This is a genomic window from Idiomarina sp. 29L, from assembly GCF_004123135.1.
Lineage (GTDB): Bacteria > Pseudomonadota > Gammaproteobacteria > Enterobacterales > Alteromonadaceae > Idiomarina.
The window spans coordinates 1-57,671 of sequence record NZ_SDJS01000001.1 but is presented as its reverse complement, the minus strand read 5'-3'; the positions used below and the strand labels follow the sequence as shown (position 1 = coordinate 57,671).

The window sequence follows — 57,671 nt, the reverse complement described above, 5'->3', positions numbered from 1 at the left end:
CTCTTTTTGCTCCGGGCGTATCCATACTGCGTCCAGACCGAACGCCGGATCCGTGGTTTTTTCACCTTCAAGTTCCCCGAAGACCTGACCCGGATTAATAGCCAGCTCCCAGTCATGACGAATTTCTGCTTCACCCATGGTCACACCCATTAGGGTAATTCGGTAACTGTTCGGCCCTAAGTCGAGGTTATCCCGAATATGCACCGCGGGTACCAGGAAGCCGAATTCCTGCGACTGCTTCTTACGCACCCCTTTAATGCGAGATAGGAGTTCGCCGCCCTGCTGTTTGTCTACCAGAGGAATAAGTCGATACCCCACTTCCAGACCAATGGTGTCAACATGGCGTACATCGTCCCAGGACAACTCTTTTTGTTGTGCTTGTTGAACTTGTTGCTCTTGCTCTTTTTCAACCAGTTCGCCCTGCTCGACCTTATTCTTTTTCAGTTTGAAATACGCCGCGCCAGCCAGAACCGCCGACATGCTTAGAAACGCTAAATGCGGCATGCCCGGAATAACACCCATAGCGAACAATACTGAACTGGAAATAACCAGTACTTTCGGGTTGTCGAGCAACTGCAGAACGACTGCGTCACCCATGTCTTTGCTGTCATTTTCGCGGGTAATAATAATTGCAGTCGCAACAGACAGTAACAGCGCTGGAATTTGGGCGACCAAGCCGTCACCAATGGTCAGTAGCGTGTAGACTTCTACCGCTTCACCGAAGGTCAGTCCGTACTGGATCATACCAATGAGCAGACCACCAACAATGTTGATAAGCAGAATAAGAATACCGGCGATGGCGTCGCCTTTAACAAATTTACTGGCACCGTCCATCGAGCCGTAGAAGTCAGCTTCCCGGGTGACGTCACTGCGTCGCTGTTTGGCTTCTTCCTGGTTAATAAGGCCGGCGTTCAAGTCCGCGTCAATGGCCATTTGTTTACCTGGCATGGCGTCCAACGTAAAGCGAGCGGTTACTTCGGATATACGCCCCGCACCTTTAGTAATAACCACGAAGTTAATAATAACGAGAATGGCGAAGACCACTAAACCAACGGTGTAGTTACCGCCGATGACAACACTACCAAAGGCTTCAATGACGCTACCTGCTGCGCCCGGCCCATTGTGGCCCTCGAGTAAAACGATACGTGTCGATGCCACGTTTAAGCTAAGCCGCAGTACTGTGGCGATAAGCAGAACTGTCGGAAAGGCAGCGAAATCCAGTGGTCGTTGGGTATAAACCGCAACCAGCATAACCACTAGCGATAGTGTAATAGAGAACGAAAACAGAATATCCAGCACCATTGCCGGAATAGGCAGCACCACCATCGCCAAAATGGCCATAATGGCTAAAGGCGTACCAAAACCCTTAATTAAATGGGCATTGTTTTGCGTGAAATTTCTTAAACTTACTAACTTTTCGGCACCGCTCGCCATACGTCTTCCTGTTGCGTCAAAAAGTTGAACCTGTGGTGTTTTATTCAAGAATCGAGCCAGCTTTTTAAATAGTTTCTGACAATACGGTGCGAGCTAGCTTACAGACATTTTTTGGCTTGCGGCTAAACTATCTGCACTTCGAATAACAGGGGGCTCTGTGCGCGGTTACTCCTTAATTGAATTGCTGATTGCATTGGCTATAACGGCTGGGTTAGGTGCCTTGTCGATGCCTTTGTTCAAACAGCAGACTGAAAGTTTACTACTGCAACAGGCGAGCTCTCGGTGGCTGTCGTATTTACACCAAGTCAAAGCAAAAGCACAACGAGCGGAAGACAATATAATGGCAGATCTCGCGCCTCTCGAAGGTCGTTCAAATGTGTTTGAGCTGGCAACGGAGTCGACTTATAGCTCAACAAGCCCGTTAGTATTCTACGGTGTTTCTGGCGGTGCCTCGCCCGGTCATATTCGCATTATGAACAATAGCAATACCGTGAAAGTTATTATTAGCAGTAAAGGACGTATTCGTTCCTGTGTCAGTCATGGATCGTCTTTGCCGAGTTTGTCCTTATGCTAGACAGGAACCTTGCTCAAAAAAGTCATGGGTACAGCTTAATTGAAGTGATTATTGCTGCGTCACTGGGAGCCATTATTGTCATGACCGCACAACAACTATTGCAATGGCAGAAAGGCGCTCAACATAGCTCGATATCGAAGGCAGTTTTTATGTTGAACGGGCAGGCGGTTGCAGGGGAGTTTTTTAGCAGTTTAAGCAACACGGTGGTTGACGGCATGCAAAGCCCAGAGCGTGGTTGCTACGTCTTCCCGACACAAGACGGAGCCTCTGTCGGCTTTCGGGTTAGACATTATCAGTTGCAGCATAACCCAATGACACTGGACTGTGCGGGTTATGGTTGGCAGTCATTGACCGACAGAGCCCAGTTTAAGGTTTTGGAGTTATTGGTTGAAACCAGCGCTTCATTAACTCATGAAGACAGCTCTAAATTATTTATTACCCTGTCGACTTCACGAGACACAAAAGAAGGTATTCAGGAACAGCAATTTAAGCGGACAATTACCGTTTTTCCTCAGTAACAGAAATGGATATTCATTATGAAAGCGAAAGGATTCGCGTTGATACTGACGTTAGTGACACTCATAAGCCTGAGCTCCGCGAGCTTGGCCGCCTTGTTATTTTACGCACAAATGGTGGAGGCTCAACAAGCGCACCAATGGCAAGTGCTTTCTAAACAAATTGAGGCAGACTTTAACCAACAAAAGGCGCTTTATGAGTCAGCGCAGCAGTAAAGGTTTTTCACTGGTTGAGACATTAGTGGCTTCCGCACTTGTGGCTATTTGGGCTGTGAGCAGCCAGCAGCTGTTGCAGGTTGGGTTGGCTGCTATTAAGAGAGCTGAGCGCAAAGCCCTATCTGTTGAGGTTTTAAATAGTTATATACAGGACTCTCACCGTACTTGGAAAAATGGCTCTCCTCCTGCACCTGAAGCCAAGGTTAACGGATTTCTTATCAACTCCATTATTAACTTAATAGACGAGAACAATGCTTCAGTTGATACCGAAGTAACCTGGGGCGAAGACAACTCTTACTCGTTACAAATCTGGTTGTCTCGATAAACTAAGCCGCTGGATGAGGTCTTAACTCTGGTGGAATAGAGAAAGTGATGTTTTCTTCGCGACCACTGAGCTCTACGGCGGTTTTGCCGCCCCAGGACTGAAGCTTGGCAATAACTTCCTGCACCAATACTTCAGGTGCTGATGCGCCGGCTGTGACAGCGACTTTCTCTTTGTCTTCAAGCCACGACTTATCGATACAGCTGGCATCATCAATTAAATAAGCCGGTGTGCCCATCTTTTCTGACAGCTCACGCAAACGGTTTGAGTTCGAGCTATTACGAGCACCGACGACCAGCATTATATCCGCGTCACTGGCCAGCTCACGCACAGCATCCTGACGGTTTTGTGTTGCGTAGCAAATGTCGTCTTTACGAGGACCGTTAATATCAGGAAACTTTTGACGCAGGGCTTCAATAACATCAGCGGTGTCATCAACCGACAACGTTGTTTGGCTCATATAATGAAGGTTTTTCGGGTCTTTCACTTCCAGCTTTTCAACATCTTCCGGCGACTCAACCAGATAAATACCGCCGTTTTCATTTTTATACTGACCCATTGTGCCTTCAACTTCCGGGTGGCCGGCATGACCAATGAGCACACACTCGTGTCCTTTGCGGCTGGCACGGGTGACTTCCATATGTACTTTGGTTACCAGAGGACACGTGGCATCAAACACTTTTAAACCGCGATCTTTGGCTTCCTGACGCACCGCCTGAGAAACGCCGTGAGCACTGAAAATCACAATATGATCGTCTGGCACTTCATGCAGCTCTTCAACAAAAATAGCGCCTGCGTCACGTAGTTTATTGACGACGTATTTGTTGTGAACCACCTCATGACGCACATAAATTGGCGGCTCAAAAATCTCTAAAGCACGCTCAACAATGGTTATGGCTCTATCAACACCTGCACAAAAGCCACGTGGGTTCGCCAACAAAATCTGCATATGTCCTCCTGCGTTCAACCGACTCCGTCAGTTACGGCTCAACGCTGATAATTTCTACTTCAAAAATCACCGTCTGGCCTGCCAGCGGGTGATTAAAATCGATAGTCACTGTTGGACCTTCAATTTTTCGAACAATTCCCGGTAAATCCGTTCCATCCGGCTGGGTAAAGGCTAAAATAGCGCCAACCTCAGGCTTAGTGTCATCACTAAACTTAGCCGAATCAACGTAGTAATAGTTGTCCGGGTTAGGCTCTCCAAAAGCGTCCTTAGGCTCCAACGTGAATTCACGCTCAGCGCCTTCACGAAGCCCTACTAAACAGGCTTCAAAATTTTCCGTTAAGCTACCGTCGCCCATACGGAACTTGGCCGGTTTACCCGACATTTTCGTACTGTCTGCAACCGACCCGTCGGTCAGCTTAATGGTAAAGTGCATGACCACTTCGCGGCCATGCTCAATTGGTAAACGACTCAAAACGTACCCCTACGACTTGTCACCGCCGTCTAATTTGTCACGACGGTTATCAAAAAAGGCTTCCAGCAGCATCAAAGCAGCGCCAATCGTTATCGCCATATCGGCAACGTTAAACGCAGGCCAGTGCCACCCTTGATAATGCACATCGAAAAAGTCGATGACATAACCGTACATCAAGCGATCAGCAACGTTGCCTATCGCTCCGGCTAGAATGAGCGCAAAAGCCAGGTTTTGGCGCCACAATCCAACTGGGTTACGGCGCATCCAAATAAGCAACACCACACTAATGGCAATCGCTATAGCCGTAAACAGCCAACGCTGCCAGCCACCACTGTCACTTAAGAAACTAAACGCAGCACCGTAATTGTGAACATAAGTGAAGTTGAACAAGCCCTCTATGACCACGCGACTTTCATACAACTCGAACTCACCGGCCACCCAAATTTTGGTGACTTGGTCAATCACGAACAGCAGCAGTGTCAGCCACAAAAAACGTAAGCCAGTGGCTCTTTTTGAGTATGCGAAATCAGGCAAAACGACGCTCCTCACCTTCACCATCAATATTGGTTACACAGCGCTGACACAAGTCATCGTGTTCTGGCAAAGTGCCAACTTCTTCACGATGATGCCAGCAGCGCTCACATTTTTTATAAGTACTCTGCTTAACTTCCACCGCCAGTGCCAGTTTCTCCGCTTTAACCGCGTTAGCTGGAGCGTTGTCCAGTGCGTCAACACGGGCTTCAGACGTCAGCAATGCAAAACGCAGTTCTTCACCTAAACGGTTCAGAGAGGTCGCCAGCTTATCATCGGCATATAAGGTTACTTCTGCCTGCAGCGAGCCGCCAATCACATCGTCACGACGCGACTGCTCCAGCGCTTGGTTAACGGTGTCACGTACGTCCAGCAGCTGCATCCAAAATTCGTTTTCGGTATCACTCACACCGGCAAACTCGCTAAAGCCTTCATACCAACTTTCGGTAAAGACATACTCGCCACGCTCGCCCGGCAATAAGCCCCAGATTTCCTGAGCCGTAAAGCTACAAATTGGGGCCATCCAACGAACCAACGCTTCGGCGATATGATGCAGTGCGGTCTGACATGAACGACGCGCCAATCCATCAGATTTAGCCGTATACTGGCGGTCTTTAATGATATCCAGATAGAAACTGCCCAGCTCAATTGAACAGAAGTGCATTAATTTTTGCACTACGCTGTGGAACTGGTAACTGTCATAAGCTTCCAGTAATTGTTTCTGTAAATCTGCAGCCCGACCGACAATCCAGCGATCCAGCTCGACCATATCGTCCATAGCAACGGTATCTTTTTTCGGGTCGAAGCCACTTAAGTTCGCTAACAAGAAGCGCGACGTATTACGAATACGGCGGTACGCATCAGCAGAGCGCTTCAGAATTTCATCCGATACCGTCATTTCACCCGAGTAGTCAGCCGAGGCGACCCACAGGCGCAGAATATCGCCACCCAGCTTGTTCATCACATCCTGAGGCGCAACCACGTTGCCCACTGACTTCGACATCTTGCGGCCTTGCGCATCAACGGTAAAGCCGTGTGTCAGAACTTGATGGTATGGCGCTTCGTCATACATGGCGACGCCTGTGACCAATGAGCTCTGGAACCAGCCACGGTGTTGATCCGACCCTTCAAGGTACAAGTCCGCAGGCCATTGCAAACCATCAAACTCACGCAGAACGCAATGGTGCGTGACGCCTGAGTCGAACCAAACGTCAAGCGTGTCGGTGACTTTTCGGTATTTATCCGCTTCTTCGCCGAGCAACGTCTCTGGCTCTAAGTCGAACCACGCCTGAACGCCATCTTTTTCAATCAGCTGTGCGACTTTTTCCATCAGCTCTAGCGTGTTCGGGTGCAACTCATCGGTTTCTCGGTTCACGAAAACCGCAATTGGGTTACCCCAGGTGCGCTGGCGGGAAATACACCAGTCCGGACGCCCTTCAACCATCGACTCAATACGGCTTTGCCCCCACTCAGGGAACCAACCCACTTTCTTAATTTGATCTAATGCGCCGGCACGCAAACCTTTTTTGTCCATGCTAATAAACCACTGCGGCGTCGCACGGAAAATAATCGGTGTTTTATGGCGCCAGCAATGCGGGTACGAGTGGTTGTAACTTTCTGCATGCATCAGGTTGCCAACTTCACGCAGCTTATCAACGATAGGCTCATTCGCTTTGAAGACATGCTGACCGGCAAATAGCGGCGTATCGTCTTTATACACACCGTTGTCACCAACTGGGTTGTACACTTCCAGCCCGTATCTCTGGCCCACTAAAAAGTCATCAACACCATGGCCCGGTGCCGTGTGGACACAGCCTGTACCGCTTTCAGTCGTAACGTGGTCGCCCAAAATAATCGGCACCTGTAAGTCAAACAACGGATGCTGAAGCTGCAGGCCTTCTAAATCTTTGCCTTTGCAGAAGCCCAACTTATGGTAATGCGCAATGTTCCAGCGCTCCATGCAGTCCGTTACCAAATCGTCAGCCAAAATAACGCGCTCTGCCGGCTGATCGCCGTCCGCTTCAATTTGCACCAACGTGTACTCGAGTCCCTCGGCCAAGGTTACGGCTCGGTTTGCTGGAATGGTCCACGGCGTGGTGGTCCAGATAACCATGCTGACATCACCTTCGCCTACATGCCCTTCCGGTGTACTGAAGCGCTCAACAGTTTGAGCCATAGCCGCAGCTGGCATACGAACATCAATGGCTGGTGAGTTTTTGTCTTTGTACTCAACTTCCGCTTCAGCCAATGCTGAGCCACAATCGGTACACCAATGCACCGGTTTAAAGCCTTGATGCAAATGGCCTTTATCAATAATTTTGGCCAATGCACGTACGCTGTCGGCTTCTTGCTTAAAATTCATGGTCAGGTACGGCTTGTCCCAGTCACCTAGTACGCCCAGGCGTTTGAAGTCAGTACGCTGTTGGTCAATCTGAGTTTGCGCGTATTCGCGGCATTTCTCACGAAACTGAGCTAAGTCGAGCTTTTTACCCGGTTTACCGTGCTTTTTCTCTACCTGTAGCTCAATAGGCAGTCCGTGGCAGTCCCAACCAGGCACATACGGCGCGTCAAAGTCGCTTAATGTTTTCGCTTTAACAATAACGTCTTTCAGAATTTTATTTACGGCGTGACCAATGTGAATCTGCCCGTTTGCGTAAGGAGGGCCGTCGTGCAGAATAAATTTCGGCTTGCCGTTTTTGGCTTCACGAATTTGACCGTAAAGGTCATCTTCATACCATTGCTCCAGCATTTTCGGCTCGCGTTGAGCCAAGTTGCCGCGCATTGGAAACGCTGTTTCCGGCAAGTTTAAGGTGTGTTTGTAATCACTCATTAGTCACTGTTTCCATTTCCGCATAGTTACTGACTCCGGCACGCTAAAGCATCGCGTGCGCGGGCGGCATCTTTTTCAATTTGTTCTTGTAAGTGCTGTAACGACGCAAAGCGTTGCTCATTACGCAGTTTAGCCACCGGAGTGACTGTTAAATTCTGACCGTACAGATTGCCTGAAAACTCAAACAAATGCACCTCTAGCTGCACTTCGTCGCCATTTAATGTGGGTCGAGTGCCCAAATTGGCCACCCCCGAATAGGTCTCTCCGCTTTGCTGATGTGCCGCCGTTACGGCAAACACCCCATGCAACGGGCTTTTAAGACGCTTTAATGGCACATTGGCGGTAGGAAAGCCAATCGTCCGGCCGTTCTTGCGACCATGAACCACTTTTCCCATCATTTGATACGGTCGGCCCAGCATTTGTTCGGCAAGCTCAAAGTCACCGTTATCCAGCGCCTGGCGAATAGCCGTGCTACTAACACGCTGCTGTTGTTGACGATAGCTGCGCGTATCGACCACTTCAAAGCCCAGCTTGTCGCCTTCTTTTTTCAGGAGCTCAAAGTCGCCCTCTCGCTTATAACCAAAACGAAAGTCGTCTCCCACTACCAGGAATTTTACGCCCAGCTTGTTAACCAACGTTTGCTCAATGAATTCCTGAGCCGGCTGGCTGGCGAACTTCTTATTAAACTCAATGACGATATGACGGTCGATATTCTGCGCTTTTAACGCTGTATATTTCTCGCGCCAATTAGTTAGGCGTGCCGGTGCTTGTTCAGGCTGAAACAACTCTTGCGGCTGCGGCTCGAAGGTCATAACAGCTGACGGAACGCCAAGCCGCTTCGCTTTCTCACGAACCTGAGCCAGCACCGCCTGATGGCCCAAATGCACGCCATCGAAGTTACCGATGGTCAGCACGCAGCCATTGTGTTCATCTCGTAAGTTGTGAGTACCGCGAATCAGTTCCATGCCCGAACCGTCTTAAGGTCGTTTGAGAAAGTCGCGATTATAACCGATAACCGCATGATAATCAGTACTCGCGAGCACGGAAATGTCGTGGCCGCATGCCGCTGACCAGCAACGTCGCTAAATAGGCAGCCACGCCAGCACCTATCATTTGTGCCAAGAGCCACGGCCGCTCTACTAAACTACTTTGTTGCCATGCTGTTTCGTCCGGGTTTAGCCATAGAATAATGCCTATCATGACTGCCGTTGCCAAAATAACCTGAGCAATAAAACGCCAAGTGCCTGGCTGCGCTTTTAAAACGCCTTCTTTATATAGAGTAAAGCCTAACAGGCCAGCGTTAATAGCCGCGGACGCCGCCGTTGCCATTGCCAAGCCTACATAGCTGAAGGGAATGGCCAGCGCGACGTTAAACACCATATTCGAAACCATGGCAATAATGCCAAATTTTACCGGGCGCTTGGTGTCTTGCCGCGAGTAAAAGCCCGTTGCCAGCACTTTTACCAACATAAAGCTGACCAAGCCGGTTGCATACGCCATTAAGCTATAAGACGCCATGCGCGCGTCTTCCGGGCTGAATGCGCCGTGCATAAAGAGCACCATCAGCATAGGTTCGGCAAGCACAAACAGTCCCGCCATAGCCGGTACACCTAATAGCAGCACCATACGAACCCCCCAGTCCAAAGTGGCGCTGAAGTTTTGTGTGGACTTATCAACATGGCGCGAAGAAAGCGCAGGCAGTATGACCGTGGCTATGGCGATACCGAAGAGCCCCAGTGGAAATTCCAAAAGCCGGTCAGAGTAATACAACCAACTGATAGAGCCGGTCATTAAGAAGCTGGCTATGAGTGTATCGAGTAACAGATTAATTTGGCTCACCGAAACCCCAAAAATAGCCGGCAGCATCAGTTTGCGAATTTTGGTCACGCCCGGGTCTTTCCACCCCCACTTAGGTTTCACCAACAGTCCGGCTTTTTTCAAAAACGGAATTTGGAACAGTAGCTGGATTAAACCACCGAAGAATACACCCCACGCAAGTCCGTATTCCGGTTGCTCCATATTGGGTGCGAGCCAAATGGCGGCAGAAATAATCGCGATGTTTAAAAACACCGGGGTAAATGCCGCGACCGCGAATTTCCCAAGCGTGTTGAGAATGGCGCCCGCCATGGCGGTAAAAGTGATGAACCATAAATACGGGAAGGTAATACGAAGCAAGTCGCTAGCCAGCACAAACTTATGACCCTGCGGCCCGTCGTGCCACCAATCCAGGAACCAGCCCATACCAAACAGCGCCGTGACAATGGGCGAAGCTATAACGCCGAATAACGTGACTACGGTAATAATAGTGCCCAGCGTACCCGACACCCTCGCTATTAAGAGTTGTTGCTCTGGCAGCTCTTTTCCTTGCTTGTATTCTGTGAGTACCGGCACAAACGCTTGTGCAAAGGCACCTTCGGCAAACAGACGCCGGAGGAAGTTAGGGATTTTATTGGCGAAAAAGAATACGTCCGCTGCCGCACCCGCACCCATTAGGTTGGCAATGACGACATCGCGCACTAAGCCCAAAACCCGCGAAATAAGGGTCATGAAGCTTACGATGAAACCGGAGCGGAGCAAGGCTTTCGACACGTTTTTCGTCCCTGAGTTATTGAGTTAACATTGCAGCTGAGTAAGGATTGTACGTCGACAATGAAAGCTTGTCAGCAAAGAGTCCGAAAAGCTATTTTTTCTTGCCTCAGCTGTTGACTTTTGCGGCAAAAACGGCATAATCGCCAACCTTTATAAGAGAAGCGTTCTGTTAATGAATTTAGGAGTTCACCTTGGCTAACATTAAGTCTGCTAAAAAGCGTGCGATTCAGGCCGAGAAAAATCGCCGCCACAATGCAAGCCGTCGTTCAATGATGCGTACATACCTTAAACGTGTAAACGCAGCCATTGAAAGCAAAGATAAAGAAGCAGCAAACGCTGCAATGAAAGACGTAACCCCAATGCTGGATCGTTACGCGACTAAAGGTCTTATCAGCAAAAACAAAGCGGCACGTCATAAGAGCCGGTTGAACGCTAAGATCCAAGCACTGTAAAGAAATTTACTAACCTAGGCTTTTAGCGTAGGGAAAGAAAAGCCGATCATGATTCGTTCATTGGTCGGTTTTTTTATTTGGTATACGCTCGAACGCCTTTTTTACTTTTACCTATTTTGGTAATCGCTGCGCCGGTTTCTTCTAGGACTTGTTCTAGCTCTGGTTGTACTTCATTTAAGTAGTTATCAACTTCGGCAACAACAGTCACCCATTCGCGGGACTCTGTCCAGTCGTCAGGTAACCGCTCTAGAAAGGAAAGTATTTTAGGTAGAGTATCAGCGGCAGACTCATACTCTGAGTCTGCTACTTGTTGTTTTAGCTGCTCGTGGAGCTCATTCAATTGTTCAGGTGAGCGCGTCTCTTCAGACAAGTTAAGCTCCAGCTGCCTGCTGCATTTGGTTCATAGCAACGTCACGCTGGTCGGCAGGAATTTGGTCCCACGCGCCTTTAATATCAATCATTAAGCGTGCTACTTCGTCAATTGCCTCAACATCCAACTCAATTGAGGCGTCGGCAATACGTGTGCTCATATACATATACAGCTCGCGTAAATTACCGGTAGCTTCAGCGCCCGCAGTGTCATCCAGGCTGTAACGCAGAGAGTCAACAATAGCCTGCGCTTTACTTAAATAAAGGCTCTTTTTCTCGAGGTCTTTACGCTGAATCGCTCCTTTGGCGTAATTCAGGTTCTCTAACACCCCCGCCATCAGCATTTGCACCAACTGATAGGGGTCTGCACCCGCAACTCGGGTTTCTAGCGAGCCTTTAGTGTAGCCTTTAAGCTTCATATTCATACGTAATTACCTCGAATTAATCATTGTCCCGAGTAAAACCCGGAAGGTTTGCAAGCTGGGCACTCACATAGTTGCCTCTGTCACGTAACTGGCCAACTAATGAATCCAGTGCTTGATATTTTGAGCGCAGAGTTTCTTCCATTGACTCCATACGCAACTGCAATGACTCACGACTTTCAGCAACACGGTCTAAACTGTCATTGATAGAGTCCCTCCGCAACTGCAAAGAGCCACCGGCACCAACATAACCATCAAGGAAAGTTTCCATACGGGACGCCATACCGCTTTCACCACCAATTACATTTTGCAATGCCGATGGATTAGCCGCGAGAACATCCTTAACGTTAGTGACTGGGTTCTCTTGTTGTAGACGGCCATCGTTGTCTAAACCGAAACCTAAATCAAACAAGGTTTGTCCTTCACCAAATGTACTGGTCAGCACATTGTTTAATTGGCTTTTCAAGCTACGAACTGTTGCATCGCCCTGTAACATGCTGTCTTCACCACCAATTTCACTCAGTAGGTCAACCGTACTATTATAAGCTTTTACAAAAGTATCTATAGATGACTTAACACCTGCATCGTCACGCGCTATAGAGAGCTGTGCCTTTTCAGCGCCTTCCGACTCTTTCAGCGCGGTAATGGTCGAGCCTTGGATGACATCGGTAAAGGTATTGGTATCGTTGGTAGCCTGAATGCCATCGATCTCAATAATAGCGTCAGTGGCTTGGTCTTTAGCGGCTATCGTCATGCCGCCAGCACCACCGCCATTGGCTTGAGTTGAAATAGCGTCAAATTCAGCATTGTCATTAGTAACGGTTAAGTCGTTACCTGCACCACTGACACTTGAACGAAAAACTAACTTCGCTTCTGTTCCGGTATTAATAATGTCCGCTGTAACGCCAAAGTTGTCCTCAGATGAGTTGACCGCCTTACGGATATCTTCAAGCGTTGAGCCCGCTTCAATATTTAATGTAAAACTCTCATCACCAGCACCAAAGGTTAACGAACCCGCGTTGGTGTTAACTTGATCATCCGCACTGACAAATGCCCCATCTGCAGACACGGCGCGACTGCCTTTCGCTAATTGCTGAACAAATAGTTCAAAGTCACCTGCACTCGCATCCTCAGAGCTTTCAACACTAACAACATCGCCAGAGTCAGGTTGAGTGACTGAGGCCTTCATAGCGCTAAACAAGCTGCCTTCAGTCAGTTTCTCTGCACTTTCCTGGAGCTTTGATAATGCTGAGCGCATTTCACCAACAGCCGACAGCTCCACCTGCAGACGCCCCTCTTGCTGATTCAGACGGTTCTGTTTAGGAACGCGCTCTGCTTCAAGCGTCGCTTTAATGATGCCCTCAAGGTCTAAACCTGAACGGGCACCCGTTGATGAAATTAATGGCATATCAACACCTCACTTAAATCTGGTTGTCGAATAAAAATCCCATCCGACTGTTCTCGTTATCGGCCATTTCCTCAATAGCTTTAGATAACTTCACAACCAATTCTGACGGAATTTGACGAATCATTTCACCGTTGTCAGTATCAATAACCTTAACCACCGGTGGCTCGCCTTTTTCGTCAAACACAAATTGCAGACTGGTGTTTCGTATCGTTGATGATTTATTCATCTCCTCAACCGTCTCTGCAATACTTTCATTACCTGCCTGCTTTTCCACTTTATCAGCGGTGCGTTCCTGAACCTGGCTGACTGCGTCCATGACCTTTTGATCCTGCGGCCGTTCTGCCTTGTTCGATGAACCACCCGCTGCACTACTTAAGGGACTTAACGCGCGGCTTTCAACTGACATGTCTGCCATAATACTCACCTTTACCTTAGTTACCGTGCAGTTTAGCACTAAAACAATTATCCATGTATGTTATCGGTAAGCCATGCTGAAAACTTTAGCGTTTAACTGAAGTTTTTTTAAGCGGTATCGATTTTATTGTTAAATCGTTGAATTACAAGCATAAAAAAACCGGAGCAAAAGCTCCGGTTTTTAGTAACGGTTGAGCTAGTTGAGCTATTAGCCCAGTAACTGCAGAGCCGCCTGTGGACGCTGGTTCGCCTGTGCCAAGATTGTCTGTGAAGCCTGCTGCAAGATCTGAGCCTGAGTCAGTTTCGCAGTTTCAGCCGCAAAGTCAGCATCTTTGATTCGAGACTTCGCACCTTCCAGGTTCTCAGCGATGTTCGATTGGTTACGAATAGTCGCTTGGAAACGGTTCTGAACCGCACCTAAGTCTGCGCGCTGAGCATCAATGCGAGAAATAGCCGCATCGATAGTTTTTAGCGCATCCTGAGACCCTTCATAAGTCGAAATGTCAATCTGACCCACTTCAGACAATGAACCTGATGTTGCATTGAGGGCATCACCGATATCAGTACCACCACCGTTGTCAGTGACTGCAAAGTCATTGCTAGACGACAGTTCTAATTGAGCATCTACAACGCCCGCATTATTTGCGGTTGAAAAGTCAACAGTTGTTCCAGCTAAATCTACTGAACCAGTGTCAGTAGCACCAGCAGAAACTTTTATACCTTTTACATTTTCTGCTGTAATTTCTAATGAGCCATCATCTTTTATCTCATTACGGATGCCTGACTTACCGAGGTCTTCAGATAACTTACTCAGGTCACCACCATAAGCTTCTAGACTAAACGTCTTATCACCTATTTCAAGTGTACCAGTTGCATCATTTGTCAAGTTAGACAAAGTTGCAGTCACACTTGTTTTAGCTGTAACACCTGACTCAGCAGATTTTGTGTTAATTGTTTCAGATATATCCGTAATAGTAGTAGCTGCATTGCTGTATGTATAATCTGCAGTGCCTTCTGAGCCTTGGATAGAGAAATCTAAGGTATTTGTAGAGGTGTCCACTGAAGTATAGTCTTGGTTAGCCGCTACTGTTGCACTTGATGAATCAAAAGTAGTAGACGCCCCTTTGACATCATAGCTACCTATTGCATCTGCAGACATATTACCTAACTGAACAGAGATTGTTTCATTGGCATTTGCACCAACTTGATACTGTTCTGTACCAAATGAACCATCAAGCAAGTTTTTACCACCAAAGCTTGTTGTTTCCGCAATACGAGTTAGTTCTTGTTGCAAATTACCAATTTCTTTCTGCAGCGCAGCACGATCCGCGTCAGAATTCGAGCCGTTCGCCGATTGAATAGAAAGGGTACGCATACGCTGTAAGATATTCGTCGACTCGTCCAGTGCACCCTCGGCAGTTTGAGCCATTGAAATACCGTCGTTTGCATTACGGTTACCTTGGTTCAAACCGTTGATTTGAGAACCCAAACGGTTTGAGATTTGTAAGCCTGCAGCGTCATCTGCAGCACTGTTGATACGGAAGCCTGACGACAAACGTTCGAATGCTTGGTCAAGCGAGTTACCTGAGCTGATCAGCTGACGCTGTGCGTTCAATGAGCTGACGTTAGTGTTTACATATAATGGCATAATAATGCTCCTCAGTTTTCTGGCCTAAGCTTGGATTCAATCGTTGTTGCCAAGCTGGAGGAATGTTTCGGCTTCGTGTTTCGCCTGGTTAAATTTTCCTCTCACAAAGGGTATCGGCAGGGGTTTGGGGAGCTTTAGTATTTTTTTGAAAAAATTTGAAGTTTTTATGGCGGGAAAAATTACAGTTCACATAACGCTCTAACACCCCACCTGACGCAATAGCGTCAGGCTACACCATATAACGGAAACGATGGACTATAGGTAATCGAATAAGCTTAGACGACTTACACGAGTAAATACTTGTTGGGCGGCTGAGTAAATGGTTTCGTTTTTGACTAAATCGGTTACCGCTTCTGAGTAATCAACGTCGGAGATATCAGCGCGTGCCTTTTTATTCACTATTTCAATGTCAGCGTTACTGAGTTTAGCGTTATCCATCACATTCAAACGCGCACCTACAGAAGCCTGAGTATCAGTTAAATCGCTTATAACGGTATTAAAGTCATCTAGCGCAAAAGCAATTTCGCTTTCATGGAAGCCTTTGTTTTCAGGACCCGACTCTTCTAGTGCGGTCGCTAAGTCTCTAATTTGCGTTAACAAGTTACGCGACACCGGCTCACCAATAGAATAGCTAAACGAATCACCAGCGGCTGGCATATTGTCAGGGTTAAGTTCCAGTGTCATCCCGTTGTATTCGACTTTGCCGTCCGTTACGGTTCCGGTCACTACTGGGTTAACGCCGTCATCAATTTCATAAGTGTCCGGTCCGGTAAAGTTAACCGTGAAATCAGTCGGGTCACCAGCATCAATACGTGCTTCCGTATCCGCGATTAACGCATCACGATTGGTAACTTCCACTTTCTCAATAAAATTATTACCACCAGTTAATTCAAAGTCGACGCGCTTAGACACATTAGAGAACGCTCGACTGCCCGGGTCATTTGCCGGTAGATACAACGTCGGCGACAACTGAATTGTGCGTTGTCCCTGATCGCCAACATATTCGTAGGCCTGAGTAGTATCATTAAACTCCATCGGTTGGGTACGATTTTGATAGCCCGCAAATATATATTCGCCCGATTCATCTTGCGCGTTGGTTAAGTCAAAAATGGAGGTTTCCAAATTACGCAGTTCCGAAGCTAAAGCCTTTCGGTTAGTTTGATCATAGCTACCGTTACCCGCTTGCACAGCTAAAGTCCGCGCGCGTTGAACCGCATCAGTAATACTACTAATGACACTCTCCTCACGGCGCAGGTTATTCTCTAGCGTGACCGAGTTACGCTCGAACTGTTCGTTCTGGCCAATTTTTTCATTCAACGCCAGTACCTGCGAATTACCAATAGGGTCATCTGCAGGACTTAAAATTTTTGTCTGCTTAGTCAGCATTAACTGAATTTTATCCAGCCGACTCTGTGAGGTTTGTAAGCTGTCCAGCCCACGCTGGAAAAATAAGTTAGTACTTAGTCGCATAATTCTTACCTCAATGACGTCAGCAAGGTGTCAAAAATAGTCTGTGATGTCGTAATAATTCGGGCCGACGCTGTGTACGCTTGCTGATACTGAATAAGGTTCGCCGCTTCTTCTTCCAGATTCACACCGGCTTGCGAGTCATACAACGTTTCTGTTTGTGACTTTATGGCTTCAGCAGAGTCTCGTAATACCCGATTTTGGCTCACTCGGCTGCCCACGTCCGACACTAAGCGACCGTAACTCTCGTTAAAGGTCATAGTCGGCTCTGCTTCTTCGCCGCCAGAGCGGCGGACGAGTTGTTGACGCTGCAAGTCAGCCATTGCCTGGCCGTTACTGTTGTCATCAAAACCATTGGTGTTGTATTCAATCAAATACTCATCACCTACAGCGGGTTCACCATTAATGTCTATTTCGTAATCAGGATCGGCTAAGCCTGCTTGGTCTAAAATGCCGTTTAGATCCGTTGTACCCGTAATGGTGCCTAAACTGGTGCCGTCTTTAGCGAAAACTTCCAAGTCATAAGCGTTGCCCGTCTGCCCTGTGACTTCGATACGGGCTGGGGCTCCGGGCAGTAGAGTATTGTTTGCCGTGTCGAAATAATCATCCGGTGTATTAATCGCCGCTATTTCAATACCAGCCGCACCTTGGTTATCCATACCATCTTTCACCCGAATAGGATTCGCTAATGCAATGTCTTCTGGGCGGCGAATGGCCAAGCTAATCTCTGATGCTGCGCGGTCAGCCGGTTTCGCCAGGAACTGGTCACCTGCGTTCGCTGCGCCAGTTAAATCTAACGAAATACCCAGCTCACTAATATCAATAGTTCCCGGCGACGCTTGCGTCACCGTAATTGTATCCGCACCACTTACAACCGAACCATCTTCATTAACCGGTACTATTTCGTATTCGTCTGGGTTCCCCGTTTTAGTAATACGTAAGTTTTCCGACGGAAATGACTTACTGTCCCCTTCCAAAATGCGCACGGTCATTTCACCTGTGCCGGTGTTGTCGGCGTACTGTAACGCTTGCGACTCAGTTTGTGACAAGTCGAATATTTTGCGCCCTAATTGATTGTCTAAGTCCATACCCTTTTGGTTTTGAGTGTTCATGGAATCAGCGATACGAACAGCAAGTTGTCCTAACCTTTTCTGGGTTGGCACTAGCACTTCATCGCGATACTCAAGATAACCACCTATCGAGCCGCCAATCTCGCCAGTAGGCACATAGAACTCGCTGACACTACCACCGCTGTGCTCTTTTTTTAGCACCATTTCCAAACGTTCGGTATCGGGGTTGCTTTTCATAGCAACGGCATTAAAGCGACCATTCTCCAGTACTATAGGCTGGCCGTTTTTCAAGTTAACACTTACTGCACCGCTTTTTTGCTCTACGGTACTGAATTCTACTAACTCAGCCAACTCTCTTAATTGCTCATCGCGCTTATTCAATAATGCGTTCAAGTCGCCATTATCGTTATTTTTTCCCGCAGAGTTTTGGATTTTTGAATTCAACTCAGCCAGGTTCTTTGAAATTGAGTTAATTCTATCTGTTGATAACGTCAGACGGTCGTTGATGATGCCTTTTTGATCATTTAAGTACTGCGAGAAATCATTGAACTTCGTGACCATAGCATCAGCTTCTGCTAATACTAGCTGACGAGCGGTCACTGACCCTGGGTCGTTATTCGCGTCTTGCAGTGTGTTGAAAAAGCTTTCTACTGACGAAGCGACGTTTGTAGTGCTATCACCTAACAGAGTATCTAATTGCTCAGCCTGCTCTAAATTAGCTTCGTAGTAACTGACGTTTGAAATATCATTTCGTAACTGGCGATTGGCAAATTCATCGATCATGCGCTGCACACGCAGGCGCTCCAAGCCGCCGTACTCGCTTTCCATATACTCGGTGCGTTCACGAACGTAGCTCGGAGTGTTTGTATTATTAATGTTTTTACCGGTAATTTGCAGGCTCTGTTGATGAGCCAGTATGCCGTTCTTACCGATATTTAATAAGTCAAAACTCATCGATGTCTCTCCAGTAACTCTGTGCCCTGTATCGGCACTGAGTAAATAATGTTTAGTTTAGGCGGCAATTTTTTGCCGCCCATTGCAGACGATTTAAATTGCTTTGTCCGCAAATGCCGGGTTATTTAACACCGACTGAATTTTCTGTGCGTATTTAGGATCTGTCGCATAGCCCGCTGACTGCAGGGCCTCAGCATACTTTGCGGGGTCGTCAGCCACTTCCAGCGCCTGCTGGTAACGCGGATGCCCTTTTATAAAATCAACATAGTCCTGCAAGCTCTGTTCCACGTTAGAGTATGAGCGAAAAGCGGCGCGCTCTTTGCGGGCAACATCACCGTCAAACTCCAGTGTACTGACATGAGATTTCTCCCCTGCCCAACGCTGGTCGGCTTTTATATTGAATAAGTTATTACTTGAGCCGCCATGGCGCCCCGGTACTAATCGCTTACCCCATCCGGTTTCCAGGGCTGCTTGAGCAATAAGTGCGTTCGGGTTCAGCCCTTCCTGTTTCGCTATTTTCTCGGCATGCGGTTTAAGCGCTGCGACAAAACTCTCGGGGCTGTTAAACCGCGCTTCACCATCACTTAACTTAGCGGTATTAACACGCTTATTGCCGTAATAAAGTCCTGCGTCTATACCACCATGTTCACTCAGACGCTCCGCTCTATTTTTCATGCGCGGATCATCTAAGTTCGCTCCGGAGCGGTTCTGATGTCCATACTGGTAGCTGTCGTCACCGCCAAGCTGCTTGACCATAAGTTCGGCCAAACCCAGCGAGCCTTGACTGGACAACTCCGACGTCAGCTGCTGGTCGTACATATCGCGGTACATCTTGGTGTAGCGACTGTCCAGCATGTTACCTTCTTCGAACACGGCGTTGGCTTTGCGCATGCTGCCCATGACCATATTCAGGAAAATAGCTTCAAACTGCTGCGCCGCCTCCATTAAGGCTTGTTTGTCATCCGGGTTAAACGCACGCTCACGCAAGCCATTCAGGCTGTGCGTGTCCATGGCTAATTCAGCTTGTTTGAATTGTGCGTTTGAGCTTGTCATATCAGCCTCGGCTTAAATAACAATGAGTTCGCCGCTGAGCGCGCCAGCTTGTTTCAACGCTTCTAATACGGCAATAATGTCGCCTGGTGCCGCACCAATTTGATTCACAGCACGAACCAGGTCATTCAATGTTGTGCCCGGCTGGAATACAAACATACGAGCATCGTCCTGATTCACGTCGATAATCGACTGCGGTGTCACCACAGTTTCACCGTCGCCAAACGGATTCGGTTGGTCGACGTTGACGTTTTCAGAAATCGTCACCTGCATATTGCCATGCGCAACGGCCGCTGGTCTTAACTCGACGTTTTGACCGACGACAATAGTGCCGGTTCGCGAGTTCACGATGACTTTCGCAGCGGTCTCTGCCGGCTCCACCTCTAAATTCTCAAGTGTGGACATATAACTAACACGCTGGTTTAAATCCCGTGGTGCGCGAACACGAACCGAAGTCGCATCGACAGCTTGTGCCGCTCCCTGGCCCACCAGACTGTTAATGGTCTGTGCCATACGCTTAGCGGTTGTAAAATCGGACTCATGTAAATTAAAGGTAAAGTAGTCTGACGAGCCAAAAGACGTACGCACTTCTCGCTCAACAATACCGCCGCCGGGAATACGACCAACTGTTGGCGTATTAATTACAATACGGGAACCGTCGTTACCTTCAGCCCCCAGGCCACCGACAATAAGGTTGCCTTGAGCGACAGCGTAGACTTCACCATTCGCACCTTTTAAGAAGGTTTGCAGCAAAGTACCACCCGTTAGGCTGTCGGCACTGCCCACTGAGGACACTGTCACGTCAATTTTCTGACCCGGCTTTGCGAACGCCGGCAAGTCAGCGTGCACAGCAACCGCTGCCACATTATCGATTTTTGGGCGCTCACCTGCCGGAATGTTAATACCAAAGTTACCTAACATGGTCCGGAAGGTTTGGTCAGTAAACGGCGTTTGCTCACCCGTTCCAGGTAAGCCTACGACTAAACCGTAGCCAATTAACTGGTTAGAACGAATGCCCTGAACCGATGCAATGTCTTTAATACGCGATGCCTGCACAGGCGCAACCAGCATCGAGACTAAACACAGAGTTAAGGTAATCAGTCGTATCATTTTCATGTCCAACTCCTTAGAACGGCCAAATTGGACTGTTAAAGAAACGCGTTAACCAACCTTGCTCCTGCACTTGCGCAAGGCTACCCGTACCTGAGTATTCAATGCGCGCATTGGCAACACGAGTCGATGGAATTTGATTAGCAGCTGTGATGTCTTGCGGGCGAATCATGCCGGTTAAACGAATGTACTCGTCGCCGGTATTAATACGCATCCATTTCTCACCACGCACAATTAAGTTGCCGTTCGGCAGTACTTTTATAACCGTCACGGTAATTTCACCGGTAAGTTGATTGCTTTGGTCCGAACTGGCGTCGCCATTAAAGTCCCGCGTTCCGTTAATGCCGGCAGACAACGGGTTGCCTCCAACGGTAATATCCCGTCCGAACATGGTGGGCGCACCAAGTTCTGCCGTACTTTCTTTCGAGGTTTCGGTGGTCGCAGTTTTACTGGCGGTTGTCCGTTCCTGCAGGGTCACCGTAATAATATCGCCAAGCCGACGCGCTTTGATATCCGAATACAGGTTGTCTGCGTAAGCGTCCTGAAATAGCGACCCAGTTGGCACGACCGGCTGTGCACGTTCTTCCGGCAATACCGGTGCGTAATACGGGTCGTCCGGCATTGGCTTATGCGGTGAACTTGCACAGCCTGTCACCGCTAAAATTGCTAAAGTTGCTAAAAAGTAACGCATCACAGCCACCTGCTATTCATTCTTAATTAAAGTTGCTGAGTAACAAAGCTCAGCATTTGGTCAACTGAAGAGATGACTTTCGAGTTCATCTCGTAACCGCGCTGACTTTCTATCAAGTTCACCAGCTCTTCGGTCACGTTGACGTTGGAGGTTTCCAGAGCCCCCTGAATAGTGTTCCCCATGCCATCGACGCCCGGTACCGCTTCTAAAGGCGCACCGCTGACCGCTGTTTCTCGGTAAAGGTTCTGACCCATCGGCTCTAAGCCAGCCGGGTTAATAAAGTTCACTAAATTAATTTGGCCAACGGCAACATTGTCCGGATTTCCGGGTTGGGTAACAGTCACTTCACCCTCTTGGGAAATACTGACGGACATTGCGTCTTCAGGAATTTGGATAGCAGGTTCCAGCGTATAGCCGTTACCCGAAGTCACCATTTCCCCGTCTTCGTTCAGTGAAAACTGACCGTTACGCGTGTAGGAAATAGTCCCGTCCGGCATCAGAATTTGGAAGAATCCTTTGCCGTCGATCATCACATCCAGCGAATTGTCGGTGGTCTGCACGTTACCCTGAGTATGCGCCTTTTGTGTCGCGACAACCTTGGTACCCGCACCCACCATAAGACCATTCGGCAACTCCGTATCCTGAGCTGACTGGCCGCCAGGTTGATTAATGTTTTGGTACAGCAAGTCTTCAAACACCGCGCGGCTTTTCTTAAAGCCAATGGTACTGGAGTTCGCCAAGTTATTGGAAATTACCGAGATATCGCGCTGTTGCGCATCCAGTCCGGTTTTACTGATCCATAATGCTGGGTTCATGTTATGTCTCCTCTATACGCCGTTAACGCAATATTGGTTAACTGATGCGCATCAGCGATTCTGAGCGCTGCGCATTTTCATCGGCGGTTTTCATTAATTTGACGTTCATTTCGTACTGGCGCTGCAAGGCAATCATGTTGGTCATTTCTTCGACACTGTTCACGTTGCTGGTCTCAAGCGCCCCAATCTGTAATTTGACATTGGCATCGGCAAAGGCAACCTGGTCGTCTTTCAGTTTGAATAAGCCATCTGTGCCTTTTTCAATATTGCCGTTTGGCGGGTTCACCAGCTTAATACGGCCAATCACTTCACTGACGTTTTCTGGCGCACCCATAGGACGAATGGTCACATTGCCATTAGAACCAATACTTAACTTGTCGACTGGCTGGGGTACAAAAATAGGTCCGTTATCACCAATCAGTGTATGACCCTGCGAGTTCTGTAACAGCCCGTCAGTACCCACTTGCAAACTGCCACTGCGGGTATATCGTTCATTACCGTTTTGATCCTGAACAGCAATCCAGCCTTGATCTTTTATGGCGACATCCATATTTCGGCCAGTGGTCTGCAAACCGCCTGCGGCAAAGTTCTGCCCAGGGCTTTCCGTCATTGAAAATACCCGTGTCGGCAAACCTTCGCCAAACGCTTGCATGGCACGCGCTTGTTGCAAGTCGGCTTTAAACCCAGTGGTATTAGCGTTCGCAAGGTTATTTGCCCGCACCGCCACTGCGTTCATGTTTTCTTTGGCGCCGCTCATGGCAACCCAGAGCATTTTGTCCATAGCTGACCTCCAGCCAAAATTTTGTCGTTTTCGATCGTTACCCTATGCAATGCAGATTCCGTGCCAAAAACGAAAAAAGACGCCCGAAGGCGTCTTTTGTTTTTTATTTTCCAGCGAATTCAGTTATCGAATCTGCAAGATAGTCTGGTTAATGGTGTTATTCACTTCCAACGAACGCGAGTTCGCCTGGAAGTTACGCTGTGCAGAAATCAAATCCACCAGCTCTTTCGTCAGGTTCACGTTTGAGTTTTCAAGCGCGGATGCTTCTATCGAGCCGAAAGTGCCAGAGTTTGCTTCACCTGATAAAGGCTCTCCCGAATCGATGCTCTCACGCCATTTAGTGCCGCCAATTTGGGTTAGTCCTTGTTCGTTAGCAAAACGAACTAAGGCAACTTGCCCTAGGTACTGAACGTCACCGTTTGAGTAGGTTGCTGCGATCAAACCGTTTTTGCCTATATCAACGTTTGTGAGACGGCCTACCGTTGTCCCATCTTGATCGAGTGTAGTTACTTCGAAATCGGACGCAAACTGTGTAGGCGCTGTTGTGCCCGTTTCATCTTGAAAGTTAAACTGAACGGTTTGCGTGTTATCCGCGCCATTTGTTAGGTAAGGGTCACCATTTGGATCGCTACCGCTTAGATCAATAATTGCTTCCGGAAAGGTGATATTCGGAGCCGCTACATTAGGAGTCCCGTCTGGGTTAAAGGAAATTCGACGGCCTACAGAGCCGGCTGCGGACTCAGCACCGCCATTTGCATTGGCGGCTGTTCCCATATCTATTTCTTTACCATCAAATGTCGCATAAACATCCCATTGGTTTGAGCCACGTTTCACGTAATAAGTTGATAATATATGTGACTCTCCCAACGAGTCATAAACTGTGGCAGACGTCGAAGCGTTATAAGTTGATGGCGCATCTGGATCAAAATTTGATGTTGGAGGTGGGCCACCTCCATTATCAGGAATGTTTGTTAAACGCGCATCAACGTTAAAGCTTGTAAAAACATTTTGGGTTTGCTGCGGTGCTCCTGCTACATCAGGTACTCGAATAGGCTGAGTTGTTGCTAAACTTGTTGAAGAAGTAGCTCCACTATTCCGATTTACTTGGTAACCTTGCAAAAAATTACCCTGATTATCAACAATAAACTTATCACTATTTAACTTAAAAGCTCCTGAACGTGTATAAGTCATATCGCGAGAGCCTAAGCCGTCTGTGGTGGCAAAGAAGCCATTACCAGAAATGGCCATGTCCAGCGAGTTTTCAGTGAAGTCTAGCGTTCCCTGACTAAATTGCTGCGCCACTGACGACGTCAACACACCATCACCGACTTTCGTGTTACCGGCATTAAAAATACTGGTGGCATAAACGTCCGCAAATTCTGCGCGTGACTGTTTAAAGCCCGACGTTTTTACGTTTGAGATATTATTAGCAGTTACATCTAAGTCTTTCTGAGATGCGTTGATACCGCTGAGTGCAATATTAAATGACATAGGTCACCTCACCTGTTAACTAATTTCAGAGACATCGGAAAGCCGGATGCCACCTAATCCTTTAAGATTCAGAACAACGCCACGTTCACCGCCAGTACTGACGCTCTGAACACGCGCATGCATTTGTAATGGAAGCTCTTCGGTTTGTCCGCCAACGGTCGCATTCACTGAGAATGTGTAATTACCGGCCGGCGCTTGCTCACCCGTTGTCGTGGTTCCATCCCATTCAAACTCTTTGGTGCCTTCCGGCATGTCACCCAAGTTCAGGGTTTTCACCACAGCGCCACTAGAGTCTTTGATGTTAATCTTCACATTCTGCGCCGTTTGTGGCGTCGCTATCATGCCCGAGACGCCAGCTCCCTCTTCCAGGTTAGCCTGGTCAGTTGGCACTAACACTTTACGCCCAACCATGGTCGACGCCTGCAACGCCTGGTTTGACGTCATATCTTCTGCAAACTGGTCAAAACGTTCTGACAGCCCGGTGATACCTTCCGCCATGGTGAAGCTGGTCATTTGCGCAATCATTTGATCGTTCTCGACCGGCTTGGACGGGTCCTGCATATTCAGCTGCTCCGTCAACAGCTTGAAGAAGTCTTCCTGCTGGAGCTTCTGCTGCTCGTCAGGATCAGCGTATTTTGCGCCTTCGTCCTTCTTCCATTTCATGCTGTCGATGTAGGAGTTATTGCTTACGCCTTCCATTTGTTATCTCCTGCTTACCCTTGACCCAGACGTAATAAACGCTGCGTCATTGTTTTGGCAGTATCCGCCACCTGAACATTGGTCTGGTATGAGCGGGATGCCGAAATCATGTTGGCCATTTCTTCCATAGTGTTAACGTTCGGCTTATAGATGTAGCCATTTTCGTCCGCCATGGGGTGGTTTGGTGCGTACTCAACCTGCAAAGGGTCATTGCTTTCAACAATGCCCAGTACCTTGACGCCTGCCGCTTGTCCAGCCTGAGTCTGGTTGGTCAGGCTGTTACCACGGTAGTCGCCCTGCGCGTCGGCCAACGCCGTTGCAAAGACCGGGTTCCGGGCACGGTAAGTTTCATCGATACTGCTGCTGACCGAGTTCGCGTTCGCCAGATTACTGGCAGTGGTGTTCAGTCGCACTGACTGTGCACTCATTGCCGAACCGGTCACGTTAAAAATATTAAATAGGCTCATTGTTTTTCACCTCACCTACTGTCCGCCGCCTAGGGCTTTCTTCACACCGCTAATGCGGCCGTCAAGAAAGTTCATGGTCATTTCGTATTCCAGTGCATTCTGTGCATACAAGTTTTGTTCCAACTGCACATCAACGGTATTACCGTCACCGGTATCAGGTTGATTCGGCACACGAAACTTCTCTGTGCCCTGCGGTTTTATTTCAACATTGAAATGTTTTTCATGGGTACGCGCCATTTTGTGGGTTTCGATGCCGCGCTGTGCCTGTTGCAGCGCTTGCTGAAAATCCAGCCCTTTGGCCTTGTAACCGGGGGTATCTGCGTTAGCGATATTATTGGCAATAAGCTCCGCACGTTGGGTGCGTATGCCCAACGTGTGTTGCTGTATTCCCATAATTTTATCCATGGAAAGTGCCATTTTTTTGTCTCCACAGTGTTCGATGGTGAAGACAATGCAGGTATCGTGCCAGAAGTCCTGGCACTTATTATTGAAAAGGAGACTACGGGACGTCGTTATTTACGACGGTAGATAATACCGGGGTTGCAGCGGATCATTTCAAAGTCATCGGTTAAACCCGAAATAGACTCCGAGGCACCGAGAATAAGATAGCCCCCCGGGTTAAGTGATTGCCGAAATTGGGCAATTATTTTCCGCTTTACTTCCGGGGCGAAGTAAATAAGCACATTGCGGCAAAAGATAACGTCAAATTTGCCGAGCAATGAGTAGCTGTCCAGCAGGTTCAGGTGCCGGAAATGAATGTGCGTCTTTAGGTTATCCCTTACTTTCATCGATCCCGGCTTGCTACCATCGGTGAAGTACTTCTGCCGACGTTCTGCCGATAAGCCCCGTGCTAATGCCAGGCTGTCGTATTCGCCAATGCCACACTGTTCAAGCACTTTATTGGATATATCGGTCGCCGTTATTTTGATACCACCTCTGAGAGCGCCAGGATTCTTGGCTTTAAATTCATCATAAGTAATGGCAATGGAGTACGGCTCTTGCCCAGAGGAGCATGCTGCTGACCATATTTTTAACGGTCCCGTATGGTTTTTGTATTCAGCAAAAATACGGTCATGCAAAATTTGGAAGGGATAAGTATCACGAAACCATAAGGTTTCATTCGTTGTCATGGCGTCAATAACTGCAGCCCGTAGGGCGCGTTCACTGATTTTCATAGAACGCTTTACCAACTCTGACAACGAGTCAATATTAAAGCGCCCCATTAACGGGCTGAGCCGACTTTTGACCAAATACAATTTACTCTCGCCCAGCACAATACCGCACTGGTGCTCCAGAAACTGACGAAACTCTTGGTATTCCGATAAACTTAATTCGCGATTCGACACGTTATATTAACTGCTTCCGTTTCAATTTGTTCTTTCGGTCTGCCGTAGCCCGATAAATCACTATGCGTAGCCTGACGTTATTACGTCAGGAGCATCTCACCTGATGCAATAGCATCAGGCTACAGTTGATTTGTCTCAGGCTACGACGGTATTAAGCCATTTTTGAACGGCTGTCGCCAGCTCATCGGGATGAAATTTTGCAATGAAATCATCGGCGCCGACTTTCTTCACCATAGCTTGATTAAAGACACCACTCAATGATGTGTGCAAAATAACATGAATATCACGTAAATCGGGATCGGCTTTTACCTCTGCAGTCAGTGTATAACCATCCATGACCGGCATTTCTACATCGGAAACAATAACTGGCACATGCGTGTGTGCGCTACCACCAAGTTCTTTTGCTTTATCTTTCAGATATTCGAGTGCTTCCTTTCCGTTCTTCCTGACTTCAAGGTGAATGCCTAAAGATTGCAAAGCGCGCTTTATTTGATTACGCGCCACAGACGAATCGTCAGTGATGAGAATGGTCAAATCTTCTTTAGCGACATTAATCTCTGCGTTAGCGACTTCTTCACTCACATCGGAATTAATGGGTACGATATCAGCTAAAATACGCTCGACGTCAATAATCTCAACCAACTCGTTCTCAATTTCTGTCACTGCGGTCAGATAAGCGTCACGCCCTGCCCCTTTGGGTGGTGGCATAACATCTTCCCAATTAATGTTCATAATGCGGTCAACGCCACCGACCAGAAATCCCTGAACAGTTCTGTTGTATTCAGAAATAATGACGAAGCGGTTTTCAATGTCGGTAATAGCCGGACCACCGGTTGCCATACTCAAATCAATAATGGAGATAGCCTGACCTCGGATATGTGCGATACCTCTTACAAGCGGGTTTCGATTTGGCATTGCCGTTAACTTAGGACAAGGTAAAACTTCTCTGACCTTAAACACATTAATTCCGAAGCGTTGTTTCCCTGTTAACCTGAACAACAATAACTCCAGTCGGTTTTGTCCGACCATTTGTGTGCGCTGATTCACTGAATCGAGAATACTGGCCATGCTTCACTCCTGTAATATGGCAGGCTACCTTTGTTCGGCACGGTATTTGCTTAAACCACTATTAGCAAATATGTATTGGTCGAGCCGCCGAACTTTTGACGTTATACCGTTTTTTTCGGCAGGCAGCCAGATAACCTTAGAAGATAACGTCAGGATATTTTTATGATAGTACGTAAATCGCTGTTGATCAGTTCGCTTTTTGCAATAACGATTTTGCTCTTGGGCTTTACCCCAAATAATGCGCTGGCACAAAGTAATGACGTACGTCTCGATTATAAGGCATTACAGACTCTGGCGCATGATTTTGTTCGCTCTCGGGTCAGTGCACCGGAAAGTGGCCGCATTGACGTTGTTGCGAATAACCTGGATCCCCGAATGACAGCAAAACGATGTTCAGCGGCACCAGAGGTTGGCTTAGCGAGCAACGCAAGGTTAGATGGCTACACAACCGTAGAAATTAAGTGTGCTTCCGCAAACGGTTGGCGAACCTATGTGCCGGTCAGAATTTACCGCTATAAAAATGTGGTCACCGCATCGGGTCCTATGTCTCCGGGCCAAATGATTAGCGAAAGTGATTTGACCTTTGCCGAAGTCGACCTAAACCAAATACGTTCAAACGTTTATACAACGAAGGAACTATTGGTTGGCGCTCGCGTCAAAAAGCGCATTGGCGCCGGTCAGGCAATTCGACCAAGCGATACCTGCCTTGTTTGTGAGGACCAAACGGTTACAATAGTGGCTAAGAATAAGGCATTAAGAATTACCGCTGACGGAAAAGCGTTAGCTGACGGCTTAAAAGGCGAATCGGTTGTTGTGAAAAACGCCCGCTCAGGCAAGTCGATAGAAGCGGTTGTGACAGGGCTGAACGAGGTTACCGTCAACCTTTAAAATACTTTACAAAAAAGTGGATTTTTTAGTTAAGTTTTTTCGGGTATGGTCGATAAATAACCGAGACTTACTATCTAGCGAGGCAACACAATGGCTATTAACATTAATAATGCTGGACTGAAAAACACCAGTATCGAAAACAAATCAAGCAATCGCCAGGTTCAAAACGGCCAGGCGGGTAATTCTGCATCGGTTGCTCAGAAAGGCGGTGACGCGGTTTCTTTGACCAGCGAAGCGCAACAACTGGGCGGATTGCAGGAAAAGGCCATGAACAGCAGTGGTATCGACCAAGCTAAAGTGGACAGAATTAAAGCAGAAATTGAAAGCGGCTCATACAAAATTAATGTTGAGCAGTTAGCGTCAAAACTTGCGCAGTTTGAATCTGACCTTTTCGCTGGCGGTAACGACGAATAATGACGGAAGTTGCGTCGGTTAACCAATTGCTTGATGACATGGCGGAGTCGCTAGATAGGCTGGCTTTGCTGCAACAGCGTGAGCTAAATGCCATTGTCGATCGCGAGCATGCCGACGTTCCTGCTATTACTTCCGAAAAAGAAAAAGCTCTGGCCGAAGTGACACGCCTCGACACTTTGTTGTCAGAGCACCCCGATAAAGACACGCTGAAAGAAGACCCTCAGTTAGCCACTGCGGTTGAGTCTATTAAGCAAACCCTTGCCAATATCCAACACCAAAACCAAGTCAATGAGCGTGTTGTTCAATCCACTCTGAACAGCATTGATCAGCTCAAGCAAAGTATTTTACAGTCAGCCCGCAAAGACTCTCTTACCTACAATAGTAAAGGCAAAATTCGTTAAAGAATTCTGCGTTTCAGCCGTTATAACGATTAGTACGTTTTAGTCCTTAGGGGTCGTTATGACAAAGCAAATTTTGACACTGGGTATTGTTCTTTCATCAATGGTCTTAAGTGGCTGTGCGGCTTATAACAACCTTGTGTACGATCAAAAGCACGTCGAATGGGAAACTCAAACGCCTGACACCTTTCCGGTATTAAACGCGGTTGGCTATGCGCCTATTGAAAAGCAATCAGGTGACTCGGCTCAAGTGAAAGACCTAAACGCGATGCGTGCCTCTAAGCTGGCTGCGTATCGCGAACTTGCGGAACAAGTGTATGGACAACGCATTGCCGGCAGCAGCTCAGTGGAAGACTGGGCGTTGAATAACGATAGCTTCCAAGCATCGGTTGACGGCGTTATTCGTGGCGCCGAAGTCGTGAAGACGTATACTGTTGGAGAGTATTACGCAACAGAACTGCGCTTAGACTTCGAAAAAGTTCACCGCTTGTATCAAAGTACTAACCGACAGCAAAAAGTAAAACGCGTTGTATATTATTAAGAGCGCATTTAGCCTATAGTTTGGCAAGGTTCTTGCAGTTAATTTCAGAGAAAGCCACATAAGACAAAGACCGACAATAAATCGACACTTTGGATGAATCTGGGATACGACACATGAACTGGAAGACCTTGCTTTTACTCGCGTCACTTATTTTCCTTGCGTTTCCAAGCAGCGCCCGCTGGATTGAAGCACAAGGTACCGCACGCATTGTTAATGGCGACGTCGAGAAAGCGCGCCAGCAAGCCATTGAAAACGCTCTTCAACAAGCTTTGCTCTCTTCTGGTGGCAGTATCAGCAGCATTCAGCAGGTTGTTGATGGCGTCCTGAGTAACACAGAAACCCAGTGGACCAGTCGTGGCAATGTCGATCAAGTTTCTATCGTTCGAGAGGAAGTTCGAGACGATCGTGTCGTGGTTTTACTACGCGCAGACATTTGGAACCGCGAGGGCGAATGCGCCCGCAGTAGCTATAAAAACTCCGTCACTATTGTGCCGTTTGAGCTGCGCGACCGCGCCCATGGTACCTGGGGCCAAATCTGGGATATCGGCGAAGTGTCTGCTGAGCGCTTTTCGCGCACATTAGGTGGTGTCGGCAGTCAAATTCATATTGCCCACACCTTACAACGTCACGCGGGCCTAAACGATGCATTAAGTGGCCTGAACCTGGAAGAGCTGGGACGTATGGCACGTAGTTTAGGATTGGCTAACGACAGTCAGTTCGTCGTGTTTGGATTGTTTGACGACTTAGCTATGATGAATACCGACTCGGGCTGGTTATGGTCTTCAACGCCCGATCGCCACTATGCATTGACCCTATATTTAATGGATGCCAGCACGGGGCAACTTGTAACTCGCGCTCGAGTCGAAGACACTCAACCCTGGACATTTGATCGTTCCGCCACCGTCGACGTTGCAACCGCAAACTTCTGGGATGAACCGTTTGGCGCTGCTCTTGCAAGTGGTCTAGAGGATTTAGCCGGTGGCGTTAAAGAAAAGCTGCTCTGTAAACCGGTGCGAGGCCGGGTCATTGCGGTCGATGATAAAACTGTCCAGTTTAATTTGGGCGAACAGCATGGCGTGAACGTTGGCGATAAGTTAAAAGTTCTCCACCCAAGCCACTTTACCGACGACCAAGGCCGCTTCCGCCAAAAATGGGAAGTCAGCCAGTTTGAGGTGGAAGTTCAGCAAGTTCAACAAAGCACAGCTGTCGCTCGGCTAACCAGCGGTAACATGTTGCATAACGTGCAGGTGAGAGACTGGGTTGTCCCCATTGACTAGGGGATGAAACCGTCTGCCGGTTCTGGCATAATTCGCGGCACGTCCCCGTAGCTCAGATGGATAGAGCAATTGCCTCCTAAGCAATAGGTCGCAGGTTCGACTCCTGCCGGGGACGCAAAACTGAATCATTTGCGCGTGAAAGGTATTTCCAGCACGCCCAGAATTTTTGTTGTTACGGTCTGATCGCGGTATTCCTTAAGACCAATGTCAATATCGTCTGATCCTGCTTTCGGCTCAGCGGTAAAGCTTCTGAACAAATGATCCCACCAGCTGACACTAAACCCGTAATTACTGTTCGTTTCTTCTTTTTCGACGCTATGGTGAATACGGTGCAGCTCTTGTGTAATTAAAATTTTTCTTACCACTTTTTCAAGGGGCTTTGGCAGCGCCACGTTACCGTGATTAAACAACGAGCAGGCGTTCAGAACAATTTCGAAAATAATAACGGCCAATGCCGGCGCACCCAAGGCAATGACCACGGCTGCTTTAATAAAGAAGCTCAAAACAATTTCTGCGGGGTGAAAACGCAGGCCTGTGGTTACATCAAAGTCCGGGTCGGCATGATGCACTCGGTGCAAACGCCATAGCAGTGGCACCCGATGAAATAGGCGATGCTGCCAGTAAATCGCGATATCAAGCGCAATAACACTCATAACCACCGTTATCCAAAACGGCAGACTATTCGTCATGGTCATGTTCAAAAGTCCCCAGCCGTTGTTCGCCGCCCACAGCCCAATGCCGGTTAAGCCGACCGGTGCAATAATTCTCAACAGTACGGTATCGATAACCACAATACCTAAGTTTGCAGGCCAACGCTGCTTGCGGCTGTATCGCGACTTGCGCTTAGGTGAGGCATATTCCCACAACACCATGAGAATAAGCACGCCTAAAAATACGCTGAGTCGCCAGGCTGTTTCAGACACTATTCGCCGCTCCCTTTTTCAAGGTTCGGTAACCCGCCACAATGCGAGTTATCGCAGTAATCCAGCAGAGAGCGGCAAACACGTAAGCCAGCGTGGCAAATTGCTGTGGCCATAAGCAGAATGCAACAAAGGCCAATATGGTTTCAAAACCCTCCGTTACCCCCCCCATGTAATGCAGCGACTTATTAGGGTAAGACGGGTTTTCAATCCCCTGCTTGCCCGCCACACTGGCAAACGCCAGAAAGGTCGCGCCCGTCCCCATAAAGGTGACTAATAGCACACCGGCCGCCACCGCGTTTTGCTCTGGCGATGCCAGTAAAAAGCCAAAGACCACGGCGCTGTAAAAAATAAAGTCGAGCACAATATCGATGTAACCGCCGGCATCGGTCAGTTGCGTCCGTCTGGCAACGGCTCCGTCCAGACCGTCGGCCAGCCTATTTAGCAGTATCAGGATAAGCGCAAATGTGTAGTATTCAAACGCCAGCAACGGCACCGCCAGTAACCCAACAACAAAGCCTGCCACCGTTACCTGGTCCGCGGTCACGCCCAGCTTGATCAGCAACCGCGCCGGAATGTCCAGCAACGCTCGGGTTATCGGTAATAGTTTGGGATCAAGCATCGACTATCTCTTTGTTCTCGTTGACCATTACTATACGCCCGCTGGCATCGGCTCGATCATGTGTCACCATCAGTGCAGGAATAGTCGCTGCTGCCAGCTGTTTAAAAATCCAGTCACGAACTTCTGCCCGTAACCCCGCATCAAGTGCGGAAAAGGGCTCATCCAACAACATCGCTTTCGGCTCTGCCAGCAACGCACAAAGCAACGCAATGCGCGAATACTGACCACCACTAAGGCTATGTGGATAGTCAGCCCATTTTTCGTTGAGTGCCAAGTCATTCAACATTGCACGCGCTTTTTCTGCTTGCTCGTTAGGTTTGAGCATTGAGCGCGGCTTTTGCGCGAATAAGCAATTCTCAGCGACCGTCATATGTGGAAATAAGCCGCCTTTTTGAAACATCATACCTATTTGCCGCTGCGCTATCGGTTGCTCACTAATGTCTCTGTCATCCAGCATCAGTTCACCCTGGGTTGTGAAGTCAGGCAGTAATTCACCGAGCACCCAACGCAATAACGTCGACTTCCCGACACCGCTGGGGCCCATTAGAGTCACTACCTCACCCGGTTGGATGCTGAGATTATTCAGTCGAAGCAGCAGCGTGTTTTGACCGTTTTCTATTTGAGAAGATATAGCCAGATTACGAATGTTCAGCATAACGTTTCGCTTTTGAATGTGTACGTCTTAATCCTGTGTTCAATAAAGTTACGCCAATAAACACAATAAGTGGCAGCAGCGTTTGCAGCAACGCATAAAGGCTGCCTATACGCCAATCACCGCCACTGGCGACGCTTACCGCTTCAGTGGTCAGTGTCGGTGTTAGCCCTTGCCCAAGCCATTGGGTTGGTAAATACTGCGCAATGCTGACCGCAAAAGCGATGGCGAAAGCCGTTGTTAGCGGCGCTTTCAACATAGGCAACATGACTTTCCACCAGGCTTGTCGTGCAGAGTAGCCCAAACTTTGGGCTTTTATCAGCCACTTGTCGTCAAATTGAGTATAGGCACCGTGTAAGACTAAGTACGCATAGGGCACAGTGTAAACAGTGTGTGACCATAATACCCTCGAGCCGCTTTTGCCTTCGTCCAAATACTCCCCCAGTACCAGCTGCCAGCCGAGAACTAACGGCACTTGAGGAACCAGTAAGGCAATCAAAAGCCAGCCGTTTAACGATTTTTTATGATGTTGCCGCTGAGCCTCAAGCAGTACCACAGCACATATCACTCCCAGTATGCTGCTAATTATCGCCAACCAAAAGCTGTTTAGTGAGGGCTGAGTTAAGTAAGCTAACTCAGTTTGCCAACGGTGAAAGCTGAGAGACTCAGGCATAATGGCCGGGTAAAACCAGCTTGACGCTAAACTTTGTAGCATTAATACAGCGATAATCGCGAATGACAAAAGACCCAGTAATAACCATACGCCGCTCGCCAATCTGTCGGAAGAAGGGGCATGAGTCAACCTTCCTTTCGTTAGCCTTCGTTTTCGCAACGGCTTAATAAGCATCCACTGACGATACAACCTGGCATGCTGACGGTTAATAAAGAGAAGCAAGGCGGCCATCGCCATAAGAATCCAGGCGCCAGCCAGCGCCTTGCTTTGACTCTCGCTTGAAAACTGAAAAGTCCATTCGTAAACGCGTTGCGCCAATAGCGCCTCTGTATTACTCCCGACTAATAAAGGAATATCAACCACCGATAGAGAGTAAATAATCACGGCAGCCATTGGTAACGTTAAACGCTTTACAAGCTCCGGTGTTACTACTCGCCACCAGGCCTGTTTTTCGCTGTACCCATAACTTTGTGCCTGAGTCAGCCAGGAGCTGGCAGGTACTTGTTTTAGCTGAGCGGCTATCATCAGCAGCAAAAATGGCAACTCTTTTAATACCAGCACGACTATAACGGTAATCACAGATTTTTCCGGTAATGGCCAGCCTTGCGGTGGAAACGGTAACAGCCCGGTGATGCTCTCAGCCAAACGAATAAGCCAGCCTGAGGGACTAAAAAGCAGCATCAGCCCCACCGCAAATGCGACGTGCGGCACTGACAGCAATGGTGATAACAGCTGTTGTAGCGTAGGACGCTTGAGTAGCGCTGGAGCCAACCATAAGGCTAAATAGCAGGCGACCAAGGGCGCCAAAACAGCAGCCAGCAGCGTCGACAGCAAAGTAGCGTGCTCACGTAAAATGAAATGAGCGGCGTTGCTGGTTATCCCTGACTCGGCGCTAAAAGAAGACAGCAACAATAGCAATAATCCACTGCCAACCGGTAACACGATCAGCGCTAACATAATGATTATTGATAGCGCGCGGACCATTCCTGCTCCAAATACGATTGCCAGCTAACATGAAAGTCATCGGTTGCTGGTAACAGTTCTGTCTGCCGACTACTTTCTTTAGTATGAAGTCGCTCGGGTTTTAAGACAGACGGGTCACCCCAGCGATTCGTATCTGCTTTGCGCCGCTGGGCTTTAGGGGACAGCATGAACTCAATAATTTGCTTCGCTTTTTCCACGCTTTTAGCGGTTTTAGGAATCGCCAAATAATGCGTATTGGTAATAGCGTGGTCAGACAATGTGTGTCTTTTAACCCCAGCCGGCAACCGCCCCTGATTCACTAAGGTCTGATTGTCATTGGGGTTGAAACTTACCGCTATCATCAACAGTCCATTGGCTAAATAAGACACTTGTTCGCCAGCGGATGACGGAAAGTTGTCACCCTGTTGCCATAGTAGCGGATGCAGTTTGTCGAGGTAGTCCCAGAGCGGTTGAGTGAGTTCTTGCGCGTTAATTGACTGAATCGGTTGCTGGAAAACCGAACGACGCTCCGGATACAACGACAACAGTAATGACTTTAAAAACGTCGTACCGTGAAACTCCGGCGGCTTTGGGTAACTTATTCGGCCTTTATACTCATGAGCAGCGCGCATGAGTTCTTCAGCACTCACCGCTTCCGTTCCAAACACACCAGGACGAGCGATGAGGTTAAACTGACCAACGCCCCAGGGGACTTCCAAACCGTTCACCGGTTCACCAAAATCGGTTTGCCAGTTGAGTTCTGGGTTAATGTGTTGCGTGGCTTTAATATCACCAACAATGGGCAGCAGTGCATTCGCGTCTTTTAAGGCGTGAAAGTTTTCACCGTTTATCCAGATAATATCCGCGTTGGAATGACCACTGATAATTTGTTTCACTACCTCGGATACGTCAGCCACTTTATTGTGTCGAAACTCAATGCCTTCAGCTTCTAATTCTTGTTGCGCCCAACGTAAGTAACTATTTACTTGCGCTGAACCGCCCCAGGCATAAAAATTGACGACCTCGGCTTTTATTGGCGCTGTCCCCAGAAAAATCACAAGAAAAAATGTAACGGCAACAAGTCTACGCATATTAGCTCCGGCGCCAGCGATGGAATTTCTCTACCCATGCTAGCAGCTTCTGCGGCGCATTGGCGCGCTTCCATTCACCGGCTACGTATTTATTGGCTTCTGCCAATGTCGGGTAACTGTGAATGGTACCCAGCATTTTATTCAGCCCAATGCCATGTTTCATCGCCAGTACGTATTCCGCTAAAAGCTCACCTGCCTGAGGCCCAACAATGTTGACACCTAATATTTCATCTTTGCCCGGTTTGGTTAACACTTTCACGCGACCATAAGCATTGTCATCGGCAATGGCGCGATCGAGCTCACCAATATCGTACTCCGTCACTTCATACTCTTTATTCGCTTTTTTTGCCTGCTGTTCGGTTAACCCAACGTTAGCAACTTGCGGCGACGTATAAGTCACCCAGGGAATAACGGAATAATCAGCTCTGAAAGTTTTGAACGGGTCAAACAGCGCATTAACTGACGCATACCAGGCTTGGTGCGACGCAACGTGAGTAAACTGGTACGGTCCGGCGACATCACCACAAGCGTAGATATTCGGGAAGTTCGTTTGCAATAGCTGATTGGTACTGACCGTTTTATTGGTTTGCACACCCAGTTCTTCAAGCCCAAAGCCGGAAATGTTGGGTTGGCGACCCAAGGCTATAATGACTTTATCGAAGGCTATTATCACCTCTTTATCGCTATGTTCAGCAATAAGAACAGATTCATTTCCCTTCTTTTCAAAGCGAATGGCCTTATGGTTTAACTTGATATCAATGCCTTCATGAACCATACGCTTCGTTAATAACTCAGCCGTGTCCTGGTCTTCCTGACCCATTAAGCGCTCAGCCATTTCCACCTGTGTTACCTGACTACCTAACCGCTGAAACGCTTGTGAAAGCTCACAACCAATAGGGCCACCGCCTAATACCAGCAATCGCTTGGGCAGTTCTTCTAAGTCCCACAAGGTATCCGAGGTTAAATAACTGACTTTATCCAAACCTTCAAAGTCAGGTACTAACGGCTTTGCCCCAGTGGCAATGATAATGCTGCGGGTGGTTACGCGCTTGGCTTCACCGTCAGCCTCTATTTCAACTTCCCATGGCGAAAGAATTTTTGCACTGCCTTGCTCCACATTCACCCCTAGCTTGGTATAGCGCTCGACTGAGTCATGCGGCTCTATGTCTTTAATGACTGACTGAACCTGATGCATCACCTGCTTAAAGTCGACACTCACCTCACCCACACTGACACCGCTTTTGCCTGCATTTCGGGCGTTATGGGCCAGCTCTGCAACGTGCAATAACGCTTTAGATGGCACACACCCTGTATTTAAGCAATCGCCGCCCATTTTATGCTTTTCAATTAGGGTTACTTTGGCTTTTACCGCGGCCGCTATGTAAGCACTGACTAACCCAGCCGAGCCCGCACCAATAACCACAAGGTTATTGTCGAATGACTTCGGCTTTTTGTAGCCTTTAAATGCTTTACGACGCTTCAGCAAACTAAGAATAAGCTTAGCAATAATAGGCATTATGCCGAGAAGTACAAAGGCACCAATTAAATCAGCCGACACCACGTCGCCCAAACTATTAATTTGCGCTAGCTGTGTGCCGGCATTAATGTATACAGCCGCCCCCAAGAGCATGCCGACCTGACTGACCCAATAATAGGTCCAGGCTTTTATTGGGGTGAGCCCCATAACCAGGTTAATGACAAAAAACGGGAAAATAGGCACTAACCGCAGACTCAGAAGATAAAACGCCCCGTCGCGCTCAATACCGCGGTTTATGGCGTCAAGGCGCTCACCAAACTTATCCTGCACCCAGTCCCGGAGGATAAAGCGAGCGCTCAAGAACGACAAAAACGCACCAAGTGAAGCCGCAAAGCTTGCCAGCAGCAAGCCCCAGCCAAAACCGAAAATAGCCCCGGCGCCGAGTGTTAATACGGTCGCTCCCGGCAGAGAAAGTACCGTAGAAATAACGTAAATGGCGAAATAAATGGCAAAGGTTTGCAGCGGATAGTCCATGAAAAGCTGGTTAAGCTGCTGCTGTTTCTCCTTAAGCACATCCAGAGATAAGTATTGCGTAAGATCGAACGCAAACGCACTGACAAACAAAGCAGCGATAACCAACAGCAACAACAGCTTTTTCAATGACATTTGTCTTCCTTAAAACTCGTAATTAACACTCAAGCGGGCATGTACCGGCTGTGATGGAAACGCCAGAGTTGCACCAAAATAGCCACCTTCGAATACCGGTGACCAGTTGTCCTGATCGGTGGCATTGAACACATCCAGGCGCACGTTCAGTTGTTCGCTAAAACGATAACGTGAATTCAGGTTGAGCGTATGTTGATCACGAATAAAAACGGTCTGTAAATAATCTAACGGATAGTGTTTGGTGTAGCTTAAATCGCCGCCAACCGACCACTTTTCCGTGATATTCCAACCCGCAACAACGGACGCTTGTACTTCCGGTATTCCCTGCAGTTGCTGACTCGACGCCGGGAATAATGTGAAGTTTGGCGAGCCTAAGCCTGTACCTTCAATAGTATCAGGGCGCGAGTTATCAAACGCATCCGCAACTTGGCGGGTTCCTTGCGACGCGGCGGAGTCATCCCAACGCGCATCGATATAACTGGCGGCTAAAGTTACCCAATAGCCAGTTTCACTCGCGTAATGCCACTGAGTTTCCAGCCCCTCGGTACGAATACCACTGTTCGACCCATCGCGGTTACGCAAGCTTCGTTTCTGGTCGAATAATACCGCGTCTGCATACCAGCGAGCGCCTGATGGTGCGTACTTTATGCCAACTTCGTAAAGCGTGTTTTCAGTCGCAAAGTTTTGTTCATCAATGACTCCCGAACCATTTAACACTGTGCCACCCGCCATGGAATTCGATGTTGAATCACTCTCATAAGCCGTAGCATATAGCGTCAGGTTCGGTGTCCAATCGTATTGCGTCGACAAACTTATCGCGCTTAGCCAGTCACTGTAGGTATCACTCTTAGCTTCTGTCCCTTGCGGCGCAATAGGATCCTTAGCCTTCACATCATAATAGTCAGCTCTTACACCGCCGGTGACGCGCCATTTGTCAGTGAGCTCGAGTTCATGTTGTGCGAAAATTCCCCACTGATAGCTGGTCGAGTCGGTGGTATCAGATAGGTTGAAATCCCCCGCCCCGTCACCGTCTAAATCATACTGTGCACCAGGCGATACAAACAAACCGGGACGCAACTCTATCAGTCGCGCTTGCTGACTTGGGGTTAATGGAATTCGGCGATTATCCAGAGGGCCGGTTAAATCAATCGGGTTATCTGCTTCGGTGGTGAACTGGCTGTATCCCAACACGTCATTTATACGCAGATTAATACCAACCACTGTCTTCTTATTAATATGCAGCTCAGTGCGATTTTCAAAGGTGTGCGCATCATCAATAATTTCCACAAAGCTGTTTTGGTTAATACCTTCACGGGTTAAGTACTGATAGTACGTGCGGTTTACCAGTACCATGTCATCGTTCAGCCAGCGCTGAAATTTAGCATGCAATAACGCCGTTTCGGCGGTGTTGGTATCAAGCGGGTCGGTTAAGGTGGTGCTGCGGTCAATACGTACTTCACCGGTCGGGTTTATCACAGCGCCAGCCCCCGGAACGCGTGAACCATTCGGCTGTACGCCCTGTCCGGTAATGTATAAGTTATTATCAATCAAATTTTGAGTCGGGCGGTTGATACCGGCGTTGTCTGTCCATTCGACATCGTAATACTCCAGAGACACATCCAGCTGAGTATCATCGTTCGGGGCAAACTTGTAAGCTAACAGAACATCATCACTACGATGATGGTGATAATCGTAAAAGCTGTCTTCATCGACGTATTCCGCACTTATTCTTAGACCCTGTTCTTCTTCTTTTAGAATCCAGTTGTGATCAACCTGAAAACGATACTGACTCCACTGGCCTAGCTGCGCTTTTACCTGGGTATTTATGTCATTCAGGCGAGCGGTTTTCGGCTGCAAATTGACGAAGCCCCCCACACGCTGTGACGTACCCAACATAACCGGCGGCGCACCTTTAACAACCGCCATGCCCTCTATGGCATTAAACGACATTGGAATACCCAAACCGTTATTGCCCGCCTGACGACGCATACCGGCTTCATACAACTCGCCAAGCTGCCCGCGTAATGTAGGTAGCGACGGATTTCCAAAACCAGCCGCTGCAAAACTGTTGGGGGCAAAGCGCGCAATATCATGTAAGTCATTAATAGCTGCCTCCTCCATTAACGACTCATTAATGACCGTAGCCGCACGCGGAATATCCTGCAAGCTCTCAGCTAAGCCAAATAGACCTTCGGTTGACTCTTCAGATGGCAGCACAACCGATGAGGTATCACGACCTATGACTTCTATAATTTCTATCGGCTTTTCTTGTGCTACAGCATGGAAAGCAACTAGGGGTAATGCGGCGAGGAACCACGTTTTCATCGGCTTTGTCCTTGTTTTTAATTATTAGCCAAATATTGCCTATTCACTACTACGAAGTTTACTACTTTTTCGTTTAACAAATATCGGTATTTGTTGACCCGAACCAAGGTTAGTGACGTAATAGCAGGCAACATTATTAAGAGGGTTTCGTTATGAAAGCGTTACATGGTTTGTTTATTTTTCTCGGCTTTTTGTCGGTGATACTGTTGGCAGTATCTGGGCCCTTGTATAAAAGTGGCACTGCCGACTTAGGCACCGCATTCTTAATGCTGCGATGGGCACTTTATATCGGTGCTGCTGCATTCATTCTGAATATTATTTGGTATTTCATTCGCCGCCCCCAAGGTCTGGTTGCAGGGTTGAGCGGTTTAGCCATTATTGCCGGCGCTGTTTCCGTTTATATGCCGTTTAGCCAATATTTGAAGGCTCAAAACGTGCCTGCGATTCATGATATTACCACCGACACACAAAACCCACCGAAGTTTGTCGCTATTGTCCCACTTCGCGCTGATGCCCCTAACCCGGTTGAGTACGCCGGCGAAGAGACGGCAAAACAACAACTGAAAGCTTATCCTGAACTAACGACTTATGAAGCCTTGGTGTCACCCGCAGAGTTGTTCGAAGCCGCCGTACAAGCTTCTAAAAACATGGGTTGGGAGATAGTTGAAAGCTCAGGGGCTGCCGGTCGAATAGAAGCTACCGCTACAACCACTTGGTTTGGCTTTAAAGACGATGTAGTGATACGCATACGCTCCACTGCAGACGGCAGTGAACTGGATATTCGCAGTAAGTCTCGCGTTGGTCGTAGTGACGTCGGTAAAAACGCCGAACGTATCCGGGAGTTTATGGGTGAGTTAGAAGCTCAATTGAAATAGCGCCTTAAGCGTTAAGGCGCCTTTCTGATTACCGGCTTGCCATGGTCTTCACTTAATTGCTGAACCACGTGAGCCGGTATAAATACCTGAGCCACGCTAGCGACATCTTTGGTGTTGATATCGACCAGACGAGCGTTTGCCATGATACCATCACGATAATGCGAGAGAGTTCCTACCATAACGTGGGTTATTGGCATTATTTCATCAAGCTCCATGTAGTCGCGCGTTAACGCAAAATCACCGTTTGGTGTGACACGAATAAAGTCCGTTGTTTTAAAGTCTAATACACTCAGCTCTCGGCGGTGTAACTCCTGCACTAACTGCTCAGACAGCACCTGGCTGAGGGCAGAGCTCTCATTGTACTGACCCGTTACACCGACAAGATTGGTAATACCCACTTTAACACCACTCAGGCGAACACTCGCATTATCAACCAACTGTTCTGCCAGCTGAGCGCTGTATTTTGCACTGTAAGGCTGTGAATAGACTTCCAGCGGTTGCTCTTTTGCTACCTGCTGCTTTGCAGGTAATACGGTACAGGCTGACATTAGACTTAACACAGCAGCCGATACAACTATTCTAGTTAGTGCATTCATAATAACTCCCCTACCCCTGCGTTTTAATGGCGCTGTAGTCGACCATCAACCATTTCTGTTTGCTTATTCGGCCAATACAAGTGTTTCGGCACGTATCGATTGGCCGCGGCCAGTACTTCCTGACTACGACGATCAATAATACGCAAGTTCACAACCGCACCATCATCCTTCCGTGACAGAGTGCCAACTAATACCCAGTCAAGCTTTGGCTGAGCCTCCAGCTCGTCGACATTGCGCGTCATGTTAGTTGAACCCTCAGCTGTCAGTGTCACATAGTCCTGTGCTCTAAACTCGACCACGTCTAGGTTACGTTCTTTGAGATGTGCATAGAGGCTTTCACTGAGTTGATGACTAAGCTTATGCATGGAGTCGCCGTGTGATGGAAGCTCTAATGTTTCAGCCAGTACCCAACGTGTCACCCCTATATTTGAATAACCGTAATGCTGATTAGCCTGTTGTAACTGATTGGCGAGCTGAGCAGCCAAGTCATCGCTAATTTTCTCGTGAGGATTACTAACGTGTGCTATTACTGAGCTACTGAAAAGCACGGTCATTACTGCCAAAAGAATAGAGCGAAGAAACATAAACGCACCTGGATTTAAAACGTCGATGCTTTTGTATCGGCAGGTATGAGCGGAGGTTTAGGGGAAATAGCGAGCTATTATAATGTCTCTGTCTATAAGGGCTCCCAAAAAGAAAAGGCTGACTCAAAAAGAGTCAGCCTTTTATTCCTAAAAAATTAGGATTTAGAAAGATTGTTCAATCTTGAAGAAGATAGAACGACCTAATACATCATAAAGAGTCCAAGTTACGTCACGATAGTCACGGAAACCGTCGTACCAGCCAGTTGGCTCTTTATCAAATACGTTGTTCACACCTAGAGTGATGCGACCGTTGTACGCATGGTTGTACGAGAACTGTACATTATGCTTAACGTAGCTAGGAATAGCATTTAAGTAAGTCACACCGTACTCTTCGTTACCAGAGTCTTGAGGACCGATGTAGTATGTGGTCCAAGCAGCTCCCCATTCGTTGTGCTTCCAGTCAACAGACATGTTCGCACGCAGTTCTGGGTAATCCTGGATACCAGCATAGTCAAATGGTGCCGCATCTGGTGCAGTTTGTTCTACGTATTCACGAACATAACTTGCTTCAGCTTTAACACCGATATCACCGAAGTCAGTACTAACGTTGTAGTTAGTTTTGAAATCGAAACCAGAAGTTTCCAAGCTTGCCATGTTTTGGTCAAAGCTATACATAGTGTCGATTTGACCAGTGTTCGGGTCACGCACTACTGCAGGGTTAGAGCCCATGCCATTCTCACGTTCTTCCGCTAACAAGCGAGCTACACTGATAGCTGCGATTTTGTTATCCAGAGTAACGTCGTAGTATGAAAGCTCTGCAGACCAGTCGTCAGTAATGTTATACACAAGACCAGCTGTTAAAGATTCGCCTTCTTCTGGCTGTAGATCTGGGTTTCCACCGAACCAAGTTTTATGCTGAGTACCTGACTGATCACAGTATACTGGATCCGAGTTGCCAGGTTGATCACACCATAAAGTATCTACTGCTGTTTCAAAGCTTAGCGCTTGAGAAGAGAACATTTCGCCCATGTTTGGTGCACGGAAAGACTCACCCCAGCTTGCACGTAATAGCAAAGAATCAGTTGCACGCCATGCGATACCTAGCTGTGGAGCCACGTTATCAAATTTACCACCAACAACTTGAGCACCAACATCACCTTCTTGATCGTATTCGTCATAACGAACCGCTGCACTAACATCTAAGTCGCCCGGCAGTGTAGTTTGTAGTTCCGCGTATACTGACGTACGGTCGCGATCTGCGAATACGTCATCACCACCTGAACCACCTGATACATTACCTGATGCTGATTGAGGGTCGCTTTGTTGTGTAAATTCGATTCTCTCGAACTCAGCACCGATCAAGCCAGACATTGAAACTGTACCGTTATCAAACAACAGTGTTGATGCAAAACCATCAATCTGCGTGCTATCAAACTCAGCACGGTAAAGGCCTGTGTGAGCAGCTTGAGAATACAAATCAGTCATTTGAGCATTCCAGTCTTCAAAGCTCATTCCTGAAGTATTCAATAAATCGTATTCACCACTATCAATCAAACGCTGGATAGTTACGTCGTTAACCAAGTTTGAGTTGAACGAGCGAGTGCTTGATTTGCTGTATTGGCCGTTGATTTCCCAATCTACGCCATTACCGATATCCGCAAAACCAACCAAACCACCTAAGAAATCGATAGTGTTGATTTCAGTACGTGTATCACGCTCACCAATTTGAGCAGAACGCATAGATAACGTTAGGTCTTCACCTGTCGTGTTATATGGGTTATCTGCAGACATTGTTGGTGCAGTTGTTGATACTGGCGTACCTGCATAACGAGTATCAGTTTCTGATAATGAAGCGCTTGCGCGACCACGGAAACGAATATCGTTAGTTAAGTTGTAATTGAAGTTTGATAAAATTGAGTTTTGCTCAACATCACCAAAGAACTTAGTTACTTGGCCAAATTCATATAGGCAACGACCATCGCCACTTGGGTGGACGTTTTCAGCAACATCACAGAAGTCAGCAGAATACCAGTCTCCGCTATCAGCGCCTTTCGCGTTAGGAACTGCACTGTATGAAGAGCCGCCTAATTCTGACCATAGTTCACGGTCAAATACTGCATCGGTACGATAGTTTTCAAAGGTAAAAGTAATATTACCTTTATTCGTTGCAAAACCAGTAGATGCAGTGAAGCGATCGCTGTCACCGCCGTCGGCTTTAGGGCGCTCAGCGTCATAAGTAAAGTTAAGACCAGTAAAGTCTTTCTTCGTGATGATGTTAATTACACCCGCAACAGCGTCTGAACCGTATACAGCAGATGCACCTTCACGAAGTATTTCGATGCGTTCAACGATAGCCATTGGGATACGCGAAGTATCAGCTGCAGAGCCTGAGCTCGAGCTTGTACCTGGCATACGGCGACCATCTAAAAGCACCAATGTATAGTTTGGCCCTAAGCCTCGCATGTTCACGTTACTAGTAGCGCTGCCGCCTGAACCGTAACCTGAAACACCACGCCATGAACCAAAGCTGTTAACAGACGCATTGTTCAATACGTCAGCAACTGTTGGCTCACCTGAAATTTGAATATCTTCTGCAGTTATTACAGTAACTGGAGACGCAGTTTCCATATCCACTTGTTTAATACGTGAACCTGTAACTTCAATACGCTCAACTTTTTCTTCTGTGTCTTGCGCAACTGCTAAAGCAGGAAAGCCTAAAGAAGCAGCTACTGCTGCTGCCGTTAAGCTTTTACGAAATGTCATATTTTTCATGAGTAAAAAACTCCCTGGAACGTTTTTATTATTTCGCTTCTTTTAAAGAAGCTGTCTAGAATCTAACAGGAAGTTAAGGAGTTGTAAACTTTTCGTGTGAATTTCGTTGATACTTTCTTAAAGTCTTAAACAGGCCGCTCAAAGCGGCCTAACCCCCCCAAAAAGTATAATTATTTTGACGCGCGAATACAGTTACCAAAAACCCCACTTTCAGGAAACTCAACCTCCTGAATATCAATATTTTTAAAGCCTACGGCCTCTAGCCGCATTTGAGTTTCACGTGTATTTCCCAGCTGTTCGGTAGCTTTTAGTAAAGTCTGAGCCCTAGCCTTGTGAGAAGTTATAGAATTCATATATGCAACATAGACTTGACGTGACTCAACTTCATTACCTTTTGCGGCAGCCTGCAATAGATGTTTTGTCGCTGGTACAAAATTCATTGCGTGAAAAGCCGGGCTACGTTCATACTTTCGCGCAAACTGGTTAAGCATTTGTTGCGCCTGTAGCGCTGAACGCGGCAAGTTGCTCGGGCCATGTTTCAATAGCGCCTCTTGTAACGGTGCCACAGCTTTCTTAAGGTGCTTTACCACTGATGGAGTTAAATCATAAATAGCCTGGCTCTTTTTATAAATTAGCGACGACTCAGAATGTACCAAGGCGATGAAAGAGCCACCTCTTTTCAATTGGGCATGCAAATTTTTCAACCCCTCTTTCATATCACCGTATTCAACACCATAGTGAGATACGAACATACCTACTTTTTTATTAGAGGGTAGCTTGAACGTTTCATAAGACGTGTTACCTGCAAGCTTCAGCTCTTTATTGGGCGGATTTATTTCAGCAGAATCTATGCCTTGAATATCTAACTTCTTACCTTTCTCTTCTGAATATTCAGTCAACCACTGAACCACAGCACCATTACCTGTACCAATGTCGACTATCGGCTGCTTTATATCGGCTTCATCGAAGCGCTCAAACCAAAATTTACGCATTTGGTAAGCTTGTAAGCGTGACTTTTCATCCAGAAAACTTGCTTTCGCACCGCGTTGCCAATACTCAGTCCATGGGTTCTTTGTTGTTTTCATTATTGTTAGCTCCAGTACTACTACGACAGTCTTTTCATGCTACCACAAAAAAGCCCGGCTCAAAGAGCCGGGCTTGCTTTATTCTGCGGTTAAAGCAGAGTGTTTTAGAACGACTGTTCGTACTTGAAAAATACCGTACGACCTAATACGTCATACAAGCTCCAAGTAACATCGCGGTAGTCACGGAAACCGTCATACCAGCCAGTTGGTTCTTTATCAAACACGTTGTTAACGCCAACAGTGAAGCGACCATCCATTGAGTTTGTGTAAGACACTTGAGCGTTATGTTTTACATAGCTAGGAATAGCTTGCAAGTAATCTACACCGTACTCTTCATTACCAGAATCTTGTGGACCAATGTAGTATGTAGTCCACGCAGCGCCCCAGCTATCTTTTGTCCAGTTAACAGCAACGTTTGCACGAAGCTCTGGGTAGTCCTGAATACCTGCATAATCAAACGGAGTCGCACCTTCGCGTGTGACTTCTACGTAATCACGAACATAGCTTGCTTCACCTTTAACACCGATATTACCGTACTGAGTACTTAGGTTATAGTTAGTCTTAAAGTCGAAACCAGAAGTTTCTAAACTCGCCATGTTCTCGTTGTAGCTGTACATTGCGGTGATTTTACCATCGCCGCCTTCACGCACGACTAATGGGTTTGATCCAATACCGCCTTCCCGCTCTTCCTGCAGCAAGCGATCTACGCTGATAGCTTCAATCTTATTATCGAGTTTGACATCGTAGTATGAAAGTTCTGCTGACCAGTTGTTAGTGATGTTGTAAACAGCGCCAAATGTCAGAGACTCACCTTCTTCGGGTTGCAGATCTGGAGTTCCACCGAACCAAGTTTTGTGCTGAGTACCACGCTCATCACAATATACCGGGTCAGAGTTATTCGGGTTATCACACCACATAGTATCGACTGCAGTTTCGAAACTTAATGCTTCTGACGCAAACATCTCACCCATGTTTGGTGCACGGAACGACTCACCCCAGCTTGCACGTAACAATAATGAGTCTGTTGCACGCCATGCAATGCCTAACTGCGGAGCAACGTTATCAAATGTTCCACCAACAACTTCACCACCGACATCACCTTGCTGATCGTATTCGTCGTAGCGTACGGCTGCATTAACATCGATGTTATATGGCAGCGATGTTTGAAGTTCCGCATAGACTGATGTGCGATCACGATCAGCAAATACGTCATCACCACCTGAACCGCCCGAAATGTTGCCAGACGCTGATTGTGGGTCGCTTTGCTGAGTGAAGTCAATGCGTTCGAATTCAGCACCAACCAAACCAGACATTGATACCGTACCGTTATCAAATAACAGGGTAGATAGGAAACCATCTATTTGGGTGCTGTCGAACTCAGCACGATATAGTCCCGTATGAGCTGCACCTGAGTACAGATCGGTCATTTGAGAGTTCCACTCTTCAAATGTCATACCTGTTGTGTTGAATATGTCATATTCACCGCTATCAATCATACGTTGAATATCGCGATCGTTTACCAAGTTTGAATTAAACGCTCGGGTGGTCGACTTGCTATATTGACCATTAATTTCCCAATCAACACCGTTACCAATATCCCAGTAACCGACTAATCCACCTAAAAAGTCAATATTATTGATTTCCGTACGCGTATCACGCTCACCAATTTGTGCAGAACGCATGCTTAACAACAACTCTTCACCCATTGGGTTCATCGGGTTATCTGCGCTCATAGTCGGCTGGTTGGTTGATACTGGCGTGCCGGCGTAGCGAGTATCGGTTTCTGACATAGACGCACTTGCACGACCGCGGAACTGAATATCACGCGTCAAATTGTAGTTGAAGTTTGACAGGATTGAATTCTGCTCTACGTCACCAAAGAACTTAGTTACGTTACCAAACTGATACAAGCAACGACCATCATCACTGGCAACTGTATTAGGCGCTGAATCACAGACGTCGGCTGAAACATACTCGCCAGCACCAGTGCCATCAGCATTTAATACTTCGCCATTTGGTACTGAGCTGTATGAGGAAGCGCCCAGGTAATCCCAAAGTTCACGATCAAATACAGAATCTGTGCGATAGTTTTCAAAAGTAAAAGTAATGTTGCCCTTATTCGTCGCAAAGCCAGTTGACGCAGTAAAGCGATCGCTGTCACCGCCGTCAACACTTGGACGCTCTCCATCGTAAGAAAACTGTAAGCCAGTGAAGTCTTTCTTCGTGATGATATTAATTACACCGGCAACAGCGTCTGAACCGTATACAGCAGACGCGCCTTCACGCAAAATCTCAATACGCTCAACAATTGCCATTGGTATTTTTGAAGTATCGGCGGCGGTACCAGAGCTTGAGCTAGTACCAGGCATACGACGGCCATCAAGCAAGACCAACGTGTAGTTTGGTCCCAAACCACGCATATTGACGTTGCTAGTTGCAGAGCCGCCTGAACCGTAGCCTGAAACACCGCGCCATGAACCGAAACTGTTAACAGACGCATTGTTCAACACATCTGCTACTGTCGGCTCACCTGAAATTTGGATATCTTCTGCAGTAATAGTCGTGACCGGAGATGCTGTCTCCATGTCTACTTGCTTTATACGTGAACCTGTAACTTCAATACGCTCAACTTTTTCTTCTGTATCTTGCGCAACGGCTAAAGCAGGAAAGCTTAAACTGGCAGTTACAGCCACTGCCGTTAAGCTTTTACGAAATGTCATTTTCTTCATTTATAAAAACTCCCTGGAACATTTATTTTTAACGTTGCTTGATTGGCGAAAAGCAACCTTTCCCCAAAAGGGGGTTAAACTTTTAACCCCAAGACATAAGAAATTCAAGCACTCATCGGCCTCTTTATCTAGAAGCAAAATCAAGCGAACAAAAAAACACCAGAAAGCACAACAACCAACCAGAAAAGTTAATTAAAACAACTTTTGTTTCTTATAAAAAAACAAAAAAGCCAACCGTTAAACGGTTGGCTTTTTATTCATAAGTTTCTCTTTAGTGCATTACATGAATTCGTAAGAAATACTCGCGAACACATAACGACCTAACGCATCAAAGTAGCCTGGGTAAGTGTTACCGTTACTACCGTTTGCACCAGTTAAGTATGGTGGATCGTTAGCAAGGATGTTATTAACACCAACACTGAACGTCATACCTTCTGAGAACTGATAGCGACCACTTAGGTCTAAGTAACTCTCTGTGCTAATACCTCTGGAGCTGCCGGTTAAGTGATCAACCGCACCAAGAGCACGCCAGTTTGCTGAAACGGTGAAACCACTGTTACCCATCCAAGTTGCACGTATATTGTGCTGCCACTCAGGGTTTGGTGAGCCACACGTACCACCCCATTTACCTGCACATTCGGTTGTTGCCAACCCAACAACTGGCTGAGTGTCAAATTTAGTAAAGTAAGTACCAACTAAATTAAACTTCAGACGTCCCCAATCATTACTTAATTGGTGAGTAAACGTCGAGTTGATATCGAAACCACTGCGTTGCTCGAAACCAATGTTTACGTTTGTTTCAACAATACTATCTTGACCTAACCACAATGAACCACTACTTTCACCACGGTTAATAAGGTCACAGAACGTAGCGTCACCCGTTTCTAAACAAAGATCCAAAGTCGTTTCTGACGGCACTGTGCCAATTGCATCTTCTACTTTGATATCAAAATAATCGACCGAGATATCGAAGTTTCCATCCAGAGAACGATAGACAAAACCTGCAGACACAGTATCTGATGTTTCAGGTTCTAAATTAGGGTTACCACCAAAAATAGCGTTGTATTGGTTAGCCGGACTTTGAGGAATACTACCATACTGAGCAGCTGTAACGCCTGAGTTTTGACACGCTTCCAGACTTGCTTCAGGAGACGTACCTGCACATGGGTCACTATCCATGTCGTACAGACCTAAGCTTTGAGGATCATACAGCTCACGAATGTTTGCATGCCGTGCTGCTCGTTGATAGCTACCACGTAGTTTTATTTCTTGATTAACATCCCAACCAACAGCAACTTTATAAGTATCCGTTGTCTTATCGGTTGTATAATCTGAATAACGGTAGCCTAAGTCAACAACGAAACTATCAGCCCAATCAGCTCCATCGACAACATAAATTTTTGCTTCGGTGAAGAATTCTTCAACACCTAGAGAGCCTTCAGTTCCAATAGTTGGACCACCTTGACCAGCACCATCACCTGACTCGAAGTTGCTATCAGGACGATAAACCAACTTTTCATCACGGCTTGTCAAACCAGCCAATAACTCGACACCGCCATATGACCAAGGCGTTTTAACACCATAATCTCCTAGGTTACCAATGACATAGCCAGTGACATCGCGTAGGTTAGTTTCACCTGTAGCGTACAGTGGAAGCGTTAAGTAATCTAAAGCTTCTTGCGTAATATTTGGTCCAAATATATCCCACGGAACACAGCTTGGATCGGTTCCATTAACGGCAGCAGTACAAGCAGCTTCCCCAGTGTCCGGGTCTGTTGTTACATCAAGGGCGCGTCCGATGTTGGTAATACTGAAGTCATTCTCATAAACAGAAGTCAGTGTCACATTGCCGAAGTTGGCAGATAAGTCGTAACTCCAAGTGTCGTTAATGAACCCACGAATACCGAAAACGCCACGATAAGACAAATGTTGTAAGTCTTGTTGGCGAGGCCCACCTTCTACGTTTCGCTTACCAATATATACGCCTTCCCAAACATTTGGATCTCCACCTGCTTGAGCTGGACCTCCTGCCCCACAGATAGTATCGCGCTGTTGATCAGATAGCAGCGGATTACTACAATTTAAATCGACTTGAGGGAAGAACGCACCAGATTCAGCTATTTGAGAAACACTGCGATCTTTTACGTAACCCAACTCCGTGAAAAACTCAACATGGTCATTCAGTTCATACTTACCAAATGCGCCAAGGGTTATCCGCTCGTCCGGACGTTGGAAATAGTTTCTCGGACCATAGTTGTAAAGGCGTCCATCATATTCCTGAAGAGTACCTTCATCAATAAAGTAGTCATAACCACCCGGAGCAAAGTCTGTTAAGCGCCCATCAGGAATGGTACCGGAACCACCACAGTAATAATCTCCGTTATCATCCCGAGCATAAGCACAGATACTGTAATCACGGTTATCCTGAGTAATCGCCTCGATATTTCTTACCGTTGCGTACGCAGTAATGTTGCCCCGTCCATTGTCGGAGTTGGCACCAATAATGACCGAGAAGTCGTTCATATGACCATCACGCCCTGAGCTTGGTGCTAACGGGAACCCTTGCTCTTCCGACGCTTGTGCTACACCATTGTTATTGTCGTTGTCATATTGATAAAAGCTGTGCTGATAGTCCAGCTTAACGCCTTCAAAATCATCCTTCATAATGAAGTTAACAACGCCTGCTACCGCATCTGAACCATAAGTCGCAGACGCACCACCTGTTAACAATTCAACATTCTCGACTAATGCACTAGGAATTTGGTTTAAATCCGGTGAAATACCACCGACTAAAGGAGAGCCCATAACCAGACGTCGGCCATTCATTAGAACTAACGTTCGTTGAGGCCCTAAGCCACGAAGAGATACAGTCGCTGTACCTGTCGCGCCATTTGAATCAGTCGAAGTTTGTCCCGGAAAGACTTGAGGTAAATCATTAACCAAATCTTCAGCCCGCACGTTGCCGCTAAACTCAAACTCTTCTGACGTCACTTGTGATATCGGGCTTGAACTAACCACATTCGCCGATTGTGGAATTCGAGAGCCCGTTACCTGAATTCTCTCCACTGACTCTTTTACTTCTGTTTCTTCATTAGAGTCCTGATCTTGTGCTAGAGCAGGAAAACCAATAACGCCAGCTATGGCTGCCGCTATAAGACTTTTGCTAAATTTCTTGTTATACATGAGTGAAAACTCCCTGGAAGCTTCTATTATTGGTCAGAAATAAGACTCTGACAGATCAAAATTTAGCAATTAGTTGACTTTATGTAAATATATTGTTTGTTTTGTGTTTATTTGAATCTGAGGCGGTCACTGTAATAAAGTGGATAACGTTATAAAGAGCTTTTAAAGTCATTCATACTATTTAAAGGCGTATTAGTTGAGTATCCCTGCGCCAAAAACAACTCACCACATGCAATTGCATCGGTAAGTGCATGATGTGAGTGATAATCAGGTAGCCCGTATCGCTTACGGCATGCTGACAAGGTAAGAGAGTCTTTTCGAACAGCCCCTTCCGCCTTCTCAAGCCGCTTCTTCTCAAACGCTAAAGTGTCAAATACAGCAAGCGGCTTCATAGGAATGTCATACGCTTTTTCGACTTGCTTCAAAAATCCCCAGTCCATTCCCTTGTGGTGGCAAACCATTACTGCATCATTGAGCGCACGACTCAGCATTGCAAAGGTTTGTTTTGGGTCTGAACTATGCACGAAATCGTCTTTCGTTAACCCGTGAATGGTTGGGCTCTGCCCTAAGTCTATTTCCTGCCCATGAGCAAAAACGTGGTACTGTGCATTACCGAGTTGTATTGCGGGGGGGTGTATGCTAACCCAGGCAATCGACAGTATGTCATGCTTCGTCGGGCTTAAGCCCGTACTTTCAATGTCCAAAGCAACATACCGAAGCTGCTGCCAAGGCTGTTTCAATTGCTGCCGACGGTCATACCAATTTGCAAGTTGTTGTAACCAATTGGCCATTAATAACCCTGCCTACTGAACTTTAATCCAACGCCTTGCTGTGCTTCTTTTATAATGCGAAACGCACTTTTCAATTGTCGTCTTGAAAGCGTGCTCAGTTCATCAGGATCAATCGCATTTTTAGGCTTATCCGTGCCCCACACTTTTAACTGGTGATTGAGTCTGAGCTGGGTCAGAAACTCCCACGCTTCCAACAATGACTGATTGTCTTTTGAGTTTAGCAGCCGACTTTTTTGCAAGGCTTTTAAACGAGCTACGGTACCTGGAACTATCAATCCTTCTTTTAGTGAATAAATTCTCGCAATATCGTTAATTAACGCAATGCCATAGCGCTTTATATCAATGGTGTCTTCACCGTCCGCATCTGAGGTCCGTAGTCGATTAAACAGACCTAAGGGTACCTGTATCTTATTCACTAAAATAGCGAGGTTTCCTAAGAACATATCGTTATTCGCTAACTTCGCTATTTCTTCTCTGTAAGTTTGATAAAAACGACCTTCCCCCATAACCGGTCGGCTATCGAAGAATATCTGGCAGTACATGAGCGCTTTGGGAGTGGGGCTCGTTATCCAACCATTAAACTTTTCCTTCCACTCATCGATAGTACCTCGGCACTCAGGGTTAGATGCCATAATATTGCCTGGGCATAAAGGAATACCGCACTCACCCAAGCCTTCACACACATATTCTCCTAAGCCAGCAAACCACCCTTTTTGTGATTTTGAGAGACCATTACTCAGCAGTAGCCCGTTGTCCTGATCGGAACTTAATGTTTGATCTTCCCTTCCCTGAGATCCGAATGCCAGCCAGCTGTATGCCGCTGGTGCGGCGCCGTGCTCCTGCTCATACAATTTGATCAATTGACGCGTCATACCATCTGTCACTGAAGCCATCAACCGACCTAATACCGAGGTTTGTTTTACTCGGCTTGCAAAGGTTTGCAGGTAGTCGGGTAACTTCGCAGCTTCTTCTATTAACTGCTTTTTGCTCTCTGATTTTCGAATTGCACTAATAAGGAAAACAGGATCACTGCGCTGCTGACGTATTAGATCCGTGGCTGTTATCATTCCAACTGGCTGATTATTATCATTTATAACAGGAAGATGGTGAATATTGCTCGAGGTCATTACCGTCAGAGCATCCATTAACGAGCGATTTTCGTTTACTGACTCGGGCAATTGAGTCATCACCGCTGAAACTCTTATGTCTAAAGGCAATCCCTCTGCAATAACACGGTTCCTTAAATCCCTATCCGTTAAAATTCCGACTAACTGGTTGTCATCGACGACTAAAACTGACGAAATCCCGTTATTTGACATAAGTCTAGCAGCGTCTTGGACTGATGTTTCACTATCCAAACTAATTGGGTCTTTAGCGACGATGGAACGAACAGTTTGTTGGCTCCAATCGGAATCAGAGGTCGCATTTGCTTTTCGTTCGGTTAGTAACCGCTGCCCATGGGCTTTAATAAAGTATTGTTCAAATTGCTTTGACACTTTTCGAAGACGATCGAACGCATGTTCAGGCAGCACGTACACAATGCCATCTTTTAACGTCTTTAGTTTGTTGGTGATCTCCCTTCCCGTAAGTAATGACGGATAACCAAACAAGTCCCCACTTTCCAGCCTCTCAATCAGCTCACCCTCTGAGGACCGTAAATCGAAAATGCCTGAGCGTACGATAAACAACGCTGGCCTCATTGAGTTCATGACATCATTGCAATTCTCTTCGTTTAAATACACCGACTGCAACTGCGAAATCACCCAACTCAAATGTTCCTTGTGCAGTTCATCGAAGGGCGGACACTGTTTCAAAAAGTCAGATGCTTCCATAATATGAAACCTCTGTTTGCATTAAAAAAAGCCCAGCTCGAAGGCTGGGCTTGTTTAGTCAAAAGCAATTAATGCGACTGAGCTTCGCCGGATCCTTTCGGATACCGTATTGACTCCACCATCTCCTGAATGTCTTCAGGCGCGTCACCTGTTGCTTTGTGTACGATTGTTGCAACTATAAAGTTGATAATCATACCCAGAGTACCTATGCCTTCTGGCGAGATACCGAACAGCCAGTATTCAGGCGTATTCAGTTCTGGCGATACAAACTTAAAGAATACAATGTAGCAGAAGGTAAATAGAATACCTACAACCATACCCGCTACTGCACCTTGACGGTTCATACGTTTATGGAAGATACCCAGAATAATCGCAGGGAAGAAGCTTGCTGCGGCTAAGCCGAATGCAAAGGCAACCACCTGCGCTACGAAGCCGGGCGGGTAAATACCAAAGTAAACAGAGATAATAATGGCTGTTGCAGCCGCAACCCTCGCATAGAAGAGCTCTTTCTTATCAGTGATATTTGGCATTAAGTTTCGTTTCAATAAATCATGAGAAACCGATGTCGATATCACCAATAGCAAGCCGGCGGAAGTTGATAGTGCGGCCGCTACACCACCAGCAGCGACAAGCGCAACAACCCAGGCTGGCAAGTCTGCAATTTCCGGGTTAGCCAAGACCATGATGTCACGGTCGATTGTCATCTCGTTGCGTTCATCACCCGAATAGAACATTTTTCCATCTTCGTTCTTATCTTCCCAGGTAATTAGGCCTGTTTTCTCCCAGTTTTTAACCCAACTTGGTGCATTTTCATATTCAACACCTTGTAATTCAGGCCCGTTAACCGTATTAATCAGGTTCACTTTAGCGAAAGAAGCTATAGCCGGTGCGGTTAAATACACGACAGAAATAAACGTCAGCGCCCAAAATGCTGAGCGGCGTGCATCACGTACTTTTGGTACAGTGAAGAAGCGCACAATAACGTGTGGTAAACCAGCTGTACCAACCATTAGCGCTGCCGTAATAAAGAATACATCTATTTTACTACGTACACCTTCGGTATATGCAGCAAAGCCGAGTTCCTGTGAAAGCCCATCAAGCCTTTCTAACAAGTAACTCCCCTCACCAGGGACTCCCTGTGCAATTGTTGCCCCAAAACCAGTCTGTGGTAAGAAATGATCGGTCATTAATAGTGAAATGAATACCGCAGGTACGACGTAAGCAAACATCAATACTACGTATTGCGCTACCTGAGTATAGGTAATACCTTTCATTCCGCCCAGAACCGTATAGAAAAATACGATGACTGCGCCAATAATAACACCAGTTGCAATGTCAACTTCTAAGAAGCGTGAAAATACCACACCAACGCCACGCATCTGGCCTGCAATGTACGTAAAGCAGATAAGGATGGCACACAGCACTGCGATAGTGCGTGCCGTTTGTGAATAATAACGGTCACCGATAAAATCCGGTACAGTAAACTTACCGAACTTACGTAGGTACGGTGCAAGACACATCGCCAGCAATACATAACCACCGGTCCAGCCCATTAGGTAAACTGAGCCGTCATAACCAGCGAAAGCGACGATACCAGCCATTGAAATGAACGACGCTGCCGACATCCAATCAGCCGCTGTTGCCATACCATTAGCAACGGGGTGTACACCGCCACTTGCAACATAGAAATCGTTTGTCGATCCGGCACGAGACCAAATTGCGATACCGATATATAACGCGAAGGTCAGGCCGACTATAATAAATGTTAGCGTTTGAATATCCATAGCGCATTAGTCCTCATGAACGGCGTATTTGTTATCGAGTTTTGCCATGCCTTTCATATAAATAAAGATAAGCACGATGAAGGTAAGAATGGAGCCCTGCTGAGCAAACCAAAATCCAAGCTTAAAGCCGAAAAAGGTTATCTCGTTGAGTACATCCACCAATATGATTCCAAAGCCATAAGAAACGATAAACCAGACCACTAACAGCTTTAACATTAGGCCTAAGTTTTCTTTCCAGTACGCTTTGGCATGATCTTCACTTTCAAATGCCATAAACGTCCCCTCCAGTTGTTCAAATTAATATTGTTATTGGGTCGCTAACAAATGTAGGAGGGTTTGTTAATATAGGGAATTGGACTTTGGTCGTAGCCTGAAATTT

Annotated in this window: 53 protein-coding genes and 1 tRNA gene (1 of these 54 running past the window's edge); 12 read left to right on the top strand and 42 right to left on the bottom strand. The window is 47.1% G+C overall.

All coding sequences use genetic code 11. From position 1 onward, the window contains the following. Positions 1–1,434 carry the 5' portion of a flagellar biosynthesis protein FlhA gene (gene flhA, locus EST55_RS00270; protein WP_129496106.1) on the bottom strand. It extends 714 nt beyond the left edge of the window, so the window shows 1,434 of its 2,148 coding nt (coding positions 1–1,434); its start codon is at positions 1,432–1,434; the stop codon falls past the left edge of the window. 157 nt (positions 1,435–1,591) lie between these two features. Between flhA and EST55_RS00265 the strand changes: the two genes are divergently transcribed. From EST55_RS00265 to EST55_RS00250, 4 genes are read left to right on the top strand one after another with little or no spacing between them, the layout of a single operon-like run. Next, positions 1,592–2,008 (top strand): prepilin-type N-terminal cleavage/methylation domain-containing protein, encoded by a 417-nt coding sequence (locus EST55_RS00265; RefSeq protein ID WP_240665214.1) that lies wholly within the window; start codon positions 1,592–1,594, stop codon positions 2,006–2,008. After that, a complete protein-coding gene (locus EST55_RS00260) occupies positions 2,002–2,526 on the top strand; it encodes a prepilin-type N-terminal cleavage/methylation domain-containing protein (RefSeq protein WP_129496105.1) in 525 nt (174 codons plus the stop codon). The genes EST55_RS00265 and EST55_RS00260 overlap by 7 nt, the downstream gene beginning before the upstream one ends. Before the next feature lie 18 nt (positions 2,527–2,544). Continuing rightward, complete coding sequence (locus EST55_RS00255; RefSeq protein ID WP_100690563.1) at positions 2,545–2,739, top strand: Type II secretion pathway-like protein; 195 nt, start codon at positions 2,545–2,547, stop codon at positions 2,737–2,739. Next, positions 2,720–3,064 carry a type II secretion system protein gene (locus tag EST55_RS00250; RefSeq protein WP_129496104.1) on the top strand — a complete coding sequence of 115 codons (345 nt, stop codon included), beginning with the start codon at positions 2,720–2,722 and terminating at the stop codon, positions 3,062–3,064. Before EST55_RS00255 ends, EST55_RS00250 begins: the two co-directional genes overlap by 20 nt. Position 3,065: 1 nt before the next feature. Here EST55_RS00250 and ispH read toward each other — a convergent pair whose 3' ends face one another. The 6 genes from ispH to murJ form a co-directional block, all read right to left on the bottom strand. After that, entirely contained in the window at positions 3,066–4,010 is a 945-nt protein-coding gene (gene ispH / locus EST55_RS00245; protein ID WP_129496103.1) for a 4-hydroxy-3-methylbut-2-enyl diphosphate reductase, read from the bottom strand. Between the two features lie 31 nt (positions 4,011–4,041). Then, on the bottom strand, positions 4,042–4,482 hold the full coding sequence (gene fkpB, locus EST55_RS00240; protein WP_058579513.1) for an FKBP-type peptidyl-prolyl cis-trans isomerase: 441 nt from the start codon (positions 4,480–4,482) through the stop codon (positions 4,042–4,044). Positions 4,483–4,491: 9 nt separating this feature from the next. Then, a complete protein-coding gene (lspA, locus tag EST55_RS00235) occupies positions 4,492–5,016 on the bottom strand; it encodes a signal peptidase II (RefSeq protein WP_129496102.1) in 525 nt (174 codons plus the stop codon). Continuing rightward, complete coding sequence (gene ileS, locus EST55_RS00230; RefSeq protein WP_129496101.1) at positions 5,009–7,843, bottom strand: isoleucine--tRNA ligase; 2,835 nt, start codon at positions 7,841–7,843, stop codon at positions 5,009–5,011. The genes lspA and ileS overlap by 8 nt, the downstream gene beginning before the upstream one ends. Before the next feature lie 26 nt (positions 7,844–7,869). Then, on the bottom strand, positions 7,870–8,808 hold the full coding sequence (ribF, locus tag EST55_RS00225) for a bifunctional riboflavin kinase/FAD synthetase (RefSeq protein ID WP_129496100.1): 939 nt from the start codon (positions 8,806–8,808) through the stop codon (positions 7,870–7,872). A 61-nt stretch (positions 8,809–8,869) separates the two neighbouring features. Beyond that, entirely contained in the window at positions 8,870–10,432 is a 1,563-nt protein-coding gene (gene murJ, locus EST55_RS00220) for a murein biosynthesis integral membrane protein MurJ (RefSeq protein ID WP_129496099.1), read from the bottom strand. Positions 10,433–10,623: 191 nt separating this feature from the next. On the opposite strand from murJ, the gene rpsT reads away from it, so the two are divergent. After that, positions 10,624–10,884, top strand: coding sequence for a 30S ribosomal protein S20 (gene rpsT, locus EST55_RS00215; RefSeq protein ID WP_053952959.1), 261 nt, complete (start codon positions 10,624–10,626; stop codon positions 10,882–10,884). 73 nt (positions 10,885–10,957) lie between these two features. Here the strand turns inward: rpsT and EST55_RS00210 are convergent, their stop codons facing one another. The 18 genes from EST55_RS00210 to EST55_RS00125 form a co-directional block, all read right to left on the bottom strand. Beyond that, complete coding sequence (locus tag EST55_RS00210) at positions 10,958–11,254, bottom strand: hypothetical protein (protein ID WP_129496098.1); 297 nt, start codon at positions 11,252–11,254, stop codon at positions 10,958–10,960. A 1-nt stretch (position 11,255) separates the two neighbouring features. After that, the gene (gene fliS / locus EST55_RS00205; RefSeq protein WP_129496097.1) at positions 11,256–11,678 is read right to left on the bottom strand and encodes a flagellar export chaperone FliS; all 423 of its coding nucleotides are present in this window, start codon (positions 11,676–11,678) and stop codon (positions 11,256–11,258) included. A gap of 16 nt (positions 11,679–11,694) precedes the next feature. Further along, positions 11,695–13,083: a flagellar filament capping protein FliD gene (gene fliD, locus EST55_RS00200; RefSeq protein ID WP_129496096.1), complete on the bottom strand. Its 1,389-nt coding sequence runs from the start codon at positions 13,081–13,083 to the stop codon at positions 11,695–11,697. A 13-nt stretch (positions 13,084–13,096) separates the two neighbouring features. Continuing rightward, positions 13,097–13,498 (bottom strand): flagellar protein FlaG, encoded by a 402-nt coding sequence (locus EST55_RS00195; RefSeq protein ID WP_129496095.1) that lies wholly within the window; start codon positions 13,496–13,498, stop codon positions 13,097–13,099. A 207-nt stretch (positions 13,499–13,705) separates the two neighbouring features. Next, positions 13,706–15,145 carry a flagellin gene (locus EST55_RS00190; protein ID WP_129496094.1) on the bottom strand — a complete coding sequence of 480 codons (1,440 nt, stop codon included), beginning with the start codon at positions 15,143–15,145 and terminating at the stop codon, positions 13,706–13,708. A 255-nt stretch (positions 15,146–15,400) separates the two neighbouring features. Then, positions 15,401–16,615 (bottom strand): flagellar hook-associated protein FlgL, encoded by a 1,215-nt coding sequence (gene flgL, locus EST55_RS00185; protein ID WP_129496093.1) that lies wholly within the window; start codon positions 16,613–16,615, stop codon positions 15,401–15,403. Positions 16,616–16,620: 5 nt separating this feature from the next. Beyond that, a complete protein-coding gene (gene flgK / locus EST55_RS00180; RefSeq protein WP_129496092.1) occupies positions 16,621–18,636 on the bottom strand; it encodes a flagellar hook-associated protein FlgK in 2,016 nt (671 codons plus the stop codon). 93 nt (positions 18,637–18,729) lie between these two features. Beyond that, entirely contained in the window at positions 18,730–19,689 is a 960-nt protein-coding gene (flgJ, locus tag EST55_RS00175) for a flagellar assembly peptidoglycan hydrolase FlgJ (RefSeq protein WP_129496091.1), read from the bottom strand. 12 nt (positions 19,690–19,701) lie between these two features. Next, a complete protein-coding gene (locus EST55_RS00170; protein WP_129496090.1) occupies positions 19,702–20,802 on the bottom strand; it encodes a flagellar basal body P-ring protein FlgI in 1,101 nt (366 codons plus the stop codon). A gap of 10 nt (positions 20,803–20,812) precedes the next feature. Continuing rightward, a complete protein-coding gene (flgH, locus tag EST55_RS00165; RefSeq protein WP_100690579.1) occupies positions 20,813–21,487 on the bottom strand; it encodes a flagellar basal body L-ring protein FlgH in 675 nt (224 codons plus the stop codon). A gap of 26 nt (positions 21,488–21,513) precedes the next feature. Beyond that, positions 21,514–22,302 (bottom strand): flagellar basal-body rod protein FlgG, encoded by a 789-nt coding sequence (flgG, locus tag EST55_RS00160; RefSeq protein ID WP_088768673.1) that lies wholly within the window; start codon positions 22,300–22,302, stop codon positions 21,514–21,516. A gap of 37 nt (positions 22,303–22,339) precedes the next feature. Beyond that, a complete protein-coding gene (gene flgF / locus EST55_RS00155; protein ID WP_129496089.1) occupies positions 22,340–23,083 on the bottom strand; it encodes a flagellar basal-body rod protein FlgF in 744 nt (247 codons plus the stop codon). Positions 23,084–23,206: 123 nt separating this feature from the next. Continuing rightward, on the bottom strand, positions 23,207–24,574 hold the full coding sequence (gene flgE, locus EST55_RS00150) for a flagellar hook protein FlgE (protein WP_129496088.1): 1,368 nt from the start codon (positions 24,572–24,574) through the stop codon (positions 23,207–23,209). Positions 24,575–24,589: 15 nt separating this feature from the next. Then, positions 24,590–25,273, bottom strand: a complete 684-nt coding sequence (gene flgD / locus EST55_RS00145; RefSeq protein WP_088768676.1) for a flagellar hook assembly protein FlgD — start codon at positions 25,271–25,273, stop codon at positions 24,590–24,592. Between the two features lie 14 nt (positions 25,274–25,287). Next, positions 25,288–25,740 carry a flagellar basal body rod protein FlgC gene (gene flgC / locus EST55_RS00140; RefSeq protein ID WP_058579528.1) on the bottom strand — a complete coding sequence of 151 codons (453 nt, stop codon included), beginning with the start codon at positions 25,738–25,740 and terminating at the stop codon, positions 25,288–25,290. Between the two features lie 15 nt (positions 25,741–25,755). Beyond that, positions 25,756–26,157 (bottom strand): flagellar basal body rod protein FlgB, encoded by a 402-nt coding sequence (flgB, locus tag EST55_RS00135; protein WP_058579529.1) that lies wholly within the window; start codon positions 26,155–26,157, stop codon positions 25,756–25,758. Positions 26,158–26,252: 95 nt separating this feature from the next. Beyond that, positions 26,253–27,086 (bottom strand): protein-glutamate O-methyltransferase CheR, encoded by an 834-nt coding sequence (locus tag EST55_RS00130; protein ID WP_129496087.1) that lies wholly within the window; start codon positions 27,084–27,086, stop codon positions 26,253–26,255. Between the two features lie 135 nt (positions 27,087–27,221). Beyond that, positions 27,222–28,154: a chemotaxis protein CheV gene (locus EST55_RS00125; protein WP_088768679.1), complete on the bottom strand. Its 933-nt coding sequence runs from the start codon at positions 28,152–28,154 to the stop codon at positions 27,222–27,224. 162 nt (positions 28,155–28,316) lie between these two features. Between EST55_RS00125 and flgA the strand changes: the two genes are divergently transcribed. The 6 genes from flgA to EST55_RS00095 all read left to right on the top strand — a co-directional run bounded on the left by flgA (position 28,317) and on the right by EST55_RS00095 (position 31,787). Beyond that, positions 28,317–29,042, top strand: coding sequence for a flagellar basal body P-ring formation chaperone FlgA (flgA, locus tag EST55_RS00120; protein WP_100690586.1), 726 nt, complete (start codon positions 28,317–28,319; stop codon positions 29,040–29,042). Between the two features lie 90 nt (positions 29,043–29,132). Continuing rightward, complete coding sequence (gene flgM / locus EST55_RS00115) at positions 29,133–29,456, top strand: flagellar biosynthesis anti-sigma factor FlgM (protein ID WP_129496086.1); 324 nt, start codon at positions 29,133–29,135, stop codon at positions 29,454–29,456. After that, positions 29,456–29,857 (top strand): flagellar protein FlgN, encoded by a 402-nt coding sequence (locus EST55_RS00110; protein ID WP_088768682.1) that lies wholly within the window; start codon positions 29,456–29,458, stop codon positions 29,855–29,857. The genes flgM and EST55_RS00110 overlap by 1 nt, the downstream gene beginning before the upstream one ends. A gap of 58 nt (positions 29,858–29,915) precedes the next feature. After that, complete coding sequence (locus tag EST55_RS00105) at positions 29,916–30,395, top strand: LPP20 family lipoprotein (RefSeq protein WP_058579535.1); 480 nt, start codon at positions 29,916–29,918, stop codon at positions 30,393–30,395. Positions 30,396–30,508: 113 nt separating this feature from the next. Then, on the top strand, positions 30,509–31,672 hold the full coding sequence (locus EST55_RS00100; protein WP_129496085.1) for a flagellar assembly protein FlgT: 1,164 nt from the start codon (positions 30,509–30,511) through the stop codon (positions 31,670–31,672). A gap of 41 nt (positions 31,673–31,713) precedes the next feature. Beyond that, positions 31,714–31,787: transfer RNA gene (locus EST55_RS00095), tRNA-Arg, on the top strand. Between the two features lie 10 nt (positions 31,788–31,797). Here the strand turns inward: EST55_RS00095 and EST55_RS00090 are convergent. Genes EST55_RS00090 through EST55_RS00060 form a run of 7 tightly spaced genes read right to left on the bottom strand, consistent with a single transcriptional unit; the run spans position 31,798 to position 41,061 of the window. Beyond that, positions 31,798–32,595 (bottom strand): sterol desaturase family protein, encoded by a 798-nt coding sequence (locus EST55_RS00090; protein WP_129496084.1) that lies wholly within the window; start codon positions 32,593–32,595, stop codon positions 31,798–31,800. After that, the gene (locus EST55_RS00085) at positions 32,588–33,214 is read right to left on the bottom strand and encodes a CDP-alcohol phosphatidyltransferase family protein (protein ID WP_129496083.1); all 627 of its coding nucleotides are present in this window, start codon (positions 33,212–33,214) and stop codon (positions 32,588–32,590) included. Before EST55_RS00085 ends, EST55_RS00090 begins: the two co-directional genes overlap by 8 nt. Then, complete coding sequence (locus EST55_RS00080; protein WP_129496082.1) at positions 33,207–33,869, bottom strand: ATP-binding cassette domain-containing protein; 663 nt, start codon at positions 33,867–33,869, stop codon at positions 33,207–33,209. The genes EST55_RS00085 and EST55_RS00080 overlap by 8 nt, the downstream gene beginning before the upstream one ends. Beyond that, a complete protein-coding gene (locus EST55_RS00075) occupies positions 33,853–35,523 on the bottom strand; it encodes an ABC transporter permease subunit (RefSeq protein ID WP_129496081.1) in 1,671 nt (556 codons plus the stop codon). The genes EST55_RS00080 and EST55_RS00075 overlap by 17 nt, the downstream gene beginning before the upstream one ends. Then, positions 35,502–36,593 carry an ABC transporter substrate-binding protein gene (locus EST55_RS00070; RefSeq protein ID WP_129496080.1) on the bottom strand — a complete coding sequence of 364 codons (1,092 nt, stop codon included), beginning with the start codon at positions 36,591–36,593 and terminating at the stop codon, positions 35,502–35,504. Before EST55_RS00070 ends, EST55_RS00075 begins: the two co-directional genes overlap by 22 nt. A 1-nt stretch (position 36,594) precedes the next feature. Continuing rightward, the gene (locus tag EST55_RS00065; RefSeq protein WP_129496079.1) at positions 36,595–38,736 is read right to left on the bottom strand and encodes a bifunctional TVP38/TMEM64 family protein/FAD-dependent oxidoreductase; all 2,142 of its coding nucleotides are present in this window, start codon (positions 38,734–38,736) and stop codon (positions 36,595–36,597) included. A 9-nt stretch (positions 38,737–38,745) separates the two neighbouring features. Continuing rightward, on the bottom strand, positions 38,746–41,061 hold the full coding sequence (locus EST55_RS00060; protein ID WP_129496078.1) for a TonB-dependent receptor: 2,316 nt from the start codon (positions 41,059–41,061) through the stop codon (positions 38,746–38,748). A gap of 152 nt (positions 41,062–41,213) precedes the next feature. Between EST55_RS00060 and EST55_RS00055 the strand changes: the two genes are divergently transcribed. Beyond that, a complete protein-coding gene (locus tag EST55_RS00055; protein WP_129496077.1) occupies positions 41,214–41,936 on the top strand; it encodes a DUF1499 domain-containing protein in 723 nt (240 codons plus the stop codon). Positions 41,937–41,947: 11 nt separating this feature from the next. Here EST55_RS00055 and EST55_RS00050 read toward each other — a convergent pair whose 3' ends face one another. From EST55_RS00050 to EST55_RS00005, 10 genes are all read right to left on the bottom strand, one after another. Then, positions 41,948–42,532, bottom strand: a complete 585-nt coding sequence (locus tag EST55_RS00050) for a FlgO family outer membrane protein (RefSeq protein WP_100690598.1) — start codon at positions 42,530–42,532, stop codon at positions 41,948–41,950. A 23-nt stretch (positions 42,533–42,555) separates the two neighbouring features. Next, complete coding sequence (locus EST55_RS00045) at positions 42,556–43,116, bottom strand: FlgO family outer membrane protein (protein ID WP_129496076.1); 561 nt, start codon at positions 43,114–43,116, stop codon at positions 42,556–42,558. 162 nt (positions 43,117–43,278) lie between these two features. Continuing rightward, positions 43,279–45,888, bottom strand: coding sequence for a TonB-dependent receptor (locus tag EST55_RS00040; RefSeq protein ID WP_129496075.1), 2,610 nt, complete (start codon positions 45,886–45,888; stop codon positions 43,279–43,281). A 170-nt stretch (positions 45,889–46,058) separates the two neighbouring features. After that, on the bottom strand, positions 46,059–46,973 hold the full coding sequence (locus EST55_RS00035) for an SAM-dependent methyltransferase (RefSeq protein ID WP_129496074.1): 915 nt from the start codon (positions 46,971–46,973) through the stop codon (positions 46,059–46,061). A 104-nt stretch (positions 46,974–47,077) separates the two neighbouring features. Next, positions 47,078–49,702, bottom strand: coding sequence for a TonB-dependent receptor (locus EST55_RS00030; protein ID WP_129496073.1), 2,625 nt, complete (start codon positions 49,700–49,702; stop codon positions 47,078–47,080). A gap of 279 nt (positions 49,703–49,981) precedes the next feature. After that, positions 49,982–52,885, bottom strand: a complete 2,904-nt coding sequence (locus EST55_RS00025; RefSeq protein ID WP_129496072.1) for a TonB-dependent receptor — start codon at positions 52,883–52,885, stop codon at positions 49,982–49,984. A gap of 149 nt (positions 52,886–53,034) precedes the next feature. Then, entirely contained in the window at positions 53,035–53,676 is a 642-nt protein-coding gene (locus EST55_RS00020) for a 3'-5' exonuclease (RefSeq protein ID WP_129496071.1), read from the bottom strand. Further along, on the bottom strand, positions 53,676–55,508 hold the full coding sequence (locus tag EST55_RS00015; RefSeq protein WP_129496070.1) for a DUF294 nucleotidyltransferase-like domain-containing protein: 1,833 nt from the start codon (positions 55,506–55,508) through the stop codon (positions 53,676–53,678). Before EST55_RS00015 ends, EST55_RS00020 begins: the two co-directional genes overlap by 1 nt. A gap of 68 nt (positions 55,509–55,576) precedes the next feature. Further along, positions 55,577–57,292: a sodium:solute symporter family protein gene (locus EST55_RS00010; RefSeq protein ID WP_129496069.1), complete on the bottom strand. Its 1,716-nt coding sequence runs from the start codon at positions 57,290–57,292 to the stop codon at positions 55,577–55,579. A gap of 6 nt (positions 57,293–57,298) precedes the next feature. Continuing rightward, on the bottom strand, positions 57,299–57,565 hold the full coding sequence (locus EST55_RS00005) for a DUF4212 domain-containing protein (RefSeq protein WP_088768705.1): 267 nt from the start codon (positions 57,563–57,565) through the stop codon (positions 57,299–57,301). Between the last annotated feature and the right edge of the window lie 106 nt (positions 57,566–57,671).

Excerpts from the sequence above, each read along its gene's own strand:
- EST55_RS00260 (WP_129496105.1), top strand. The coding sequence starts at position 2,002 with ATGCTAGACAGGAACCTTGCTCAAAAAAGTCATGGGTACAGCTTAATT.
- EST55_RS00255 (WP_100690563.1), top strand. The coding sequence starts at position 2,545 with ATGAAAGCGAAAGGATTCGCGTTGATACTGACGTTAGTGACACTCATA.
- EST55_RS00250 (WP_129496104.1), top strand. The coding sequence starts at position 2,720 with ATGAGTCAGCGCAGCAGTAAAGGTTTTTCACTGGTTGAGACATTAGTG.
- ispH (WP_129496103.1), bottom strand. The coding sequence starts at position 4,010 with ATGCAGATTTTGTTGGCGAACCCACGTGGCTTTTGTGCAGGTGTTGAT.
- ileS (WP_129496101.1), bottom strand. The coding sequence starts at position 7,843 with ATGAGTGATTACAAACACACCTTAAACTTGCCGGAAACAGCGTTTCCA.
- ribF (WP_129496100.1), bottom strand. The coding sequence starts at position 8,808 with ATGGAACTGATTCGCGGTACTCACAACTTACGAGATGAACACAATGGC.
- fliS (WP_129496097.1), bottom strand. The coding sequence starts at position 11,678 with ATGAATATGAAGCTTAAAGGCTACACTAAAGGCTCGCTAGAAACCCGA.
- fliD (WP_129496096.1), bottom strand. The coding sequence starts at position 13,083 with ATGCCATTAATTTCATCAACGGGTGCCCGTTCAGGTTTAGACCTTGAG.
- EST55_RS00195 (WP_129496095.1), bottom strand. The coding sequence starts at position 13,498 with ATGGCAGACATGTCAGTTGAAAGCCGCGCGTTAAGTCCCTTAAGTAGT.
- EST55_RS00190 (WP_129496094.1), bottom strand. The coding sequence starts at position 15,145 with ATGCCATTATATGTAAACACTAACGTCAGCTCATTGAACGCACAGCGT.
- flgL (WP_129496093.1), bottom strand. The coding sequence starts at position 16,615 with ATGCGACTAAGTACTAACTTATTTTTCCAGCGTGGGCTGGACAGCTTA.
- flgK (WP_129496092.1), bottom strand. The coding sequence starts at position 18,636 with ATGAGTTTTGACTTATTAAATATCGGTAAGAACGGCATACTGGCTCAT.
- flgJ (WP_129496091.1), bottom strand. The coding sequence starts at position 19,689 with ATGACAAGCTCAAACGCACAATTCAAACAAGCTGAATTAGCCATGGAC.
- EST55_RS00170 (WP_129496090.1), bottom strand. The coding sequence starts at position 20,802 with ATGAAAATGATACGACTGATTACCTTAACTCTGTGTTTAGTCTCGATG.
- flgH (WP_100690579.1), bottom strand. The coding sequence starts at position 21,487 with ATGCGTTACTTTTTAGCAACTTTAGCAATTTTAGCGGTGACAGGCTGT.
- flgG (WP_088768673.1), bottom strand. The coding sequence starts at position 22,302 with ATGAACCCAGCATTATGGATCAGTAAAACCGGACTGGATGCGCAACAG.
- flgF (WP_129496089.1), bottom strand. The coding sequence starts at position 23,083 with ATGGACAAAATGCTCTGGGTTGCCATGAGCGGCGCCAAAGAAAACATG.
- flgE (WP_129496088.1), bottom strand. The coding sequence starts at position 24,574 with ATGTCATTTAATATTGCACTCAGCGGTATCAACGCATCTCAGAAAGAC.
- flgD (WP_088768676.1), bottom strand. The coding sequence starts at position 25,273 with ATGGAAGGCGTAAGCAATAACTCCTACATCGACAGCATGAAATGGAAG.
- flgC (WP_058579528.1), bottom strand. The coding sequence starts at position 25,740 with ATGAGCCTATTTAATATTTTTAACGTGACCGGTTCGGCAATGAGTGCA.
- flgB (WP_058579529.1), bottom strand. The coding sequence starts at position 26,157 with ATGGCACTTTCCATGGATAAAATTATGGGAATACAGCAACACACGTTG.
- EST55_RS00125 (WP_088768679.1), bottom strand. The coding sequence starts at position 28,154 with ATGGCCAGTATTCTCGATTCAGTGAATCAGCGCACACAAATGGTCGGA.
- flgA (WP_100690586.1), top strand. The coding sequence starts at position 28,317 with ATGATAGTACGTAAATCGCTGTTGATCAGTTCGCTTTTTGCAATAACG.
- flgM (WP_129496086.1), top strand. The coding sequence starts at position 29,133 with ATGGCTATTAACATTAATAATGCTGGACTGAAAAACACCAGTATCGAA.
- EST55_RS00110 (WP_088768682.1), top strand. The coding sequence starts at position 29,456 with ATGACGGAAGTTGCGTCGGTTAACCAATTGCTTGATGACATGGCGGAG.
- EST55_RS00105 (WP_058579535.1), top strand. The coding sequence starts at position 29,916 with ATGACAAAGCAAATTTTGACACTGGGTATTGTTCTTTCATCAATGGTC.
- EST55_RS00100 (WP_129496085.1), top strand. The coding sequence starts at position 30,509 with ATGAACTGGAAGACCTTGCTTTTACTCGCGTCACTTATTTTCCTTGCG.
- EST55_RS00085 (WP_129496083.1), bottom strand. The coding sequence starts at position 33,214 with ATGCTTGATCCCAAACTATTACCGATAACCCGAGCGTTGCTGGACATT.
- EST55_RS00080 (WP_129496082.1), bottom strand. The coding sequence starts at position 33,869 with ATGCTGAACATTCGTAATCTGGCTATATCTTCTCAAATAGAAAACGGT.
- EST55_RS00075 (WP_129496081.1), bottom strand. The coding sequence starts at position 35,523 with ATGGTCCGCGCGCTATCAATAATCATTATGTTAGCGCTGATCGTGTTA.
- EST55_RS00070 (WP_129496080.1), bottom strand. The coding sequence starts at position 36,593 with ATGCGTAGACTTGTTGCCGTTACATTTTTTCTTGTGATTTTTCTGGGG.
- EST55_RS00065 (WP_129496079.1), bottom strand. The coding sequence starts at position 38,736 with ATGTCATTGAAAAAGCTGTTGTTGCTGTTGGTTATCGCTGCTTTGTTT.
- EST55_RS00060 (WP_129496078.1), bottom strand. The coding sequence starts at position 41,061 with ATGAAAACGTGGTTCCTCGCCGCATTACCCCTAGTTGCTTTCCATGCT.
- EST55_RS00055 (WP_129496077.1), top strand. The coding sequence starts at position 41,214 with ATGAAAGCGTTACATGGTTTGTTTATTTTTCTCGGCTTTTTGTCGGTG.
- EST55_RS00050 (WP_100690598.1), bottom strand. The coding sequence starts at position 42,532 with ATGAATGCACTAACTAGAATAGTTGTATCGGCTGCTGTGTTAAGTCTA.
- EST55_RS00045 (WP_129496076.1), bottom strand. The coding sequence starts at position 43,116 with ATGTTTCTTCGCTCTATTCTTTTGGCAGTAATGACCGTGCTTTTCAGT.
- EST55_RS00040 (WP_129496075.1), bottom strand. The coding sequence starts at position 45,888 with ATGAAAAATATGACATTTCGTAAAAGCTTAACGGCAGCAGCAGTAGCT.
- EST55_RS00035 (WP_129496074.1), bottom strand. The coding sequence starts at position 46,973 with ATGAAAACAACAAAGAACCCATGGACTGAGTATTGGCAACGCGGTGCG.
- EST55_RS00030 (WP_129496073.1), bottom strand. The coding sequence starts at position 49,702 with ATGAAGAAAATGACATTTCGTAAAAGCTTAACGGCAGTGGCTGTAACT.
- EST55_RS00025 (WP_129496072.1), bottom strand. The coding sequence starts at position 52,885 with ATGTATAACAAGAAATTTAGCAAAAGTCTTATAGCGGCAGCCATAGCT.
- EST55_RS00020 (WP_129496071.1), bottom strand. The coding sequence starts at position 53,676 with ATGGCCAATTGGTTACAACAACTTGCAAATTGGTATGACCGTCGGCAG.
- EST55_RS00015 (WP_129496070.1), bottom strand. The coding sequence starts at position 55,508 with ATGGAAGCATCTGACTTTTTGAAACAGTGTCCGCCCTTCGATGAACTG.
- EST55_RS00010 (WP_129496069.1), bottom strand. The coding sequence starts at position 57,292 with ATGGATATTCAAACGCTAACATTTATTATAGTCGGCCTGACCTTCGCG.
- EST55_RS00005 (WP_088768705.1), bottom strand. The coding sequence starts at position 57,565 with ATGGCATTTGAAAGTGAAGATCATGCCAAAGCGTACTGGAAAGAAAAC.